Origin of the sequence: Kurthia sibirica (assembly GCF_003143975.1) — a bacterium.
In the GTDB taxonomy this organism is placed as follows: domain Bacteria; phylum Bacillota; class Bacilli; order Bacillales_A; family Planococcaceae; genus Kurthia; species Kurthia sibirica.
In genome coordinates, this window is sequence record NZ_QFVR01000016.1 from 1 (window position 1) to 57,671 (window position 57,671).

A 57,671-nucleotide genomic window follows, 5' to 3' on the forward strand; every position below is an offset into this window, starting at 1 on the left:
AGCACCCGGACTGAGCGAAGCGAGGGAGAAGGCTGGAGCCGTGCCCGCGAAAAGCGTCCGCCGGAACGGAATCAACGGCTACGAGGAAAAGCGAGGACAGGAACGAATTTCGTTCCTGTCCTCGCTTTTCTGTGCATAAGTGGACTTTTTCAGTGCCCTCATTAATCGATGTCTTTACAATTTTTATGTTTTTTTACCCAATCATCAAAATGATCCATTACCGTATCGATGAATGATAGTGTATCATTGTCAGTGAAGTTTCCTTCATCATCAAATTTTTTGTGAATACTACCAATTAAGACTTCATTTCCACCAAGAACAGGTGATTTCAAACCATTTGTAAACAAAATTTCACGTAAATGCAGCTGTGCTTTCACCGATCCTAAAAATCCAGTCGAGCAGCCCATAATGATCGATGGCTTATCATGCATGACAAGATCCACACGCGACAACCAATCGATGGCATTTTTCAACACACCTGGGATCGACCCATTATATTCTGGCGTGACCCATAACACTGCGTCTGATTGGGCAATTTGTGATTTAAAAATAGCTACTTCATCAGGCGGATTGTCTTCGATATCTTGACTAAAATGAGGGAGCGTTGAAATAGGTAAAATATTCATGTCGTAGCGCATACTATAGCGTTCTACGAGATTAGTAGAAAACATCATATTATAGGAACCTTGTCGAAAACTTCCACATACTACTGCAATTTTCATAAATAAAACCACCTTTCTTACTACGCTCATTTTCCCTATTTCAGTAAAATCTAACATTTTGGAGGTTCTATTCGTGACACAACAACGAGATATGCAGCAACTTTGGGCTAGTGAAAAATATCGGGTCATGTATGTTCATCAGAACAGTTATAATACAATCCGACATTTTATGGCGCAGCCAGATGGTACATTGCAACAGCTTCAACAACTACTAGATAACGCCCTTAAACAGCAGCCGTCTAGGGGTTCCGCGATCAATACATTCGACCATATATGGGGTTATTTTAAAAAATATGCTACACCAAAAGAAAAAGAGCATGCCCAACAATTACGTAACCACTTTCAAAATGCAGATGAATTATGGTCTTTTTTAGCAAAACTAGCTGTACACTATGAAGTTCCATATTTAAAAAACAGCACACTCTTACTTCCCTATTTATAGACGAAACACCTATTCTACATGACGGGATTATTTACGAGACAAATAAGTTGGCAAAGAAAGCAATTTCAATTAGCTGATTAAACATGCTACTTGCTCATGTCGAACGTAGCATGTGCTGAGCAGACCTAGTATTATACTATGTAAAGTCCCCTCAAAATATGATAAAACCAATAAAAAAGTAGCTAGTATGAAGGTTTCCTTCATACTAGCTACTTCATTTTATACAATTATTTTGCTACGATATTTACAAGTTTACCTGGTACAGCAATCAATTTCTTGATTTCTTTACCTTCGATTTGTTCTTTTACTTGATCATTAGCAAGTGCAATTGCTTCTAGTTCTTCGCGCGTTGCATCTTTAGCTACAATGAGTTTAGCACGAACTTTCCCATTAATTTGTACGACGATTTCAATTTCATCATCTACTAATTTAGAGGCATCAAAAGTTGGCCATGCTGCATACGTAATCGTATCATCATTTCCAAGAATCGACCATAGTTCTTCAGCGATATGCGGTACGATTGGTGATAGCATTTTCACAAAACCAATTGCATATTCTGTTGGGACAACATCCGCTTTATAACATTCATTAATGAAGACCATCATTTGTGAAATCGATGTGTTGAAACGGATTGTTTCATTGTTATCCGTCACTTTTTGTACGGTTTGATTATATACTTTTTCTAACGTCGTATCTGTTGAATCAGCAATTTTCGATGATTTTTTACCATCTTCCGTTACGAATAGACGCCAAATACGATCAAGGAAGCGACGTGCCCCATCTAAGCCATTTTCAGACCATGGAATGGAAGCTTCTAGCGGGCCCATGAACATTTCATATAGACGTAATGTATCTGCACCATGTGATTCGATAATATCATCTGGGTTGACAACATTCCCTTTAGATTTAGACATTTTTTCATTACCTTCACCTAAAATCATTCCTTGGTTGAATAATTTTTGGAAAGGTTCTTTTGTAGGGACTACCCCCAGATCGTAAAGAACTTTATGCCAGAAACGTGCGTATAGTAAATGGAGTACGGCATGCTCTTGTCCGCCAATATAAATATCAACTGGCAACCAACGTTTTAATAGCTCTGGGTCTGCAATACATTCTGTATTTGTTGGGTCAATGAAACGTAGGAAATACCATGATGAACCTGCCCATTGTGGCATTGTATTTGTTTCACGACGCCCTTTCATACCTGTCTTCGGATCGACAACATTTACCCATTCTTCTATATTAGCAAGTGGTGATTCCCCCGTACCTGATGGGTGGATGTCCTTCGTTTTAGGCAGTACTAATGGTAGTTCTTCTTCTGGGACAGTCGTAATTGTACCATCTTCCCAGTGAATTACTGGAATTGGCTCACCCCAATAACGTTGACGTGAGAATAACCAGTCACGTAGACGGAATGAGATTTTCTTCTCACCAGCTTTATTTTCCTCCAACCAAGCAATTGCTTTTTCAATTCCTTCTTCTTTACCTAAACCATCTAGGAAATCAGAGTTAATATGAAGACCATCACCTGTGAATGCCTCTTTATCGATATCGCCGCCTTCAAGAACGGGGATGATTGGTAAATTGAATTGTTGCGCGAATTCATAATCACGTTCATCATGAGCTGGAACAGCCATAATTGCACCTGTACCATATGTTGATAGGACATAATCTGCAATCCAGATAGGTACTTCTTTACCGTTGATTGGGTTTACTGCGTATGCGCCAGTGAAGACCCCTGATTTTTCTTTAGCAAGATCTGTACGCTCAAGATCAGATTTTAATGACACCTTCTCAAGATATGCTTCAACTGCTGCTTTTTGCTCCGGTGTTGTAATTTCTTTTACAAGTTTATGTTCAGGAGCTAAAACAGTGTAAGTTGCACCAAATAATGTATCTGGACGTGTTGTGAATACGCGGAAATCTTTGTCTGTTCCTTTAATAGCAAAATCAACTTCTGCACCTTCAGAACGACCGATCCAATGTCGTTGCATATCTTTAATATTTTCTGGCCAATCCACATCATCCAAATCATCTACTAAACGATCTGCATAATCTGTGATTCTTAGCATCCACTGTTTCATCGGACGGCGAACAACTGGGTGCCCCCCACGCTCTGATAAACCATCGATTACTTCTTCATTTGATAAGACCGTACCCAATGCTGGACACCAGTTTACAGCTGCTTCATCAATATAAGCTAGTCCCTTATTGAATAATTGTACGAAAATCCATTGTGTCCATTTATAGTATTCAGGATCCGTCGTATTAATCTCACGTTTCCAATCATAACTAAACCCAAGCTCTTGAATTTGTCGTTTGAATGTCGCAATGTTTGTTAATGTGAACTCTGCAGGATCATTTCCTGTGTCAAGCGCATACTGTTCAGCAGGCAGACCGAATGCATCCCAACCCATCGGATGTAACACATTGTAACCTTGCATACGTTTAAAGCGAGAGAGAATATCTGTCGCTGTATAACCTTCTGGGTGACCAACATGTAAACCAGAACCAGATGGGTATGGGAACATATCCAATGCATAAAATTTTGGTTTTGAATTATCATTTACTGTTTCAAAAGTTTCATTTTTATCCCAGAAACCTTGCCATTTTTTCTCAATCTTTTGGTGATTAAAGCTCATTTTATTTCCTCCTTTTAATACGGTCGAACAATCCTGAAACCTAAAAATGGGAATAAAAAAAGTCCCGTCCCTTGTACGAAGGGACGAGACATATAGATTCCCGCGGTACCACCCAAATTAGTGTAAACACTCAACTTGAATCTTTAACGCAGATTTACGGCTTAGGTTCGTTACATGCCACCTATGCAGACTCACAAGGCAAGTTCGATTTATGCAAATACTAGCTTCCACCATGTGCTAGCTCTCTATGAAAAGCATCCTTAATCTACTACTCCCGATCACAGTCCTATATAGTATATTAATTTAATTTTATCTGATACGACCTAAAATAACAAGTACAATTGTTTAATTGTCTGATTTTTCATCCAAGGCAATTATTTCCTAGGAAATAATTTATTCTTTTCACTGTGCTAACTAGTTGATTTTCTCTTTTTTCTTTAATGGTAAATCATAAAGAAGGAATGGCAGAACCGCCAATAACAGAACAAATACTAAAAGAATAAACATAATTTGCATGCCATATGTGTCCGCTAATACGCCACCGACAACAGGTCCAAGCATACGTCCAAATGTAGCAAAGCTATTAATAATACCTTGGAAGTAACCATCTCGACCTTTCGGTGCAAGCATGCTAGCGATTGCTGGTACAACTGGGAAAATAAACATTTCACCAAATGAAATAATAATCATGGCCATTAGGAACATTTTAAAGGTACCTGCAAAAGATACAACAATAAATGATGCAACAAAAAAACCTAACCCTATCATCATTTGTGATTTATATTTACCTTCCAAAAATCGTACAATTGGAGCAATAATCGGCTGACCAAAGACAATAATCAAACCATTAACTGTCCAAAGTAAGCTATATTGCGTTAATGGAATACCCAGTTGTTGTGTATAGCTTGAAATCGTTGTCGTCCATTGTGTATAAACGAGCCAAGCCAACATAAAACCGACACCAATAATCAATAATGCAAATAACTGAGTGCGTTCTTTTAGTGGTCCACCTTCGCTGAGCATCGTTGTTGATACATACGTATCGCTCGCTTTAATCTTTTTGTAGGATAAGGCGATATAAAAGAAAATTATATACATAATCAGGTTAGCACCAAAGATCAAATCAAAACTAATTGTAGCGATCAGCCCTGCTAAGATTGGTCCAACGGCTACACCGAGATTTTGTGCTAAATAGATGGCATTAAAGCCCCGACGCCCTCCCTCAGGCCAAGCGATGCCAACCATGGCATACATCGATGGGAAAACAATACCTCCACTAAAACCGATTAAAGTTAAAAAATAAACATAATGTGGCCAACCATGCCATATTGTAAGCAGTATTAAACCGATAATGGTAATAACTATACCAATCATAATCGCTTTAAATCCACCAATTTTATCAAATAAATAGCCGCCTAGTAAATTCCCGACTACACCTGCTGCTGCATTGGCCATTAATACCAGTCCAGCGATGGACAGTGATTGTCCGAGATGTTCATTCAAATAAATTGTATTAAGAGGCCATAAAAATGAGTTACCTGTCGTATTGACGAGCATCCCTATTATTAATAGCCAGACTGTGTTCGGTATTTTCTTTATTTCAGGCATATTCCATGACCTCCTTCACATCAAAAACCTTCCATAATCTTAGTTGATATTTCATAATGTTTCAAGCTAAATATTCCGAAATCCGAAAAAGTTTTTTCACTTGAATATCATCCTACTATTTCTAAGAAAAACCATTTCGTTATTTTCATCATTTCATGTTAAAATGGACTATTGAGGAGATGAATTTACATGACAGAAAATCAATTTCCATTCCCATCCGATGGAAAACGTTATTATACATGGAATCGTTATTTACGTAATGAATTTGGTTCAAAGGTTTTTAAAGTGGCATTAGATGCTGGCTTTGATTGCCCTAACCGGGATGGCACTGTAGCGTTTGGTGGCTGTACTTTTTGTTCTGCTGCAGGTTCTGGTGATTTTGCCGGCGACCGCGTTGATCCAATCCCCGTTCAATTTGCTGCGATTAAAGAAAAAATGGAACATAAGTGGAAGGGCGGTAAAACAATTGCCTATTTCCAAGCATATACAAATACACATGCACCGCTTCCAGTGTTAAAAGAAAAATTCGAAGCAGCTTTAGCTTGTGAAGGTGTTATTGGTATTAGTATAGCTACACGCCCCGACTGTTTACCTGATGATGTAGTCGAATATTTAGCCGAACTAAACGAACGTACTTATTTATGGGTAGAACTTGGTTTACAAACGGTTCACGATAAAACAGCACGCCTTATTAATCGCGCACATGACTATAAACTTTATGTCGAAGGTGTCAATAAATTACGTAAACATAATATTCGTATTTGTACACATATTATTAATGGTCTCCCATTGGAAGACTACGATATGATGATGGAAACAGCTCGTGAGGTAGCAAAACTGGATGTTCAAGGTATTAAAATACATTTACTGCATTTGCTAAAAGGAACGCCACTTGTTAAACAATACGAAAAAGGACAACTAGCGTTAATGGAACAAGATGCCTATACAACTTTAGTGGCAGATCAGCTGGAAATTATTCCACCTGAAATGGTCGTCCAACGCATTACCGGAGACGGCCCTATTGATTTAATGGTCGGTCCTATGTGGTCCGTCAATAAATGGGAAGTATTAAATGGCATAGACGGCGAATTACAAAAACGTGATAGCTGGCAAGGAAAACATTATAAAAAAGCGGAAGTGACTGTATAATGAAGCTTGAACGCGTACTAGACTATGCACATACTTTATTGGAAGATGTTATATCAGAAGGTGATTGTGTTGTTGATGCCACTGCAGGTAATGGCTATGATACGGTTTTCTTGGCTAATTTAGTTGGAAATTCTGGCAAAGTGTACGCTTTTGACATTCAGCAACAGGCGATAAATGCTACAAATGATCGTTTGTCACAAGCAGACTTAACATCTCGTTGTGCCGTAATTTTAGCTGGTCATGAGGAAGTAGCTACATATGTAACTACCCCTATTAAGGCAGCAATATTCAATCTAGGTTATTTACCTGGTGCAGACCATACCATCGTTACAAAACCAAATACGACACTAACAGCACTCGACTCTATTTTATCGCAACTTGTCATTGGTGGTGTCATCGTGATGATTATTTACTATGGACATGATGGCGGACTAGAAGAGCGCGATGCACTTCTAACATTTGTCGCCGCTTTACCACAGAAAAAAATCAATGTACTGCGCTATGAGTTCATCAACCAAAAAAATGCGGCTCCTTTTATTATTGCCATCGAGCGTATAAAAGCATAATAGTATTTAAACGAAAAGCCACTTCCCTTTTTGGAAGTGGCTTTTCGTTTAGATTTTCACGCCTCTACATTAACTAAATCATCCTAGCATGAGATTTGATATAAAGGCTGATAAAACGCATTGTCTATTTCTAGTAAAATCATTCTGTTGCTAAATTCAAATTCTCAATAACTGAAACATCAAGCATCGCGGTAAGGTCCCGTATCGTTTCAGAATAAATAATGGGCGGAACAGCGTTTAACATCAACTGATTAGGAGAAGTACTTAGACAAAATCTGATATTTACAAGCGTCATAATATCCCCGGATTCCATCATATGCCACGAATCTATCGTTTCTAGAATGGCATTCACTTCCTCACCCGCAAAAAACTTTGTCATTTCATCCTCTTGATTCACCATCCACCCTCTGCTTTCCAATAGAAATTTTGCTTTGATCGGCTGGATTTGTTGCTTAGCAAAACGCGAACATTCATCTACTAATTGCTTCTTCTCTTCGACAAAATACAACGCTCTAAATACTTGTTGGAAAGGTTGTTTTACATGGTTACTAGTAAGTTTTTCTTGCCAACTTGGCAAATTCCCTTGCTGATGTATTTCATAAGGGTGACAAACGATCAACTCATCACTGTATGCAAGCGAATCAATCCTTCCATCGATTTGTTGCACCCCTTTTTGACATAAGACCCCTTGACGATTAGTCATTGTACAAAAAACTAATTTCTTTATAATTGGCGCGAAAATCGGATGTGTCAGTGCTAATCGTAGCTCCTCAAATTGAAAGCGTGTACGATTGACCATCGCCTCTTCAAATAGTTTACGACAACGTATTAATTGTTCATTTAGTCGTTTTTTTACACGCTTTAATTCGACTAGATAAGGCTCATTATTTAGGGATGAGGGGATTTTCTTTACGTATTTTAATGCTTTTTCTACCCGAATATCTACTAGGCCATCCTCATCAATGGTCAAAGCTACTAGATACTCACCTAATGCGGTCGGTTGACCATACGTCGCCAGTTGCGTTACATGCAGCATTTCCATTTTCCACATAAAGCGACTCATTTCTTCACCGTAATTTTGCGCTAAATTCGCTACTGCTATATCGACTGCTTTCTTTTCACTTTTGCGTCTTTGAGCCCCGTATTGCTGACTTTGCTGTAAAAAGTCTTGTAAAAATTCATAGATAACTAGAGCATCTTCTAATTTAGTGGCCTCATTTAATGACACTAGACCGAGCGCTTGCACTTTTTCTTTATTTCTCTTTGCTCTAATTTCTTCTTTCAAATCTGCGCTCGTTATTTTTTCAATTTTTATTTTAGCGTACAACTTAATACGATGATAAAAAATATTCTCTTTACTATTATTTGCACATGTTTGAATTAATGCCCATTGCCTAGCATCGACTTGAGCTAGGCATTTTTCAAACCAAGCACAATCTAAAACTCCCTCAGACAATTGTTGCTTAGTTACGGTTGTGTAACTGGCAATCGAGCTATATTCATACTCATCTAACTGTTCGCTTGAGTAAGCAATCCACAGCCACGCTGCGCTATCCAAACCTGACCATCCTAAATAGGCACTAATATAAGGTACCCAAGCATTTTCATAAAACATACAATTCAGTAATTGTTCCTCTGTAAAATTATAGGGCGCTATAATGCTAGTAAACTGTTCTATAGTCAAATCAGCTTCAGGCCGGCTACTTTCTAGTAGATGACAAAGTATGGTCATCCTTGAATAATTATTTTCAAACGAATGCGTGTTTTTTAAACGTTTTTCTTTGCCGATTGCCTGTACTGCTTTTGCAAAAAGTTTTGTATTTTGATAGTTATTAAGTTTAGTCAATAATAATTTCGAAGCCACTGTACATGATTCACCACGCGCCAATTCTATGTCAAAAAGGCGAGTTAGTATGCTATCCTTTGCACCCACTAACCAATTAGTCTCTTCTGTAAGCTCACGATTGAAGAGTTCTTCTATTACGTTACTATCTTGGTCTACTAATTGTTCATATAGTGCATCCTGTGGTAAATACCCCGCTGTTATTGCCCTATCCAAATCTTGTAAGTCCATATACTTAATAACACGACTACCTGATATTCTGCTCTCTCTTTCAAAATGAAGTGCCATCAATTTTTTGAATTGTTCTTCCGACTTTGTATAGCTTTTACATTGCATGAAGATAGATTCGATCAAATGATGTTTAAATAAGTGATCATTTTGTTGCCCTTTTTTTCTTGTAGCAAGCCAACGCCATTGGACATCATCTATATCCTGAAGCAATTCATTGTACGCATTATAATAAAGCGTAAATAGGCGATTTTCATCCATCACTACGCGCTCTTTTTTCAATGTCTTCACAATAAGCATAATTGTATTTTGCATTTCGCTATTCACTAAATAACGTATAATTGTATCCAGTTTTTCAAAGTCAAAAAATTGCTGCATGATTGGTAGCAACTCCGAACTAACTGTTTTTGATGCACTATTATATCCCGTTTCATTGATTAGTGTCAGACAACATTCCATCATGGAAAGTTCTTCATATGTTACATTATTTTCTTGTGCCCACTGTAACCACATCGCATGAAAAGGGAGTGTACTTGAGTCACTACATGCCCATTCAAAATCGAATAACATCATTTTCATCGTTTGATGCCCGTCATTAAAATCAAACTCTTTTTCCAAATTCTGCTGTATCGTTCGAGTCAATTGTTTTAAAGCGTACCGTACTTTATTGTCATCTACATTCAATAATTGTTGCAGATTGCCCCTCAACAAATTCGGTCGTGCAATAGTGTACGTAAGCGGGTAATTCGGTGTGAATAAGCCAAAGCCATTTTCCGCTTCATACTTTATAGGAGGGATTTTTACACTACCTGTCATTAATTGTTTAAAATACATAATTTGTTCCTGTGGAATTCCTTCTTTCGCTTGAATCACTTCAAAGAGCATCTCCCCACCATCACGTAGTAATTGTTTTTTACTCGTTAATAAATGCTCAAGCACGGCTTCAATTGTTTGCGCTGGTAAAGAAGCGAGTAATTTTACTGCGGTATAACGAATTTCTTTATTTTTAGCAGTAAACAGCTGTTGGACAGCCGTAACTTCAACTGAATTCAATGTCCACTGTTCCACATAATTTATAGCATTCATGCGAATCATTTCTGAGCGATCACGCAATAAAGACAACACAAACAGGCGGTCACTAGCTGTAACTTTATTTCCCATACTCATATGCAAAAGATCAAAGCGATTATCCATTGTCATTTTTGTCTTTTTCGTATATAAATAATTTTTCCATTGCTCATTATTTGCAACAATCGCTAGCATAATTTGGATAGAATAGAGTGGTTCAACCGTCAGTACTACTTCTTCAAATGGTGCTATTTCAACTTGATGTTTTTTTGTAAAAAGCATCAAAATGGCATCTATTCGTTCAAATAATGACTGTGGGTAATGGCTATACTTCCTAAATTCGTAACTTATTTCGCTATTCTCATCATATAATTGATCGTTGTACAATTTATTTTCTGCTAATTTAACGATAGCAAATGTCAAAATATCTAACTGATTCGTCGATAAAATCAAATGAAATAACAGGTGATCATCCGATTTTTCAAGGGTTTTCTTTTTGTATAAATAATAGCTCAGGGTCAATTGCTGTGCGACACTTCCTTTTGCTAAATGATTATATGTATATGTAGGATCCGTCCATACTGCTACCAAAAGTGCTGCATGTATTGTTAGTGGATTGTCACTCGATAAAGCCAGTGGTAACTGACTGCTATTTTTATACAATCTCATCACTTCGTTAAAAACCTGCTGTTCCTCTGTTTCAATATGCAACCACTGCCTTATAGCATTACGCATAAATGCATAGCGCATGAGTTTTTGTTCTTCTACAATCGTCATAAAGTAAAGCTTTGTTTCTGCCTGAGCTTCAGCAACAAATTTTACTATTTTTTCGCGTAATCCTTCTTGATGCTGCCCTACAATTAAACATTTTCCAAATACCTCTAATAACTGTGGATGTCTGCTTTGCATAATTGCCTGAATAAGTAATTCTTTATCGCATAATTCATCATTTCTTTCATATATAAATGCTCGTAATTGCGTACTGTAGCGTTCATTATTATGAGATAATTCATACTGTAATTTCAGTGAAAAAAAGGCATTCGTCATCATTATTTTTTCAGAACGATCTTGCAACCAGCTAATTTCAAAGCAGTCCGTATTATGTATTTCACCACAGTAGTATTCCCCCTCCAATACGCTCGTGAGGACATCATCCATATTTACATGAACATTTTGCTCCGCACCAAATACGAGTGATGATATTTTATGTATATTTTCTTCAACTTGATTGTCACTTTTACTTTCCAATGCTAACGCAATCTGTTGGATTTGAAGTGCTTCTTGTCGCCCAACGATTACATCCATGATTTCAAATAATATATGGTCAAATAAATCTTTTATTGTTTTAGATCCTGTCATCATGATTATTTTTTCAAATTCTTCAACCTCACCCTCCCAGTACTCATTTTTTTTATTTTGTTCTGCTTGTCTAATTTTAGCGATCACCTTTTTTTGTGTGATTGACCACTCATTTTGTTGTAATTTTATTCGTTTAACTACTTCTTTTGATAACATTAAATTACTCCTTTATGCAAAATCCCTATATTTATACAAATAAAGCATTCATGATAAAATTCATGAATGCTTCTAATTTATTTCCCGAAAATTTTTTTCAAAAGACCTTTAGGCTGCTCTTTTTGCTGCGCTTCCTGCACAGCAACTTCTGCTTTATGCTGCTCGACATTGAGACGATTAATGGCAGACATAATAACACTATTTTGTGATTCTACACGATCAAGTTGTTTTTTTGAAATTGTACTTTCGGTTCCAACTGGTGCTGCAATTTGTAACTTCATCTCAGAAAATTCATTTTTCAATGTATTATTTTGTTCCATTAATAGATCATTTTGTTGTTGCTGTGCTTGAATCAAATGTAATAACTGGGCATTTTGAGACTCGATGCCCTTTACATGCTCTGCTAATAATTCCATAGCATTCGACAAATCGCTATAACGATCAAGCTCATACTTATTATTTGCCGGTACAACCTGCTGCTTACTTGCAGGAATAATTTCAACTTCTGATATATCAAATTCCGGATTTGTAATGACCGTTGCCGCCTCTTTTAATGTCAGCCCTTGCTCATTATGTAATTGCTTGTATGCATGAAAATACGCAATATCTTCTTCGTTAAATTCGCGATAATTACGATGATCTCTTTGTATCTCATAGCCGTTCTTTTCAAGAATCGTAATATAATGTTTAATTGTTGATTTCGAAATGCCTACTGCTTCTGCCAATTCGGCAGGTCCAAATGTTGTTTTCATGAGATACCCCTCTTTCTCTTTGACTAGTTGCCAACTCCATCTTCTCAAATTTGCACAAGAAATGCCATTAATTATCTGTGATTTCATTAATTATTTACCCTAATTCAACCTAATTTAATACAAAAATAAAAAAAGAAGGTAGAAATCAGTTGATTTCTTCTTCTTTTAATAAATAATACGGTTATTTTTTGTTTCTTTTTTCCCAGAAAGTAGCATTCTTAATACCTAGCTTAATCGGATCAAATACAGGATCCATCCCTGTACGTTTCTGCTGTTCGTAATCTTTTAAAGCAATTAATGCGGGTTTAACAATAAAGAGTAGAGCAATCACATTAATCCATACCATAATTCCTAAGCCAATATCCCCTAGCTGCCATGCCAATGAGGATTCTCTTATTGCACCAAAGAATGTTGCAATAATAATGCCGAATTGCACGAGGCGAATGCCAATTTTCTGCTTTTTACCATCAAAAATATAGGCAATATTCGTTTCTGCGATATAATAATAAGCCATAATCGTTGTGAAGGCGAAAAAGAATAAAGCGATCGCCACAAAACCTGACCCAAAATTAGCAATAGGAAATGCTGTATCAACGGCCAATTGTGTATAGGCTGTACCCGCCTGAACACCTGGTATATTTTCAACTAACATCGTACCTGTTTTTTCATCTATAACATTATACATACCTGTAAACAAAATCATGAATGCTGTTGCTGTACATACAAGAAAAGTATCTAAATATACTGATGCAGCTTGTACTAAGCCCTGTTTTACTGGGTGAGATACTTCAGCTGCAGCTGCTGGATGCGGTCCAGTCCCCTGTCCGGCTTCGTTAGCATAGATTCCACGTTTTACCCCCCAAGCAATTGCCGCTCCTAAAATACCACCAAAGGTTTCATTGACACCGAAGGCACTGCTGAAAATCAAACCAAAAACATATGGTATTTGCTCATAATTTAGTGCAATAATAATCGCTGCCACTAAAATATAGCAAATAGCCATAAATGGTACGATAATCGATGCTGCATTGGCAATACGTTTTACGCCACCGACAATAATAATGCCCAATAGCACACATACTGCTACACCAGATACCCAAGTTGGTATATTAAACGCATGATTCATTGCATCTGCAATAGCGTTGGCTTGTACAGTTGGTTGTAATACAGTCATTGCCACTATAGCTGCAATGGCAAAAAACATCCCTAAATAACGTTTACCCGTAAATTTTTCTATGTAAAAAGCTGGTCCTCCACGATAAACACCATTTTTTTCCTCTTTATATATTTGTGCCAGAGTTGATTCAATATAGGCAGTTGCTGCGCCTATAAAAGCGATCATCCACATCCAAAAAATAGCGCCCGGTCCACCAAATGCAATAGCAGTTGCTGTACCAGCAATATTACCAGTCCCAATTCTACCTGATAAGGCCATCGACATTGCTTGAAATGACGATACACCAGCCGCTGATTTTTTGCCGCTTACTATTTGACCAAACATATCTTTAAAAAAGCGTACTTGTACAAATTTTGTACGGAATGTAAAAAGTAACCCGATAGCAAGAATTCCGTAAATCATCCATGGTCCCCATAAAAAATCATATATAAAACCAACTACTGTTTGCATGTCATTTCCCCCTAAACACGAATGAAAATCGTTTACTACATCATTATCTTCGCTTTTATTATTCTTCTATTATATATTCAAATAGTATATCTCGCCATATGGAGTTCTTCTAAATAACGCTAACTAAGGCACTTATTTTCTAACTGTACTTTCTAAAAGGACATTTTATTCATTTTATATGATTAAAACTATAGATTTTATACATTCTAAATAAAATGTGTTTCCTAGAAGTACGAACATTCAATTGATAATAGCCCTATGTAAACGCTTATTACCGAATATTAGGAAAGTCTTCACAAAAAAAGAATAATGAATGATTGTTTGCCTTTTACTATAAAAAAAAAGTAGCGCAATCCAATGATTGCGCTACCTTTTTTTATATAATATAGCCAATTGTTCTTAAACGATTGAATACAAAATCTTCGACATATTGATAGATGAGATCTCTTTCTGGTTCCTGATACAAATCATGGTAGCAGTTCGGCCACTCCTTGTATTGATAGTCAGATAGTTTTTGCTTTTCCAACCATGAGCGATTATAGGCAATATCCACTATCTTATCGTTTTTACCATTCATCATTAATACCGGTAAATCTTTAAAGCGACCTTCTACTTGCGCAATAGCTTTCATAAATTGTTGCAGTTCATGATACCAACGAATTGTTACAGTCGTTGAATAATAGGGATCATCTTTTTCATCTACATAAAAATCATAACTACGTGTCAAATGTTTTATATTAATATCATGTGTCATTTTAAAACCACCAGCTATTTTACTAACACCTTTTAAAGCTGTCGCCATTTTTGATTGTTGATGTTGCAAATGGAGCCAGGGGGATGTCATAATAACGCCTGCAACCTCATATTTAAATTTGCCGATTGCATGCATCGCAAAGGTTGCACCCATACCATGACCTAAAATAAAGATAGGTACATTATATTGTGTCGCTTCATAAATCATCAATTTGATGTATTTTTCATAGTCCTTCAAACTTTCGTCATGAACGCCCTTATTTTTACTTTGTTCACCATGCCCTGGTAAATCCCCTGTAATTACATGGAATCCAGATACACGTAGTTTTTCAATTAGCCAAGCATAGCGTTTATGATGTTCATAGGCACTATGTATAATAACAATAACTGCCTTAGCTTGATTTTCCGCTTCCCATTTCCACATATACTTCTCTCCTTAAACTTACTCTCTTATATTGTAACGTATTTCAAAGGGTTTTCGTTCCATTATCCATCATTGTTTGATACGATTATGTTACATTTTTGAAAAAGGGAGGTATTTTAAGATGATTTATCCATACAATGAAAAAACACCTCAAATTGATGATCGTGCATTCATCGGTGAGAATGTCATAGTTACCGGTGATGTCACGATTGGAGCAGATTCTTCTATATTTTATAACACAGTCATTCGAGGCGATGTCAATACAACTATAATAGGCAAAAAAGTCAATATTCAAGATTTATGCTGTTTACATCAAAGTCCCGCATACCCATTAATTTTAGAAGATGATGTTTCTATCGGTCACCAAGCTACATTACATAGTTGCCATATAAAAAAAGCAGCCTTAATCGGTATGGCATCTATCATACTGGATGGCGCTATAATTGGTGAAGGTGCCTTTATCGGCGCGGGCAGTTTGGTTACTCAAGGAACCGTAATTCCTCCAAACACATTAGCATTTGGACGTCCAGCTAAAGTAATTCGCGAACTAACAGAAGCAGATCGACTTGATATGAAGCGTATTCGCGATGAATATTATTTAAAAGGTCAATATTATAAGTCATTACAAAATAAATTACGTTAGAATAATGGGCTGTTTAACAGTAGATTGCTTACTGTTAAACAGTTTTTTGTTATAGCCTTTATTTACCCATTATGACAAACAATTACACCCTTTTTCTTTTTCTCCCCAACAAATCAATCTTACCTCGAACGTAACAGAATTCTTCATTTTCATGCGCATAGTCGTCGCGAGCTAGAAAGGAATTGCACTTTTAAAGTTAAACTTTATCGTATACGGGTGTTACTTACCACTTGGCTCGATTTACTTACCGGTTGTACCCATTTACTTACCGGTTGACCTCTTTTACTTACCGGTTGGCTCGATTTACTTACCCGCTTAGCACAACTGCTTTGATTACGCTGTATTCACAATAGGATTCTTCACTTTCATGTAATTTGTTGGCACAGGTGTGAATTTAGGCAAAAAAAAGCCATTAACAGTACACTGTTAATGGCTTGAGTTAGTGTTAGCCGTTTGACAACACTTTTTGTGCTTCAATTTTCAAGGCCTCTAGGCGTTTACGATCTTCAACGCGTTGGACAGATTGTTCTTCTTTGACACGTTTATAGTCATCGATCCCTGTTGTAATTGTATCCCACATAGATTCGATTGTTTCCATTTTAATGCTTGAACTACCTGCGCGCTGTGCAATTTCGACGCTTTGTTGCATAATATCACTCGTGACATCTTTAAGCATTTCGTTAGCACGGTCTTCGAATGCATTTAATGAGTCTGAATGCATTTTTTGACGTTTTGCGTTGACAGCATTGATGATGCCCATTTTGAAAACAGGAATTGTCGTAACAAATGCACTATTAATTTTTGCAATTAAATCATTATTACCACGCTGCATCGTTTTAATCTGTGGTGCTGCAATGACAGAAACCATACGAGCTTTTTCAAGATCATCTACCTTACGCTCTAATAACTCTTGAACTGTACGTAAGTTTTCAAGTTCGATACGTGCCATTTGATTGCCACTCTCAACTTTTTGTTCGCAAGCTGGTACTAAGGTATTTTTCACTTCATCTAATTTCATTTCTGCTGCTACTACATATTTTTCAAGCTCAAAATAATATTTAATATCTTCTTGGTATAAACCCTCTAAATCCTGATTATTACGTTTCAATTCATCTTCAATTACCATAAATTGCGTGTGAATTTTTTCAATTTCTTTACCTAAAGTATTGTACTTACTAAATAATTGTTCGATATTTTTCTTCGCACGATTGAAAAGTTTGTTCATGAAACTTGGTTCTTTTAAAATTTCATTTTTATCAAATTTACTCATTACTTTTTCAAGTTGGTTGAGTAACTGGCTTGAATCATCTAATTTCGACATCGTCATTGAATCTAGAATACGATCCGAAAAACGCGATAATTGCATAGCCGGTTCTTTACCTAGTGTAATCAATTCCATTTGGTCACGTACGTCCATACGTTGGACAATATTGAGCACCTCTGGATCTTTTTGTAGTTCTAATTTCATCATTTGCGCTGAGTTTTCATTTAAGCCTTCTGATGGTACTTTTATTAAATCTGTCATCTTGCATACCTCCTATTTTAAAATAAACGATCGAAAAATTTTTTTATTTTCTTAGAGCCCGAAACAGTAACTTCTTGAAAAGCCATATCAAATACCATGTCATCTAGGCGATGAACATCGTAGCTCTGTTCTGTAATATAATGTTCTATATCTAGTTTACCAGTTGGATTATATAACACAATATCCAAACCAAAGCGATTCAAGAAAGCGAGTAAAATCGCATCTTCTCGCGTAACTGATTGTCCCTGACCATTATCATAAACAACGATTTTAGGGATATCCTGTGCATAATCATAATTTTGTAATAAACGAATAATTTCCTCTGGAATTTGTGCCAAATATTTAAAAATTGTAACGGATAAGGCATCAGGTGACTCGCCTTTTTCTAATTTAATTGTAGGATTTTCACAACAATTAATAATCGTTACAGCCATTGCTTTTTGCAGTTCAGCCGGAAATTCTCGATATTGCCACCAGTCACTTTGCATCATTTTATCAGCAGATAAGCGACCTTTATCTAATGAATGGTTATAGTGAAACTGAAAATTAGATTTTGATGCCTGCATATATGGAAACTGCTTTAACAACAATGTTTGTGGTCCAATTAGTTGATGTAATCTTGACCAATACTCGTCCCGGTTTGTTGTCACACCACTGATTTTAGCAAAAATCACAGGGATAATTACATGTTTATTTTCTACTTTAAATTCCGGACGAATCATCGCCTTTTCCTTCGCATAAATGAATATATCATCATAGGTCATACGAAGAGTAAGTGCTTGTGGAATATGATGTTGGAATTGCCATGCCTTGAAAACACCCGCATTCCCATCGGTAAGTAAGCGATCAAAATGCTGACTTGAGCGATAGCCGACAGTAGATTGACGCTGTCTTTTTTCTGAAGGGAACGGCTCTAATGGGATTTTTTCACTATAGTTATATACTTTTGTAAACTGTTCATCCTGATCTATAGCTATCATTGCATCTTCACCTGTCGGATCAAATAGTAAAACATCACAGCCAAGTTTAATAAGTAAAACAATAAAGTATTTTTCACTTGGTTTTAATGGTCCATACCAGACAATTCTCGGAAATTCGTCGTCGACATTGCTTGTAGCCATCCATTTTGCCCAATGATTTTTAAGCCATTTAACCAAATCGATTAACACGCGGCGAAAATCATTAGACAATAGTCCAAATGATTGTTGCTGTTGGAACATCGACAATACTTCGATTACCTTTAATTGCAAATGTCGGTTGAGAGAATCATCGGCAAGTTTTGGTAATAGCTGACTACCATACATCATGGCAACAAGACGGTTAATCGACAAGCCTTTTGGTTCGGATGTATGACGTTGTAAAATTTCTTGTAATGCTTGAAAATCACGTTGATCAATCGTTTTGTCCAAGTGCTCACTCAAGACAAAAATCGTGTCATTTTCTTCTAAATCTACGAGCATATTAAAATATTCATCGTGATCTAAGGGCACACCATTGACGCGTAATGCCATCGCCTCGAATTGAACTAATTCTTCATTTTGAATGTAATTTGGTCTTAATTTGACTGACTCATGAAAGGTCTGCAACCAATTCTCTTGGTTTGCATATAGTAGAACATTGATCTTTTTCCCTTTCATCCAATCCCTCCTTACTCCGATTTAGACATGACAAAACGGAGTACTTCCTCCGTAAACGCAAGTCCTGTCTTTTCTGAAAAATGTATATGGTCATGCTGTAAAAAGTCAGCTTGATCAATTGTGCCATGTGCCGGTACAAAGCTAAAATCCGCTTCAATATTCATTTGGACATCCATCATTGAATCACCTGCAGCTATATGTACCGTATAGTTTTTTTCATTTTTTAAATATTGTACTGCGCGTTCCTTCGTCAAGACAAGTGGTAAAATATAAAGTTTAGTATGATGCAAGATGACACGCCAACCCAAATCAGCAAATTGTCTAATGACATCATATAATACATCATGCTCTATTTTTTCGATATCGACCTTACAAACATAGAATAATTCATCAACTAATACAAAACTTGTAGTTTGCCAATTTGAAAAATCAAAATGTTGCAATACTATATCCTTTGATACTGCTGTTTGCGCAATTAAATCACGAATCGTATGCTGCCATTTTTCATCTATTTGACCATGTCGCAAAATCGTACCTCCATTTGAAGTAACTACGTTTTCCGCTTGTAATTGTACCATACCTTGTATGCGTTTATACTCTGCGACAGAGCGAGTCGTTACAGGAATGAAATGGAAATCACGATGAATTTGTTGCAACAGCGTATACGTAGCAACTGACATATAACTTCTTGGTTGCTGCGATAAATTGGTCTCCACAATAAAACTGTCATCTACAATAGGATACATCGCCATCATACGGCGAGAATAAATTAATGTTCGATCTAAATCTGATGTAAATAAAATCATGTCGTCACATCCTTAATCAGTCCACAACATGAATAGATCATGTCATCATTATATTCTATTGGTATATTTTTTTCTTGTGCCAAATGATAAATATGCGATAAATCAATTGTCGCTTGACGATTCACTACTATTTTCCATGGTACTCGTCTCAGCAAAACCCTTGTTGTTTCACCAACACCGGGTTTTACAAATTCACTTTTACTAATACCATATTGCTGTTGTAGGATTGCTACATCTTTTGCACCCAACCAAGATAGCTCATGATTTTCTCGTAATACTATTTCTAATTGTTTTTCCACCTGTTTTTGTTGCACAGGGAAAAATTGTACAATGGCTGTAATGAATTCTTGAGATTCATCCATATGTTTTAAATGTTCATATGTTTTTGCACCATGGAAACCTGTTGTATCCATTAATTTTTCATTCAATAAAGTACGACTCACGAGTCCGGAAACCGTAGAGTTCAAACAAGCAGATGGTATGACTAAGTCTTGACGTGTACCAAAAATCGCTGCACAGTAACCTGGATCAGCCAAAACCGCTAAATCAGCACTTATATGATGATCAGTACGTTTATTATACTGTCTACAAGCCTGTATAAGTTCCTTACTAATTGCGCCTTTACCCGTCCAACCATCAACAAATTGAATCGACTTACCCGGATTTTGCTGTGCAATATAATCAAGTGCTACTTCATCGATCCCTCTGCCACGTAATATTGATATGGTATAATGCGGCACATCCGCTTGATAAGCAAACTGAATATATCTTTTTACCAAAATACCTATTGGTGTGCCTGCCCGTGCCAAACTAACGATCACCCATTCTTTATTTTGATGTTTTCGCCAAATTTGTTCAGCTAAAACACCTGTATAAAGTGCCATCTTATCAGCATTTTCACGTAATAATGTATGGTAAATCTCCATATATTGCGCTGTTGGTTCCGATTCAATCGGTAACATCATGGAATAGTGAGTACCTGATTGAATCTTCTCTTCTCGCTCAATTGTAGATAATTTTTCAACTGGATTGACAACTTCTTGCAAAAGAAATTGTACATCATTGTCATCATAACTCCCTTTAACTGTTTGCCACACTATCTACACCCCACTTAAAACAATGATCATTATTTTTGGTATATTCGTCATTGCTAATGCATTTTTTAATGATTGTAATGCTTGTATATCTTTTGCTCTCTCCACAAAAACGAAGGCCTGTTCGTACTTATACGTTGCTAAATTATATAAGTAATTTTCTACACCGCTATTTTCTGGACTATCAAAACATAGTTTTTGCGTAATCGTATAAGGTGCTTTTTCCACATGGATTGGACTGCGTGTTGTTGCATGAAAATACACATCATCACCTAGTTCTGCAGCAATTTGCATCGGAATATACATGAATTCACCCGTCCCAATCACAACTGTTTTACCATTCGTACAATGCTCTTTTAACTCCGTAGCGAGTTGTTTAATTGCTTCATGATTATAATCTTCTGCAGCCATCATAAAACGCCCTGTTTGCTGCAAATAATCAGCATTATTTTGCTGCTGTCCTTCATCAATTGAGCACCCTGCAATCGTAGGTAGTACTGTCTTGACAGGCAAATGTGAAATAATTGGCACTATTTCTGTTGGTAGCTCTGCCGCTTCAACTAACAGTGGCTCACCTATACACTCGAATTGGCCCTTGACGATTGAGTGAAATTCAATGGGACCTAGGCTTTTAAGACGTGCTTCATTTTCTTGTGATAACCAATTTAAGATAGATAGAACAGCATAGTTTTTCACAGTAGGAAATGCTTCTTTTAATATACCAATAATATTGTACAATGTTTTACCCGTTGAAATTTCATCGTCAATTAAGACAATCCGCTCGAATGGCTGCTGCGAATCACCATATAACCGGTGGCTTGTCGCATGGGAATGCTCTTCTTCAAACGTTAGAATTTCCACTTGGCTGATGAGTTGTTCACGTGTTGTATGCACATAGTACGCGTTATTACTAAAATGACTAAATGTCGCATGACCTAACGCTGTAGCTGTTTCGGCAAAACCAATAAAAAGAGTTGGTACTGCTGCTTCAATTTGATGGAGTTTTTTCAATGCGTTATTTGGTTCTGTTACACCCTTCATACCATCGACTGCTGTTTGCATTTGTTGTAGATCATCTGCCAACAACATAGCCAACAAACGCCCTGTTAGCTGTGGTACAGCGGCTTTAACAGCCAAGTGTTTACCCAAAACTGTACTGACAAATAAAAATTTTCTTTTTTTATTAATACGCGTTGCCATTAAAAAAAGTTCCTCTTCAGCGAATTGAAATTTATTTTCTGTAAATTGTGTTTTGATATAATAATTTTCGACTATTTTTGTTGTCATAATATATTACCCTCATTTTGTTGTAGAAGCATTTTGTAATCTACATCTTTATTTAAAACGCCAAATATTTCAGCACGTTGAATAATACGTCTCGCCCAATAAAGATGTGGTTTCATCTCATTCATTTTATTATTGTAGCTACTTTTTTCAACGCCTTGATTTTCTTTTTCATAAATAGATGATGCATCCATATATTCTTCATGTGTCACGCAATGCAATGCTTGTACAACATCAATATGGCTTGGATGAATAACTGTTTTACCTACGATACCATTTTCAATATTCTGCTGAATTTCTCGTATAAAAGTGTCCATTGCTGGCATCGTATTAAAATATTCATATACTGGACCAGCTATAACATAATGATTTTCTTTACGCTGAAACATATTCAAAATATCCGCGATAACATCATTTAATAATGCAATTTCGTGTACTGTAGTTGATGATTTTCTTCGAATACCATAGAGTCCACTAAAATCTGTTGCACCGATTCTTAGCATCAAAATCATACTCTTATAATTTTTTAGTATATCGTTAATTTTCATCAACGATTCCAGGCGACTTTCCTTATACATAATTACAGTAGATTCTAAAATGGGCATAGCATAGAGGTTCAATTGATATTGACTATTAATTTGTTGCAATGTTTCACAAAAATCAAAGGCATTGCTGGCATCAAATTTTGGCATAACGACTCCAGTTAACACAACTAACTCATTATGTAATTGATCGCTAATACGCTGCAATTGTTCCGCATTTCTTACGCGTACAAACAATAGAGGCATCTCCTCATGGTTGGTAATTTCCTGATGGAGTCGTTGAATTAATCGAATGAATTGCTCTTCACACACTTCAATTACATCATCAGAAATGGCATCCTCTAAGTCGATAACAATCGACCGTAGATTCGCATATTTTTTTGCGACTAGCAGATCAAATATACCTGATTTATCTGCTGGCATATACAGTGTTGCTCCTAATGCATATGCTAGATTATGCTTAGCTGTTACCTTGCTAAATTCTGTTGGTTGTTTATAAAATAGCGACGATGAGAGTCCACTAAAATACTTCATTAATGATTGCCTTCTTTCAACTTGCTATGAATGAGCCAAGTATAAATATAAAATAAGGTGTTAAAAAAGGCACTTTAACAGTCATATTAGGACAATTAAAGTGCCATATCTTATATAGTTTTTTCTTTATTTTTGTTCCTATAATGCACGACGAACGTTGCACCAAAAGCAATAATGAGAATAGCGAAGAACAGTAAATGCGATATTTCGATACCAAAAACGCCTAAAAGCATTTTAATAGCAATAATCGCGATTAAAATAAATGCAGTTGTTTCTAATTCGGGTACGCGCTCAATCAAAGTTAGAAAGACACCAGCGATTGTCCGCATCATGATAATTCCTAAGATACCACCAAGAAGTAGCACCCAGACCTGATCTGAAATGGCAAAAGCAGCTAAAATTGAATCGACTGAAAATGCGATATCCATTAATTCTACCGAAATAACCGTTGCCCAAAACGTTCCAAATATAGCAACTAGTACACCTTTATTTTTAAATTCTTTTGCTTCTTCTTCTTCTTGACCTCTATTTTTGAAATGTGAATAAACAATCCAACCTAAATAGAGTGCACCTAGTACTTTGATAAACCAAAACTTAACGAGGTATACACCTATTCCAATAAAAATGAAACGGAAGAAGTACGCGCCAAACATACCATAAAGTAATGCTTTTTTTCGTTGTTTTTCTGGAAGATGCTTTACTAAAACAGCTAATACCAATGCATTATCTGCAGATAAAAGACCTTCCATAACCACGAGCGAGCCGATTAATCCCCAAGCTACAGGATCCGTTAACACTTCTCCCCACATTTCCCAGTTAAAGAATTGCGCATACGTGGACAAAATTGATTGAATTATTTCCACAAGTTATCCTCCATTGTCATGCTTTTTAAGCTTCTAAACCATAAGCATTAACGAGTGCACCTAAGCCGCCTTGATAACCTGAACCAACTGCAGCAAATTTCCAAGTATCATTATGACGGTATAGCTCACAAAATACAACGGCGGTTTCAATTGAGAAGTCCTCACCTAAATCGTAGCGTAATACTTCAGTGTTTGTAACATCGTTTACTAATCGTACATAGGCATTTGACACTTGCCCGAAGTTTTGTAAACGTTCATCCGCAGCGTGGATCGTAACTGTAACTGCAATTTTATCGATTGAAGGACTAACTTTCGATAAATCAACGAGAATTTTTTCATCATCACCATCGCCAGCACCTGTGCGGTTATCACCTTCGTGAGTTACCGAGCCATCCGTACTCACTAAATTATTGTAAAAGATGAAATCTAAGTCATTTTGACAAACGCCATTTTTATCTAGTAAAAATACAGAGGCATCTAAATCGAAATCTGTGCCGCCATCAAATTGCTTAACATCCCAACCAAGACCGATTCCAATATTATTTAAACCAGGATCTTCTTTATTCAAATCAATTCTTTGACCTTTGCTTAATTGAATTGCCATTGATATTACCTCTTTTCAATAATGAATTAAATTAACCTAATTGAATTCCGTAATCCACACAAAGTGCTTCTAATCCACCTTGGTAGCCGGCTCCGACTGCATTAAATTTCCACTCTGTTCCATGACGGTATAATTCTCCAACAACTACCGCTGTCTCAATTGAGAAATCTTCGCCTAAATCAAAGCGCATTAATTCGGTATTTGACGATGCATCTACTACGCGAATAAAAGCATTTGATACCATACCAAAGTTTTGATTGCGTGCTTGTGCGTCATGAATTGTTACTGTGAAAGCAATTTTAGCAACATTAGCAGGGACATTATTTAATGCCACTTTTACTGTTTCGTCATCGCCTTCACCATCACCTGTTAAATTATCGCCTGAGTGTTCTACCGCTCCAGCTCCACCTATTGGATTATTATAAAAGATAAAGTCAGTTTGTTCATTTACTTTACCGCTTTCACCTAATAAGAAAATTGATGCGTCTAAATCAAAGCTTTGGCTACCATCGTATTTATTTGTATCCCAACCAAGTCCAACAACTACATTTGTTAATCCCGGGTTAGATTTTGTTAAATCAACTTTTTGACCTTTTTGTAATGAAACTACCATCGTATATTCCGCTCCCTTGACTAGCTATATTTTTTAACAATATCTCCAAGTTTACCATCTGTTGTACCTTCACCTAGTGCAGCAAATTTCCACTCCGCACCATGACGATATAATTCACCAACAACCAATGTCATTTTACCTGTATAATCATCTGTTAAATTGTAGCGAATTAACTCTTTATTACCATCTAAAATACGAATATATGCATTTTTAATCATACCAAAATGTTGATTACGACCTATTGCATCATAAATATTAACGACAAATACTAATTTATTGTAATTTTGAGGAATGCTGTTTAGAGTTAAGTGAATTTGTTCATCATCGCCATCACCTTCACCCGTAACATTGTCACCAGAATGTGAAATAGAACCATTGTCATTTTTTAAATTCCCAAAATAAATAACATCTTTATTATTGCGAATACGGTCATCATCTAGTAAAAGAACTGAGGCATCACAATCGACATTTGCCGCTTTGCTTGCACCACCACCGAACATACCACCAAACATACCTTTTTTCTTCTGTTGTTCTTCAGCTGGATCCCAACCTAAACCGATTTGAATATTATTGAGACCCGCGTTACCTTTAGTTAAATCAACTCTTTGACCTTTTACTAAGCTTATTCCCATTTTTCATTCCTCCTACGATTCAAAAAAATCTACTGTTAGAACAGTCATATTATACCAAAAATTACGGATAATATAAAATAACTATTCATATATATTTTAATGTCCTACTTATTCCATTATACATTAGATGTTTCTTTGAAAGACATTAATATACTACTAAAATCAAAAAACGAGTAGACAGTTGTGGCGTTTTTTTTACGCTCCTACTAAAAAAATCATTCAATTGAAGATTACTAATTTACTTTTTATAATCATTATAGTTCAACTATACTCCCTAGGACGCTTCCTCCATTCCTCTGGTTCCATAAATAAATCACAGATCGCCCCAACTAACCTCAAAAAAGACCAAATCCTTCAATTTCATACGATTTAGTATCGCGAATGTTGACCTGATTGTTCTTTTAAAGTAAATATTTTAACTTATACAGGTGTTACTTACCGGTTAGCTCGATTTACTTGCCGCTTAGCTCGATTTACTTGCCGCTTAGCTCGATTTACTTACCGCTTGCAACGATTTACTTACCGCTTGCAACGATTTACTTACCGGTTAGCTCGATTTACTTGCCGCTTAGCTCGATTTACTTGCCGCTTAGCTCGATTTACTTGCCGCTTAGCTCGATTTACTTGCCGCTTAGCTCGATTTACTTGCCGCTTAGCTCGATTTACTTGCCGCTTAGCTCGATTTACTTACCGCTTGCAACGATTTACTTACCACTTGATCAACAAGGGTGGATTACTCCCTTATATGCAGAAAATTACTCGTTATTACTTAGCTTGTGATATTGTCAAAAACAAAAAACCAGCCTTCCCAGGGGGATACCTGGAAGGCTGGTTTTAGTGTTTTTATAGGAATTAGTATCCCCAGATCATTGCTAATAGAGAACCAAACACTGTTAGTAAACCAACTACTACAGCGTAGATTGTCGAAATATACAATGCTTTTTTGTCAGCTGTTTCACCAATATGCATGAATAATACAAGTTGAAGTGACGCTTGAGCAAGAGCCGTTATCCAAAGGATAACTAAGCCGCCGATTAATGAAATATCATCAATCCAAATAACTGATAATGCTGCAAATGTTAAAATGATTGAACCAATAAAGCCCAATACATGTTCTTTTGGAAATAATTCTGCCATTTTACATCATTCCTTTCAAGTAGATAAAGCTGAATAGGAAGATCCAAACAACATCAAGGAAATGCCAGTATAAAGAGAAGATAAACGCTTTATTAGCTGTACGAGCATTGATGCCGTGACGAACAACTTGAATAATAATAGCTGTTCCCCATAGTAAACCGAAGGATACATGGGCACCATGCGTTCCTAGCAATGTGAATAGACTTGATGTGAATGCACTTGTTTGGATAGTTGCACCTTCATGAATGAAGTGTAAGAACTCATCCACTTCAGTTGCAACGAATCCTGCACCTAAAAGTAATGTGATGACATAAAAGAATATCATTGGTTTAACGCGGCCTAAACGCATGGCGTGAACACCTAAACCAATGGTGAAACTAGATGTTAATAGTAGGAATGTTTCGATTAATAACGGTTTTAATTCGAAAAGATCTGCACCGATTGGGCCTGAACCTGTACGGTCTACTAATACGAAATACACTGTAAATAGTGTAGCGAATAATACGATTTCGGCGCCTAAGAATACCCAGAAACCGAAGATTTTCAAATCGTTTTCTTCAGTGCTGTATTCTAAAGGTACTGAGTTATTGTGTTTTGACATTATCGGTCACCTCTCATTCGGCGCTCTGTTTCTTCAACTTCATGTGCGTGAATATGATGACCTTCATCAATTTCAAACGAACGGTATGCCATGAATAATAGTGTTATTACAGCTAGTGGAATAACGATCATGAATTGGTTGAAGATAAAGAAGAACGTTAGTAATCCCATGACAACACTCATCCAAAGCGGAGCTCCAGAGTTGTTAGGCATGTGGATATCTTCAATTTTACCTGCATGAAGGTCGCGACCTTCTTTTTTAGCGTACCAGAATTCATCAAGTTGAGAAACCTGTGGTACGATTGCGAAATTATATTCCGGTACTGGTGAGTGTGTAGCCCATTCAAGTGAACGTGCATCCCATGGATCGCCGTTTGTTTCTCTTGGCGCGTAACGGATTGAATAGTAAATATTGTATACAAGTGATGCGAAACCTGCTACTAATACTAATGCACCAATGAATGATAGCATTTGTAATGGTGCGTAGCCTGTTGACTCAGAGTATGTGTACATACGACGAGCTGCACCATTTAACCCAAGGATAAACATTGGGAAGAATGTTACGTTAAATCCAACAACAATCATCCAAAAACCAACCTTACCGATTTTTTCGTTAAGACGGAAGTTGAACATTTTTGGCCACCAGTAATGGTAACCTGCTAATAGACCGAATACTGTACCTGGAATTAATACATAGTGGAAGTGAGCAACTAAGAATAAAGTATTGTGATATTGATAGTCAGCACTTGCCATAGCTAGCATTACACCAGTTACCCCACCGATAGTGAAGATTGGAATAAAGCCTAAAGCATATAACATTGGAGTAGTGAAAGTTATACGACCATGACGCATTGTCAGAAGCCAGTTAAACATTTTAACTCCAGTTGGAACTGCAATTAACATTGTTGTTACTGAGAACACACCGTTTACTAAAACGCCATGACCCATTGTGTAGAAATGGTGAGCCCATACCATAAATGATAGTAATGAAATGATGACCATCGAAGCTACCATTGAACCGTAACCGAATAGGTTTTTACGAGAGAAGGTTGCAATAACCTCACTGAAAATACCGAAGGCTGGTAAAATAACGATGTATACTTCAGGGTGACCCCAAACCCAAAATAGGTTGGCCCATAACATATCCATACCGCCATCTGTCATAGCAAAGAATTTAGTACCGAATTGACGGTCTAAAGTCATTAATACAAGTGCAACTGTTAATACTGGGAATGCAAATGTAATGATTACGTTCGTAATTAAACATGACCACGTGAACATTGGAATTTTCATCCAAGTCATACCAGGAGCACGCATTTTAATAATTGTTGTTACAAAGTTAATACCTGTCGCTAACGTACCGATACCGGCAATTTGTAATGACCAAGCATAGTAGTTATTTTGAATACCAGGACTAAACTCAATACCTGCTAGAGGGAAATAAGAAGTCCAACCTGCGTTTGGTGATCCACCAATGATGAATGAGATGTTTAATAGCGCACAACCAACAAGGAATAGCCAGAAGCTAAGTAAGTTAAGTCGTGGGAACGCTACGTCACGTGCACCAATTTGAAGCGGTATTGCTACGTTCATTAAACCAATAACAAACGGCATTGCTACGAAAAGAATCATTAATACACCATGTGTAGTAAAGATTTCGTTATAGTGATTTGAATCTAAAATTTTGTTCTGAGGTACTGCGGTCTGGGCCCTCATGAGGAGTGCCTCTATTCCACCTTTGAATAGCATGATTAATGCTACGAAGATGTACATAATACCAATTTTTTTGTGGTCAACTGAAGTGAAATAGTTTTTATATAACCAAGTCCACTTTTTGAAGTATGTTATACCAGCAATCATTGCGATACCGCCAACAAGAATACCAATTGCAGTACCCAAGATTAGTGGTTCTTTTAAAGGCGAGAATAATATTTCTAAAGTCAATTTGAGTAACTCCTTTCGTTCTTCTACGTTCATAAGAATTTAAAAATGGTTTAAATTATTTGTCCATTTCGTCCATGTCATCCATGTCATGTTCTGTTTGGTCAGATGTTTTCGAACCTTTTTTAGATTCTGTATACTTATCAGCTTTCATCATATCTTTGTGGTCCATTGGAGCAGGACTGAATGATAAGTGAGTAGATGAGTAGCTAGAACGTCCAACAACACTTGGTTTAAGAAGTTTGTCGAATTCTTTTTCTGTTAATGCTGGTTCAGAAGCTTTTACATCTTTAACCCAAGAGTCGAAATCTTTTTGTTTTGTTGCTGTTACAGTGAACTCTTGATCAGCGAAACCTTCGCCGTTAAAGTTCGAGTTACGTCCCCAATAATCGCCTTCATGATCAGCAGCTAAATGGATTGTCGTTAACATATCCGCCATAGCATATTTTTGACCAGCTAATTGTGGAACCCAGAAACTAGCAATCGTACCGAATGAGTACAAGCGGAATTCGATTGGACGGTCAGTTGGAATCATCGCATAGTTAACTGTTTCGATTCCTTCTTCAGGATAACTGAAGTGCCATTTCCATTCAGAAGATGAAGCATAAATTACTAGTGCTTCTTTATTTCCGTAGCCCTCTGGTTTTTTCTCAACTTTGTCAGTTGTATAAATTGTTACAACTGATAAGAAACTTACAATTAGAATTGGAATAACTGTCCAAATAATTTCTAATTTGTGGTTACCAGCTTCATGTGGTGGCTCATAATCAGCACCCATTTTGCTTGCTCTGTAATTTTTCAGCATGAAGAATAGTAGTAAATACACAACTAATAAAATAACTGCCATAGTTATGATTGATAAAATAATAGTATTAGATAATGTTTCTGCGTTAGGTCCTTTAGGATTTAACACCATTAACGGCTCACAGCCTGATAATACTATTGCTAATAATGCTGCCACGATAGGCATAGTTAACAATTTTTTTCTCATGTTGTACTCCCTTCTAAAACAACCTTCTTCTTTTAAATATAGAATGTTGAATGGATATTGAAGTGTGTCCCCCTACATTTAATTTGCTAGGCAAATTAAACATGTTTTACGAATCTGCTGAGATGATTGAACATTTTATCTTCCTATTCGTCCTATGTACCAAACAACGACTATTCCTCGTATAATTGCTATTTAACTAAAATTTAAGGAATAACATGTTTGAAAATGCACAATGAGAAAAATAAGATAACCCAAGCTCACAAACCCACTTCTTTAAGTAAGAAGCATTCAACCTTCTTTTCAATTCAAACTGAATTATAAACCTAAAGCTTACCGAAAAGAATAAAAATATACACGATTTCACATATTCTTTGATAGTTTTTGAACTTTCTGTGGACGGCAATCTATTTCGCACTATAAATTCAGTAATATAAAGGTCCTAACTCATATCTAGAACCCATTTTTTAGCAATTAAGTAAATTGATTACTGCAAGTGATTATCTGATTACATATTCCACTAACCTACTTAGCTAGGCAATTTACTTGTTTACTTAAAAATAAATTCATAATATTGGAAAAGAAGGTTTTATAAGTTAACTCGGCGTTAAAAAATCGAAAGGAGTATCTAATTTATGTTAGATACTCCTCAAACCTTTGACGGTTCAATCATTTTACATATTATATAGGAAAACTTCATTATTATTATACCATTACTTTTTTAGTTCTCAAGATTCGAGAATTTACAGAAAATTCAACTCACCATCCAACAACCATTCTGGGTACGGATACATTTAATATTAATTGCTTCCCTCATCTTCAATCGTTTCTGTGTTTCTTCTATATTAATAGCTGAAAATAGTCCAGCTATTAAAAATGATGACCAGCAGTTCATATTCACCTCCATATTAACTTTTCCCTATTTGCATAATGATAATCTTTAAATATCGGCATTTTTTCTAAAATACATAGAAAAAAACCGCCTATAGGAAGAGGGCACTGAAAAAGTCCACTTATGCACAGATAAGCGAGGACAGGAACGAAATTCGTTCCTGTCCTCGCTTTTCCTCGTAGCCGTTGATTCCGTTCCGGCGGACGCTTTTCGCGGGCACGGACCATCCTGTATAATAGTAGTTACTAATTAAAGGTGGTGCGACCATGATTTCCAAACAAGAAACCCTTAACTTAAGTCCCTATATGGTACTATATGATTTAATCATTCCAAAAGATAATATGCTTCGCCAGATCAATGAACTCGTTGATTTTTCATTTATTATAGACGAATTAAAATCAAAATACTGTTTGGATAATGGTCGAAATGCGATTCCACCAATTCGTATGTTCAAATATTTACTCCTAAAAGCAATTCATGACTTATCAGATGCCGATCTTGTTGATCGTTCTAAATACGACATGTCCTTTAAATATTTTCTAGACATACTACTTTGATATAGAAAAATGTAAAGTTTGTCCAATGCAAGAAGGCTGTTATAAAGAGGGTTCTAAAAGTAAAACATATTCGGTCACGATTAAATCAACAGAACATAAGGACCAAGCGAACTTTCAAGAGACAGATGAATTCAAAGAGCTCGCGAAAAATAGTGAAATCAAAAATCCGCATGGGTACAATACGGCCAAATCAGCGGGTTTATTTGGCATGGAAATACAAGGTGCCACAACGATATTCGCTGTCAATCTTAAGCGGATATTAAAACTACTAAATGAAAAAGAGTAAGAAATAGACAATGAAATAAGGCACTTTCTGTTCAAATCGAACAGAAAGTGCCTTATTTTTATCTAAAAAATCAACTCGTCATAAAAAACGTAAGTTTTTCAGTGCCCTCTATAGGAATAGGCGGTTTTTATTTAAATTAAGCTGTTTTTTTCTTTTTCAGTAATCCAATCATCAATGCTGTAATAATGGAACCGATAATAATGGCAATGGCATATAGCGCAATATTCATACCTCCGCCTTCAACAAGTGGGAAAACAAAAATACCGCCATGTGGTACTGGTAAACCAATTTTAAAAGCCATTGTTAAACCACCAGTGACTGCTGCACCGACCACAAAGGATGGAATCATTCTTAGTGGATCACTCGCTGCGAATGGAATCGCTCCTTCTGATATAAAGAAGGCACCCAGTACATAACTCGTTTTACCTGTATCACGTTCTGGTTTCGTAAAACGATTTTTAAAAATAGTTGTAGCTAATGCAACACCTAGTGGAGGCACCATACCACCTGCCATAACAGCAGCCATAATATGATAGTTCCCTGCATCTAACATAGCTATACCGAATGTATAGGCCGCTTTGTTTAGTGGACCACCAAGGTCAAAGGCCATCATCGCTGCTAAAACAACACCTAACAGGATAACATTCGAGCCATTTAACGAATTTAGTAAATCAGAGAATGTTGTATATAGTTTTGTTAACTGTGGATTTAGAAGCATCATAATAATACCGACGGAGAATATACCAAGTAATGGATAAATCAGTATCGGTTTCAGACCTTCAAAAGATTTTGGTAAATTGGCAAATAGTTTTTTCAATCCTAAGACGATATAACCTGCAAGGAAACCAGCAATTAAACCACCTAAGAAGCCAGAATCGGCACCTTCAGCATTTTTCACCGTAATCGCAAGTAAACCACCAACCATACCAGGAGCAAAACCAGGGCGATCAGCAATACTCATAGCAATGAAACCAGCTAATACTGGCACCATTAGTAAGAAGGCATTACCTCCACCAATGGTTTTCAACATATAGGCAAATTCATTGTATTCTGCATTGCCTTTTTCAGCTGAGTTTATGCCGAAAAAGAAAGAAATTGCAATGAGTATCCCGCCCCCTACAACGAATGGTAGCATATTTGAAACACCGTTCATTAAATGCTTATAAATTTGCGAGCTGACACTATTTTTCGCTGCGCCATCTTCTTCTTCATATCCATCATCTCCGCCACCTTGATGATGATAGACTGCACCACCTGGTTTTGCTGCGCGATCAAATAATGCATCTGGTTCATAAATCGCCTTACTGACGGGTACTTGAATTACTTTTTTACCTTCAAAACGTGCGAGCTCTACTTTCGTATCGGCTGCCACAATAATTGCATCTGCTTCAGCTATGTCTTTTGCTGTCAAAACATTTTGTGCACCACTCGAACCATTTGTTTCTACTTTAATAGAAATATTTCGTGTTTTTGCCACTTCTTCTAATTTTTCTGCTGCCATATAGGTGTGTGCAATGCCTGTTGGACAAGCCGTTACAGCTAAGACCCGTAATTGCTTTGGATCTTTCTCTTCCGTTTCCTTCGTATCTGCTGCTACTTTTTTATCGTCAGCAGCCTGCTCTTTTTCTTCAATGGCCTCTAGTACTTCTTCCTTCGTTGTCGCATTGCGTAGTTTTTCTGTAAACTGAGCATCCATTAAGAAACCAGCCAACCTTGAAAGTGCTTCAAGATGAAGATTATTTGCGCCATCTGTCGCTGCAATCATAAAAAATAAATTTGCAGGTTGACCATCTAATGATTGATAGTCCAGCCCTTCTTTTTTACGTCCAAATGCAATGGCCGGTTCCTTAACGGCTGCTGTTTTAGCGTGTGGTATGGCAATGCCATCTCCTACACCTGTCGTGCTCGATTGTTCTCTTTTTTGCAATGCCTCTAAAAATAATCCCGCATCATTCAATTTATCAGCTTGCTGTAATACTGCCGTTAATTCACTTAATACATCGTCTTTAGTCGTAGCATCTAAATCTAATTTCATCGTTGCTGTCGTTAATAGTTCTGTTATCTTCATCTTAAAATCCCCCCTTTAAATGTCGGACACAATTACGTGATCTAGTAATTGTTCTACTTGTTCTTTCGTACATAAATCTTCATGGAAAGCTGTTGCACTGCCTGCAGCAATACCATATTTAATCGCGTCTTCCATCCTGTTACCTTGGGCTAGTTGAGCTACGACACCCGCCACAACTGAATCACCTGCCCCCACTGTATTGATCACCTTCCCTTGAGGTGCTTCAACATGCAATTGCAATTCATCTGTGACACATACAGCTCCCGCTCCCCCTAGTGATACGATTACAAGTGCTACACCTGCTGCAACAATTTTTTTAGAAACAGTTACAATTTCATGCAATTCTTCGCTTTTCTGCCCTACTAGCTCAGCAAGTTCATCCTCATTCGGTTTGATCATATACGGTCTAAATGGCAGCAATGTTACAAGGCGTGGTCCCGACGTGTCGAGAACCCATTTCGCTTGTTTTTCTTCACACAGATTGGAAATGTATTCGAAAAAAGAATTAGGGATTGACATTGGGATGCTACCAGAAATAATTAACCAATCTTCACGCTGTATTTTATTGGCCAATTGAATTTTTAAAATATCTAATTCTTCCTCAGTTAGGTAAGGTGTTGGTCCATTTAAGTCCGTTTCAACATCCGATTTTATTTTGACATTAATACGTGTTGGTTCTGCAATTTTAATAAAGTCATTTCTCACATGATTATTTGTCAAAGCATTTTCTATAAATGCTCCCGTAAATCCACCAATAAATCCAAGCGCTGTCGTATTAACAGTCATCGATGTTAAGACCCTTGATATATTGATGCCTTTGCCGCCCGCAAAATAACGTACATCCGACGCTCGGTTCAATTCAGCAATTTTAAAATTTTCCACGAATGGAATATAGTCGATTGACGGTGAAAAAGTAATGGTATAAATCAAGGTTGCATGACCTCCAGTTCATTTTTTTGTAATTTCTCTAACGATTCTGCCGGTAATTGTGATGTAATTAAGGCCATTGATGACATTTCGGTGATTTTAGCAAATTTCACTATGCGATGTTTTGAATGATCCGCAACGGCATAACTTTTCGTTGATTGCGCAATCGCTTGTTTTTTCACTAATGCCTCTTCTGGATCTGCTGTTGTGTATCCCTGTTCCACAGAATAACCGTTAACCCCAATAAAACTAATATCAAAGTGGTATTGTTCCAACGCATGAATGGCCATTGCACCAATGAATGCTTGCGTGCTACTTTTTAATAAACCACCAATCAAATATGCTTTAATATCGAATTCACGCAAAACTGCAATTGTCGCCAAGCCATTTGTCACGACTACAATATCCTTACCCTTTAAATGAGGTATTAATTGTTGCATTGTTGAACCTGCATCAATATAAATACAATCTCCATCATCAATTAAGGTTGCTGCGACAGCCATTAGCTGCTGTTTTTCCTCTAAATTTTCCACTGCATTTTCCTCTAAACTTTTTTCTTGAAGGCTTGAGGAACGCAAAGTTGCTCCGCCATGTATCCTCATTAATTTATGCATTGCTTCTAGCTCAGTTAAGTCACGACGAACGGTTGATTCTGAAGTATTTGTCACATCTACAAGTTGTTGCAAAGACATTGTTTGATGCTCTGATAGTAATTTTAATATTAACGTTTGTCTTTCATTTATAAGCATAGTCCTAACAACCTTTCCAATTTATCTCAGTTTAAATGATTACCACTGTAAAATCAATCATAAACAGTCATATTCATTCAAAATCATTCACAATCTCCTTACTACCCTATAACAATAGCAACAGATACTGTACAAACTACTCGTTTGTCAAAGAACAAAAAAAGCTGTCCACAATAATAGTGGACAGCTTTACGATGTATTAGTTATTTTGTTGCGTTAGAGAATAATTCTTTTAGTTGATCTGCTTTATCCGTTGCTTCCCAAGGAACATTCAAATCAGTACGGCCAAAATGTCCGTATGCTGCTGTTTGTTTGTAAATTGGGCGGCGAAGATCAAGCATTTTAATAATACCTGCTGGGCGTAAATCAAACAGTTGACGAACTGCATCTACTAAATCAGCTTCTGGTACTTTACCTGTTTCAAATGTATCGATTGAAATCGATACAGGTTGCGCTACGCCAATTGCGTATGCAAGCTGTACTTCTGCTTTATCAGCAAGACCAGCTGCCACGATATTTTTTGCCACATAGCGTGCAGCATATGCACCAGAACGGTCAACTTTTGTTGCGTCCTTACCAGAGAATGCACCGCCACCATGACGTGCATAACCACCGTAAGTATCAACAATAATTTTACGACCCGTAAGCCCCGCATCACCTTTAGGTCCACCGATTACGAAGCGACCAGTTGGATTGATGAAGTATTTAGTATTGTCGTCTAATAATGCTGCCGGGACAACTTCTGCAATAACATATTTGCGTAGATCGGTATTGATTTGTTCTAATGTTACTTCTTCATCATGCTGTGTAGAAATAACGATTGTATCAATACGTACAGGGTGATTATTTTCATCATACTCTACAGTAACCTGTGTTTTACCATCAGGGCGTAAATATTCTAAAAGATTGGTTTTACGCACTTCCGTTAAGCGACGTGCTAGCTTATGAGCTAAGCTGATCGGTAAAGGCATCAACTCAGGTGTTTCATTATTTGCATAACCAAACATTAAACCTTGGTCACCTGCGCCAATTGCTTCGATATCGTCATCTGACATTGTCCCTTCACGTGCTTCTAACGCTTGGTCCACACCTTGTGCAATATCAGGTGATTGTTCACCAATCGCTACAAGAACTGCGACGTTTTCGGCATCGAAACCAAACTTACCGCGTGTGTAACCAATTTCTTTTACGGTATCACGCACGATACCTTTAATATCCACATACGTAGATGTTGTAATTTCTCCTGCTACTAAAACAAGACCAGTTGTAACTGTCGTTTCACATGCAACACGTGCATTGGGATCTTTTGAAATAATCGCATCAAGAATTGCATCTGAAATTTGATCACAAATTTTGTCCGGATGTCCTTCTGTAACACTTTCTGAAGTAAATAATCGACGTTGAGCCATAATTGGTGTCCTCCTATACGAGATCGCCTCGAAAAAGATACGGTACTCTTTATCCATGTGTGCTCTTCTATTCTTATATAGAAGAAACGCCAAGCCAGCATACGCTGCTTAAACACGAGGATTTTATAGAAAGTGCCATTATATTCAAATAAAAAGGATAGTATACACCCTCTTTTTTGGGAATAATAAAACCCCTTCCGCTCATAATAAATCATGAGAGAAAGGGGATAATTTCGTAAGCACCTTTCACTCTTATCGTTCAAGGAAATTCCTTGCATCAGATTAGCACCAACGCATTACGTGAAATGTAATGCAGGTTGCTGGGCTTCTTTGGGCCTGACCCTCCACCAGCTCGGGATAAGAGTATCCGTTCAGATTTTATTTTAGTAGAAGATACCTACAAAGTCAACCCTATTAAATACTGTTTTTAAATTGTCAATAATTCTTAAAAACATATCACATTAGTATAGACTATTAACTTGAATGTGTTATACTAATTCCATAAATGATAGTAATCCCCGAAAAGTGGGAAACATACTTATAAAAAGGATGGTACACATACACATGAATTCAGTAGAAATTTCGAATGAACTGAAGACGCTTTTAGCAGGAAATAATGTAAAAGAACAACTTTCTGTTCCAGAATTAGTAGAAAAAGCTACTTCTCGCGGAGAAGCAATCTTAACAGTTGATGGCGCTGTACGTGCTAACACTGGTAAATACACTGGTCGATCACCTAAAGATAAGTATATGGTAGTAGAAGAAGCTTCAAAAGATAAAATTGACTGGGGTACTACAAACCAACCAATCTCTGCTGAAATCTTCGATGCATTATACAGTAAAGTAGTGAGCTACTTAAAAGAAAAAGAAGAAATTTTCGTCTTCAAAGGCTTTGCTGGCGCAGATGAGGCGAGTCGTTTATCAATCAGCGTTGTAAATGAATATGCTTGGCATAATCTTTTTGCGCACAACTTGTTCATCCGTCCTACTGACGCTGAATTAGCCAATCACCTTGCAGATTTCACAATCGTTTCAGCGCCAACTTTCCATGCTGACCCGGCTGTTGATGGTACATCTTCAGATACTTTTATCATTGTTTCACTTGAGAAAAAAGTGATTTTAATCGGTGGTACGGAGTATGCTGGTGAAATGAAAAAATCTATTTTTGGTATTATGAATTACCTGTTACCACAAAATGATATCTTGTCTATGCATTGTTCAGCAAACGTTGGAGAAAATGGCGATACAGCTTTATTCTTTGGCCTATCAGGTACTGGTAAAACTACATTATCAGCTGATGCTAGCCGCAAATTAATCGGTGATGATGAACATGGTTGGTCAGACAATGGCGTCTTCAATATTGAAGGTGGCTGTTACGCAAAAACAGTTGGTCTATCGGCTGAAAAAGAACCAGAAATTTACAATGCTATCAAATTTGGTACTGTGCTAGAGAATGTTGTAGTGAATGAAGATACGCGTATCCCTGACTACAATGATGAAACACCTACTCAAAACACACGTGCCGCTTATCCAATCGACAACATTGATAATATTGTGCTTCCTTCAGTTGCAGGTCACCCAAATACAATTATCTTCTTAACTGCAGATGCATTTGGCGTATTACCTCCAATCGCAAAACTAACAAAAGAACAAGCTATGTACCACTTCCTATCAGGTTTCACTTCAAAAACACCTGGTACAGAACGTGGTGTAGTAGAGCCAGAACCTGCATTTTCAACTTGCTTTGGCGCACCATTTCTACCGCTTCCAGCAACGGTTTACGCTGAAATGTTAGGGAAGAAAATCGACGAACATCATGTAAATGTATTCCTAGTAAACACTGGTTGGACTGGCGGATCATTTGGTACTGGTAAGCGTATGAAACTTTCTTACACGCGTGCAATGGTTAATGCTGCAATCGAAGGTAAATTGACGACTATACCAACTGAACAAGATACATTCTTTGGCCTAGCTATACCAACAGCTATCGACAATGTGCCTTCAGAATTGTTAAATCCACGTAATGCATGGGCTGACAAAGCCGCATATGATGCAAAAGCTACAAAATTAGCTGGTATGTTCCATGAGAACTTCCAACAATTCGCTAATGTTTCAGCTGACATTACAACTAAAGGTGCACCATTAGTCTAACAACATTCTATTTCCCAAAAATAGTAGATTGTATATAAAAAAGAGCAGCCTATGAACCGGCTGCTCTTTTATTTTATGGTTTTTTTCAGGCGAATCTCCTCCATTTTATAGTAATTTTCGTGCATAAAATTGTGTTGTCACCGTTTTTATCTCTGTTTCGCAGCCTCTTTAGGTTTTTTAATCGCTTCAATAGTATAACCTAATTAAGCTTTATGGCTGTCTGGTGTTGGAATTTCTTTAATAGTAATCAATTCAGACTCTGTCATTTCTAAAGCTTTAAAGCATAACTCCTTCTTTAAACGTTCATTATCATCATATTCTACTGCTGTAAAGCTCTCTTCACGACCTTTTAATAAATAATCATAAAAAATTGGCGGTAAAAAGGATTTATTTAATGTAATTTGAATAGTTTTTTCACCTTTTAGTGTGAAAATATAAACATAACCTGTCGGGCGATGCGGATCATACTGCGCTACTGGATAAGTTGGGTCCACAGTATATTGGTCACGCGTGACCGCTCGTGTTACAAATTCGATTGCATCACGAAATCCTGGGCCACCATGTCCTGTAATAACTTGGATATCTTCACGTGAGATGATTTCCCCTTGCCCTAACTCTCTAACAGCTGCCTCGAGAATGCGGTAGCCTACACCAATTGCCATATATGCACGAATCCCATGTAATTTACGAATATCCTCAAATGCTATTTCTACTATATATCCATAATCTTTCACTTTAATACTCACTATTAATCGCCTCTATTTTCTTTTATTTTGTCGTGTAAACAGTATCCATCCTAAGAGAACTAGTAATCCAATAACCACCCAACCTAAAAATGGCCTCACTATTTTTTCTTGCTGCGGCTCTTTTTTTGCTTGCGTTGCTATTTGATTCTTTTTTTCAACAGTCTCAATTTCTAAATAGTGAAGTTTACTACCCTCTTTAGATTCAGTGCGATCTATTCTGTCGGAAACTGCTTGCGTTCCTACCAGCGAGGTTTTCACCCTTTGCCCCTGCCAAACAAGGGGGTCCGTCGAATTATTGACTACACTAGGGTGCTCAGCTAGCTGATAGTCTTTGCCATCAACCGTAAGTGTATAGAGTCTATTCGTGTGTTTATTTGGTTCTTGCACAGTAGAAATAATACCAGTCGGTCCTTCTTTGACTGCTGCTTTATCAAGTAATGTATGACCAGCACTTAATTTTAGTTTTGCATATTTCATAATAAAACGCGCATAACCTCCTCTTGTCACAGTTTCACCGGGTTTTTCTAATTCCACTCTATTTTCAAGTAATACGATATTTAATTGCCTGTAGGTTAAAGCTTCATCTTCAAAATTAATCCACCCTTTATCGAGGGCATTTTTAATAGCCTGTTTTTCAGTCAAATTCAATGCTAAAAAATGGCTGTACCAAACAGCGAAGTCTTTTTGAAGTAATTTATTCGCTGGTTTATACCTTACTTCATCTGTAAAAATCAAATTTAACGCATATGTATATAAAATAGCATCTTTATCCGGAGATTTTTCTATATCCGTATACATATTAGTGGTATTCATAATATGAGCATGTACTGGTGTTGTGTATATCAACAGTGTAATAACTACAAACACTACTATTCTTTTATACATTTTTTCATTCCTTTCACTTTGAATTCAAGTGAATAAAGCCATTTTGTTGCGTTAAATAAGGCGATTGTATCTTAGGAAATTTTTTGAGTGTAGCATAATCAAATTCAATAGTAGGAAGCTCCATCAAATTAGCAGTCGGTAAGAAAAAACCATTATAATAACCTGCTTCAAACGTTAATTTAGCCTTTGTCCCTGTACGATTTTGTAGAATTTGTCCTATTAAAATAACATGCTCATCCTTTATTTCAAACTCTATATAAATATGATCTGCACGCAAGAAATAATGAGCTTTACTCTCTTTATTCAAAGTTGCTTCCTGTAAAAAAAGAGCGTCTCCTTTTTTCACAAATAACGACATTAATTCTTTTTTCACTCTATTTTTATCAGCAGTCATCGCTTGAATCAGTGGTTCTTCGACTTCTGAAAACCAATCAATATCTAAGTAATTGGCAATTTTTTCAATGTCAAGTCCCTCATTCTCTGCCATATAGCTTGCTCTACGTTTTATACTTTTATCTATCATCTTGAGAAGTTCTTCCTGACCTTGTAAAGTAGTTTGCTCTAGCTTCACTTCTTCATACAATAAATATAAATCATTTAAGGAAGCCAAATAATGATTAATAGCCTTTGTCATAATCCATTGATCACCTAATAAATCAACCATATCTTCGTTATCAGCTAACAGCAGATACCATGTATCGAGACCGATATCATTGTAGGCAATTAACTGATCAATGGCGAGAGATTGCTGTTGCGTGAATTGCTGTTCTAAACTTTCCACTTTGGGTGTAATCACTGCAATTTCAGCTTTTGTATCCTCTAATTGTCGTTTTAAATCAGCTGTTGTCGATTCATCGTATACGACTGCTAAAAATTCTGCAAATGCACCTGTTAGATGGGCAGATACGGGTTTACAAAAAAATAGAAGTAGACATGCTAAAAGTGTAAAAAAGATATATTTACGCATTATTTATCCACTTCCTTGTTGCAAGATAGCTTGCTAATAAGCTCATACTTATGCCTAACAAGATTTCTATAAGAATGCACAGCCATAAATGCTCAGATGTAATCGGTGTTAAAAAGACAAAGAATGTTTGAAGAGCTGAAAAGAAAAAGTGATACGATACTAACGTTACAACTGTTGAAATAATCGCACCTCCTATAGCTAGGCTAAATCCTTCAACTAAAAATTGACAACGCAAAACTGCTGGATTCATGCCAACAAGTAATTTCACTTTTAATTCTTGATGACGTTTATATAAGGCTAAATGAAGTGTCATATAAATCATAAAAAAAGTAACAATCAATAAAATTGCTGTGATTGCAATACCGTAAAATGTCATTTTGACTAATATTTTTTGTAATAATTGCGCCAATTCTTGTGGATAGACAACTTTGTCAATACCATGCACGCCACGAAGTACCTGTGCAACATCATCGATTTGCTGTGAATTTTTCAATTGTATGCGAATAGCATCATTCACTTGACCATTTTGAAACGCATCAAGTAGATAAGCTCGTTTATCAAAGAAAAAAGACAATCTATTTACAAGATCTTCTCCTTTTTCAATATCAACATGTTTGACGAAATCTTTTTCTTCTAAAATAGTAGCTAACTCTGAGGTAGACATATTTTGAGAGACATAAACCTTCATCGCTAATTGACTGCTCACATAATCTGTCGCACCTCCTACCACAATACGAAATAATAAAAAAATCCCTATGAAACTCATTGATAACGCTGTAAATAATAATGAAGCTATTGCCCCACCCTTATTACGTTTGATACCGATATATGCATCGGACAATACATAGCGTAACTCACTCTTGCTCATAGAAATCCCCTTCTTTTACATACCAACGCTGGGCTTGTGTAAATTGAGCTAGTACTTCTTCAGAGTGCGTAACAACAATCATTGTCATCTGCTCTTCTCTATGTAATTCATAAAGTAAATTCATCACGTCACTCGCTGCTTTTCTATCTAAATTCCCAGTCGGTTCATCTGCAAGTAAGAGCAATGGTTTATTGAGTATGGCACGAACAATTGCTACTCTTTGCATTTGACCACCCGATAACTGCTCCGGGTACGCTTCAATCTTGCCATTCAAACCAACACGTGTAAGTAATTTCATGGCTCGCTGTAGAAGTGCTTGACGATTCTTTCCAAGCGCTCGCCCTGCTAATAGTATATTTTCTAAGACCGTCATATGGTGAATCAGTTCAAAAGATTGAAAAACCACCCCTATTTGACGTCGTAATTTAAATTTTTCATAGGATTTTAACGGCTGACCCTGCCATAATATATCCCCCTTTTCCGCTGCTATTTCTTGGTTTATTAATTTTAAAATAGTACTCTTCCCACTACCTGATTCTCCACAAATAAAGTGGAAACTTCCCTTATGAAAAATGGCATTCACTTCGTGTAAAATAACTGATTCACCAAAATTTTTAGTGATATTTCGAAATTCGAGCATATTAAATGTCGCCATGTTCGAGCCAAGGTAAAAATCCTCTTAAGAAACGTTCTGTTGCCGGCATAAAGTATGAGCCATAATGATAATCTGGATCTAATGTAGTATTGATCCAGATTCCTTTACCATCTGTTTTATCAATATAGAGTACTGAACCACCATCATCAGTAGCCACTAATGTTTCTACATCATTTTCCGGCCAATATACACCATGCTGATGCCATGTTGCATCTGCTAAAGTTAAATAATTTTTAAATAAATCATGGTCATTACCTGCCAAAACTAATCCACTCTTTGGTTCTTTTTCTAACCACCACCAGAAGTTTGTTGGGCGTAATTCCCACTTCACATTCGGTAGCCATTCTTCACTTTGATGGCCAAATGTCACAACGATTCCACCATTTGCTTCATAATCAAAAATACGTTGCTTATGCGCTAACAAAAATAACATATTGGATTGAGATGGAATGATTAAAACATCAATATCTGAGAAACTAGCCGTTGCTAAATCACGAATCGGAATAATCTTAGAAATACTCTTGGCAAATTCTCCCGTTTTATACGTACGCATATGATGGGAACTTCCGCTATAAATAACACCAATACGACGACGTGTGACACTTGATTTTATTGATAAAGCTGTCACTTCATCTTTACACCACTGCACCAATTGTGGCCCGATTTTATCTGTCGTTTTACCATCAGACATATACCCAAATAAATTAAAACCAACATGTACCAATATTGTTCCATTTGTTGTAACGCGGTCTATATATGTAGCAGGACGATTTTCACCAAGTGTCAGTAAAATCTCTGCGCCTCTTGGTGCATTATGATGGCCCCGTGCAAAGAAACCCGCCACGCCTTTATTGAAAACCATATCATTCAATTCCACTCCAGCATAAATTGCATTAGGTGTTGGAATTTGCAACTCATAATCCTTATAACTCTTAATCTCTTTGGCTTCAAATAATGAAGCGCCTGGCAACCATGCCGTCACTAAATTGCCGCAAAATAATACGATATTACCCGCATTCAAGAAATCTAAAATCACTTGACGTTTTTCAAATAAAAAATCTTGGTCACAGTAACCAGTCACAATTAAACAGCTATATTTTCCTATTAAATCCTCCGTTAAATTGTATTGATCAATATAATCAAAATTTTCTATGTCAGCCTCATGTGAAAATACATTATAGGCAGTTAAAAATGCGAATTTTTGTGTCATAAATAGACTTCCTCTCTTGCTTCTAATTTACGTAATGCGCTTAATAATTTTTTTGTGAAATCATGCTTTGGATGTAAGATGATATCTTCAGTACTACCTTGTTCAACAATTTGACCTTCGTTTAAAACAAGTAAACGTTGGCAAAAGTTTTGCGTTAACGCAATATCATGTGTAATAAAAATAAATGCTGTCCCTTTCTTTTCATTGAGACTTTTTAATAATGCAATCAATTCGAGGCGCAAAGACGTATCAAGCATTGACGTCGGCTCATCTGCGACAATGAGTTTCGGATTGCATACAATGGCACGTGCTACGCCCACTCTTTGTCTTTCACCACCAGATAATTCGTGCGGATAACGCCCAAGATAATGATCTGGGTCGAGTGAAACAAGTTTTAGTGCCTCTTTGATTAAAGTTAATCTTGCCATCTTAGAAGACTCGATTTTTAAAATAAGTAATGCTTCCTCTATTAGTTCCTTTACTGTCATTCGAGAAGATAGCGCCGAGTAGGGATCTTGAAAAATCATTTGAATATCTTTTGATAATTGACGACGTTTTTTGGCTGACATTTTAATCAATTGCTGATTTTCAAATAAAATCGAGCCCTTATCTGCAACTTCTAGATTTGCGAGTATGCGACCAATCGTACTTTTACCTGCTCCCGATGCACCGATCAGACCGATAATTTCAGATGGTGCCAGTGAAAAAGAGACATTTTTTAATACTTGAACTTCTTTGCCATAACTCTTTTCTATAGTAGTTATTTCAAGCATATTATTTCAACACCTCCTCTAGTAAAGGTTTTGGTAATGTTGGAATCGCATCTACAAGTCTTCTCGTATAAGGATGCTGTGAATATTTAGCTATACGATTTGAAGGACCTCGATCAACGATATAGCCATATTTCATAATAATCAGCTCATCTGTAATTCTTAATACTGCTGGTAAATCATGCGAAATGAAAATCATCGACATTTGAAGCTCTTGCTGTAATTGTTGAAGCAATTCAATAATTTCAACTTGTACCATAACATCTAAACCTGTTGTCGGTTCATCTGCTATAACAAATTGCGGCTTATTGATAATGCCAATTGCTATGACGACTCGTTGTTTCATACCTCCGGATAATTCATGGGGGTATGCATTTTGCCAACGAGATGCCAATCCTACTTGATGCAACACTTCCACTATACGTGTATTGATTTCCACTGGTGACATTTTATAATGCTCCGTCATTGCTTCTTTCAGTTGATCTTTTATCTTCACGACTGGATTCAAAGCATTCATAGCTGCTTGTGCAATATAACCAATTTCTCGTCCATGCATGGAACGAATTTTCTCTTCGCTATAAGAAGCCATATTTTCACCATTAAAATAAATAGCACCGGATAAAATGGCGGCACTTCCGCTGAGTTGTGCATTAATTGCGGTGGCCAATGTTGTTTTACCACTGCCAGATTCGCCAACTATACCTAAAACCTTGCCCTTTTCTACAGTAAAAGAGACATTTTTCACTGCCTCTTTATGGTGATAAGCAATTGTCACATCTTCTAATGACAGAATATTACCATCATCTTGCCTTGGTAGTATCCTTTCTTTTTTCATTGTTCTCTTACGCACAGTATAACTTGATAGTCTTGGGTTCACCTTTTCTTCCAAGTAATAACCAATAAATGAAAAAGCTAGGACAACAGCAACAATACATACACCAGGTGGTACAATCCACCAAGCCCATGAGTCAGTTAAAAAAGCACTTCTATTATTAGCATAATATAAAATAGATCCCCAACTTTTCATAAGTGGGTTCCCTAAACCAAGAAAACTGAGGGAAGATTCTAATAAAATAGCTGCGTTAACTGCTGCAACAAATTGTGGAATTAATAACGGAAATACGCCGGGTAAAATATGTTTTTTAAAAATATATGGGTGGTTAGCACCCATGGCTTTTGCTGCTTGAACGGGACCCAAGCTTTTTATCGTCAATGTTTGTGCCCTTATTTGACGCGCTTTTCCTGCCCACATCACGAGCGTAATAACAAAAATTGCTGTCCATGTACTCTGCCCCATGTATACCGCAACAACAATCATTAACGGGAGAAATGGTAATGTCAAAACAATATCTATTGTTCGCATGGCCAAAGTTTCAAATAAACCGCCCATATATCCCGCTGTGATACCAATAAATGCACCAATTGAAGTAGCTAAAATAGCTGTTACAAGACCGATAAATAATGAAGTTCTTGCACCATCTGCTAACTCTGCTAAAATATCTTGCCCAATATCATTTGTACCCAACCAATGAGCGGCACTTGGTGCTTCAAAAGATTCGCCAGTTTGTTCAGAGCTGTCATATGGAATGACAAGAGGACCGACTAGTGCAAAAAGAATAATGATGGCTAGTAGCGCGAACCCTATATAGCCAATTTTCTTTGTAGATGATCGCATTAGAAGCCCTCCTCTTTTTTCACTAATTTTTTTGTTCTCGGATCGATAAATGGATACGTAATATCCGCCATAATATTTGCGATAATAATACCCATTGTAATAAAAAGGAATATCCCTTGTAATAGAATAAAGTCGCGCGCATTTACTGCACCATATAATAGACTACCAATTCCTGGATACGAGAAGACAGACTCAATCACTACAGCTCCACCAATTAGTGTGCCAAGTCCCATCATAATATGCGTATACACTGGTAAAAATGCATTGCGTAAACCATGATTTAAAATAAGTCTCACTTTCCGAACTCCTTTTGCTTCCGCTAGAATGATATAATCTTGCCCAAGCGATTCAAGCATAGAAGAACGAGTCAATAAATAATTTGACCCAACGGTAGCTATACATAAAGTTGTGATTGGTAATACCAAATGCCAAGCAATATCTTTCAACTGGCCAAAGACAGACGGCGGTGCCACAAGCGCCTTTGCACCGAATGTTGGAAACCATCCTAAATTAACAGCAAATAGTGCAATCAATACCATACCAATCCAAAAGCCTGGTACAGCCTGAAATGTTAACATCGTTGTTAACATCGCTGTATCTCTTTTCTTGCCACGATTCCACGCGGAATATGCACCAATTAAAATACCGATGACTGCACTCAATAACATCGCTGGTAACACAAGTACGATTGTCCACGGTAAGTAATCCAGTATGACGTCAATTACGGGCCTTGAATATTGAATAGATTCACCTAAATTAAATGTTGCAATACCTTTTAAATAGTCTATGTATTGGTGGAACAAAGTCCCATCGAGTCCCATAGTGGCTAGAACATGCTGTCTTTCCGCATCACTTAATTCCCTTAATGTTCCTTCATCATAAAAGGATAAAAGCGGATCTCCAGGTGCGAGTCGTGGCAGGATAAAATTAATTGTTACTGCTACAAATAGCACAATTGCATATTGAAGAAGCTTTTTCACAAACATGATCGAATTGGTTTTCAATGTACTTGCCCCACCTTTTAATCATTATTTTGATAGTAAATCTGGTGTAGTCGTAGACACTTCTTTTTGAACAGCACGCGATAAAAATGAGTACTTATTAATAATGCCAAAACCTAATGTTTCTACATAACCATCATATTTTTTGGCATTATACGCATAAACAGCTTCTGGATAATATAGTGATATCGCCGTTGGCTGTGCATTGTATAGCGTTTGAAGTTTGAACGATACAGCTTTACGTGCTTCAGCTGTACTAGTAGCTTCCCACTCTTTTTGCAATGAATCCATTGCTGGATAGCTAAGATCTTTTGTCCATAAATAACCTGATCGATTCGACATGATGAATTGATCGGGATCTGCTGCGCCATGTGGCCCGATTAACGAGACATACAGATCATAATTTTTATCATTTGAATCTGCTGCAAATGTAGTAGGCTCTTCCGCCTTAACATGGACATCAAATCCTACATCTGCTAATTGTTTTTTGATTAATTCAGCAACTCTTACATAAATCGGTTCATTTGAAGCAACTATTAATTTGAATGTTACTTTTTTGCCCGCTTGATTTTCTCTGAAACTATCACCATCTAGATCTTTATAGCCTAATTTATCAAATGCTGTGATTGCTGCATTTTGATCAAAGGGTTGTTTATTTGTTGGGTTGGTCCAAGGTGAATCTTTATGGGGATAGCCTTCAACACCTGAAACACCAGAGCCGACTGTTTTCACAAGTGCATCTTGATTGATAGCATTTGATAAGGCTGCACGGAATGTTTCATCTGCAAATGGCTCTTTCGTAAAGTTCATCCCTAACTGAACAATTGATAAGGCAGAGACTTTTGCTAATTTAAAATCAGAAGACAGCAGAGATGATTCTAATTCCGTTGGAACAGTCCGTTTTGAAATATCAATTTCACCGGTTTTTAAAGCATTAAACATCGCAGTCGAATCCGAAATAATTGGCAGGTTTATTTTGGATACAGTTGGCTCGCCTTTAAAGTAATCTGTATTTGCTTGTAACGTATAATGATCACCAGCTTTATATTCCGTTAATTTATACGGCCCTGTACCAATTGCTAATTCTGTTACTTTACGTGGGTTTTCTACACCTTTCCAAATATGTTCTGGTAAAATTGGTAAGTCTGCAAATGTAATGGTGTCTAATTGCGGACAAGCATATTCACATGTAAAAGTAAGAGTTTTACCGTCTTTGGCAATATCAATAGCTTTAATACTAGGCACTTCATTTACATGATGCGTATAGCGATTTTGTGCACCATCACGATAATATTCATATGTAAATTTAACATCCTCCGCTGTGAATTTTTGGTTATCCTGCCATTTGATACCGTCACGAACGACTACTGTCCACGTCGTATCATTTTCTTTTGTTACTTTTTCAGCTAACCAAGGGATCGGTTTTTCAATATATGGTGAGGAAGCCATTAATTTGTCGTAAACCATTTCATTAATCCAATCTTCACTCTCTGTATACAAGTTAATTGGTCCAAAATCATTTGGTATACCAACAGTTAATTCTTTTGCTACTGATGCATTTGTTGATACATCAGTTGTCTGATCAACTGCTTTTCCACAACCAATTAACAGCGTAGCGTATGCCGTGACAACAAATAGTAATCTCAAAATTTTCTTCATGCCAATTCCCCCGCTTAATTTTTTTATTTACTCTAGCAATATACCAACGTTGATAATGATTATCAATACCATTTAGAGGACGACTTTTAATAATTTTCTACTGCCATCTACCTTTAAAGCCTCTTTATAATAATTTCTTATGATTACATCATGATTTGTAATAGTTCATGATGATCTAGGCAAAATAAGGTTCTATGTCAATTATTGAGGTGGCGTGATTTGGATTTTTCAAATCACGCTACTTTTTCTATTTGTTCGTTTCGGACAAATGCTTTCCGCTGGCAAATCGCCTTTATAATCATCAATTGCAATCGCTTTAGGTAATAGAACCAGTTCAGTTATTTCTTTTTAGGTGACTTTTTTCTCAGCAATTAAAGTATGTGTTAAATATGATAAGCTCACATCTCCTACGGAATTAGTTGAGGCGAGGCTCGCGGAAAGTATCGAGCAGAAGTGGTATTGTTTGAAAACCTCAACAAATAGTATTGAACCCAAAATAAAAAGACAGGTATCATCACTCTACCTGTCTTTTTATTTCTTCATATTTTCTTTTAATGCATCATAATAATCTTTTTCTGATTCTGATAATGTATAACCCCGTTTAATCATAACGGCATTTTGTCTAATGATCGTCATACCTTTTACATAACGAATGACAATATTCTCTTGATGAATCGTCGTACTATTATTAGGAACAAATGCGATGCCCATCTTTTGGGAAACACCTTTTACAATTAAACTGAAATCAGACATTTGAGCATATTCTGGAAAAATATCTTTTTCTTCTATCTTAGAGCGTATGCGGTGATTAATATGGACACAAGTTGGTAAAAGTATTTTTTCACCATTTAAGTCCTTGGCATATATAACTTTTCTAGTAGCCAAAGAATGATCATTTGGTATGGCAAGAACAAAATTTTCTTCAAATAAAATATCCGTTGTACAAATGGTAGCCAGGTCCTCATCTTCTTCATAATAAGGCATGATTGCAAATGCCGTTTGATCATTCATTATCTTTTCTTTCAGTTCATTATAGCCATAACTTCTTATTTCATATAGATGTTTTTTACCAATATCATTTTTACTAAATAATTCATTAAAAAAGAACGTTGCTAAATAATGGCTCACATAGATTGAAATTGCTTGTTCTGTTTTTAACGGTTCTTCCATTTTATTTATTAAATTTGAATTTAGATCCAAAATTGATTGTGCATAATGTAAAAATTGCTCGCCCTTTTGCGTCAACATCACTTCTCCATTTTCGCGATTGATTAATTGCACTGCATATTGTTTTTCCAATATTTTAATATGCTGACTAATCGTTGGTTGTGAGCAGTAAAGATGTTTTGCAGTACTCGTAAATGATTTATATTTAGCTAAAGTAACAAATGTTTTAAACTTATCGAGCATCAAAAAAAATCCCCTATCAATATTGATTATCACTCTCAATTATAACCTAGAAATCTTTTTCTCGCTAGAAATTAAAAAATTGTCGCTCTTGTTACTTAGCGACAATGTTTATTATTTTTGATTATATACAGGTTTTATTTTTTCAATCCAATAGGCTTCTCTTTTTGCCAATTCTTTTTTCACATCGTAATTGCCACTAGTAGGCTTCTTTAGTGTCTCATTGACTGCTATTACAAAGTTATCTTCGCCGAATTCCTGCCATTCTTTTTGGACAATTTTATTCATATACGTACCTAACTTCAATTGAAACTGTACGCCGTTTAAACGTTTTAAATTATTTAAAGCTCCAATATATACTTTGCCATTTTTATTATTTGTAATGGAATAAATACCCGCTTCAATTGGTATTTCTTTGTATTGTTCTTGTAATTCTTTTTTATGACCCATCTGTTCGTACTCCTTTTCGCGTTAGCAAGACAGATACTCACAATTATAAAATAACAATTGCATATCGTCCTCCCATACATTCATTTTACTTACTTCAACCAATACTCACTACCATCTGCTAAGCGATCGACAAAACCATATTCGATTAAGTAGCGTCTAAGCGTAACAAAGTCATCAAATTTCTCAGCGATTATAGCATTCAATTCTTTTTCACTATATTTTCTTCCTTCTTCAAAATTCTGTGCAATGGCCCGTAAGACAATTATTTTATGTTTTTGTTTTTTAGGAAATCTTGCTAATTTCCCATTTAAACCCTCTGGGAAATTCTTTTCCAATATTTCTTGTTGTTCTTTTTCAGTCACATTATAACGATCGTCTATCATTGTTGCTGTCTGGTGTACTGGAACAAAATCATCTGCATTATTTTCACGTTGTTTTAGCAGATGCATTAATGTTAAAAAAACCTTTGCTTGCTTCTCTTTTTCCCTAAGCGCAAAACGATGCTGACGAATCGTTGATATACTACCTATTTCTAATTCTGCTTGTATCTCTTTATCGCCTTTGCCTTCATAAAAAGCTGTCATCAAATTACTTTGGTGTTCTGTTAAGCCAGTCATTTTTTTATTTTGCTCTATAAAAAAGGTAAAGACAGAGTCGTGTTTTATTGTGATATGAAGCTTCATGAACTTTTCTGCTTCGTACATTATGTCTTCTTTCATATAAACAATGCCTTTTTCTATTTTATGATTGCATAGTAAACAGCTAAAGTATTCTTCTTGCTCTTGATACCCTTTTATAAGTTGTTCGACCTTTACTTCATCCATATCATATTTCATCTTTGCACCTCTTCATCATCATTTTATAAACATATTATCATTTTGTTTATAATTAAGCAAACAAATATATTTTTTGTTCAATAAAAAAACAGAAATCATTTGATTTCTGTTTTGTTTTATTGTGCTTTCATCCATTGTAGAGCAGCAGCCACAACCTCTTGATTTAGTTGACCTGGAAAGTAGTGATTCAAATCCGGATAATACCATGTTTCGACTTTTTTTGACTGTTTTTTTAATGCATTTTCTAAAAGTTGGGCATGAGATAGCTGGACATGATCATCTAATTCTCCATGAATAATCAATACTGGAATTGTCAGTTCATCTAGATGTTTCAATGCGGATCTCGCTTCATAATTTTCTGGTACGCGAGACGGTGTACCACCAATCACGCGTTTCATCATACGGCGCATATCAACACGTTCTTTATACGTCAATTCCACATCAGAAACGCCACCCCAAGTTACCAGTGACGTAATATCTTCACGTTTTATGGCTGTCCATAATGCCATAATACCACCTCTAGAAAAGGCATAGAGATGAATTCTCTGTGATGAACAATATTTTTTAAGTACGTCAACACCTGCAATGGCATCATAACGATCTGCACCTGCAAATTCGTCCTTCCCCTGTCCACCACGATTCCCTCTATAATATGGAGCAAATACGACAAAGCCTTGTGATGCAAATTGTGCAATCCTTGCAGGCCTAACCATACCGATCGATTGTATGCCACCACGTAAATACAAAATACCTTCATAGTTTCCATCTACTATTGGCTCAGCAAGCATTCCCTTTACCAGAAGCCCTTCAGACCAATAGGTAATTTCTGTTAATTGCACATGTGGATTAGGTGATGGATACACTCTTTTGAAGAATATATCACCATTAACAATTTTCACGTTCACTCATCCTTTCAAGCATTTTCTTCATGCCTGAATCCTTCATATGAAAACTCAAATTTTCAGCATTATTAAATTCTTCTTCTGTTAATAATACGAGACCATTTGTTTCGCGCGGTTTGAACTCTGGTTGTATTGATGCGACATTTGCAACGAATACTGCCTTTGCAAATGGTTGATCATCTTGTACTAAATAAGTTGCTAACCACTCTATATTTGTAATAATCGCTCCTGTTTCCTCTGCCATTTCCCTTGCCGCTGCTACTGCTAAATCTTCTCCCACTTCAGCCTTACCACCTGGAAATTCGATACCGCGTATCGGATGATCAGTCAGTACCCAAAGCCCCTTATATTTTGCAATTACTAATACATGTGTTGCTTGAATAGGAAAGGCATTTTTTTTGAAAGATAATTCGACGCCAGTACCGTTTAAATCTGTATATGAAAACATCACTATCACTCCTTGTATCTTCAGTGTAGCCCATTGTCAAAGCTACTTCAACTTGCATCGATAACATAGGGGTAACTAACTCTTTTCTACGATTCTAATGCTTCTAAAAAAGAAAGGGAGGAGCCTTTTTCTATTTAGCTAATCATGTCAATTTCGACAGCAAATAAGGCTGAAAAACCAACTTTTAGCACAAGCTATTTCTTGATTTTTTTCATAAAGATTGCCTATTGTAAAGAGATTTATTTTGGTATTTGATCACATTATTTTCATAAAAGTACTATTATTTTTCAATATTTTTATAGTATATTTATCTAGCAATAAATTTCATTTTAAGGAGGTAGAAACATGTCGAAAAAAGTTATATTTTTCGAGGTACAAGGTGGTAGTGACAAGGGTCCTGATGGCTACAGAAAAGATACAATGCCGATGGTACATGCTTTAGAACGGCGTGGGTATGCAGCGGAGGTCATCTTTTATGATTTTGACAACCAACAAGCTATTTTCAACTATGTTTTAGCACATGGTATTGCTTATGTATCACGCATAAATCCAGGGAATTTAAAGCATGAATCGGCGTATTTTTCTATGCTACGTCAGCTTTGTGAAGAAGGCATTATCGCAATGCCACATCCAGACGCCATGATTGGCTATGGCGCGAAGGATGCCCTCGTAAAACTAACAGATACATCACTCGTACCAAACGATACGTTTGCGTACTATACGATTAAGGAACTATTCGAGAATTTCCCTTCATCACTAGCAAAGGGCGAGCGCGTTTTGAAACAAAACCGCGGTTCTACCGGAGAAGGTATCTGGCGAGTTGCACTAGTAGATGGAGGACAAGATATTCTACATACAACCACAAAGATTAAATGTACAGAAGCAAAGGATAATCATGTGGAGTATTGGGAACTCGGAGAATTTATGGCATTTTGTGAAAAGTATATCGTTGGTGATAATGGTATGCTTATCGATATGCCTTTTTTACCGCGTATTAAAGAGGGTGAAATTCGCTTACTTATGTTACAAGATCGTCCAATCCATGTTGTGCATAAAAAGCCATATGACAGCGAAGATGCTTTTAGCGCTACACTTTTTTCTGGTGCACACTATCGCTATGATCAACCAGAACAGTGGCAGCATTTAGTATCTTCATTTTTAATGCAGTTACCTGAAATTACACAATTGCTTGGTGGCTATGATTTACCTTTGATTTGGACAGCTGATTTTATTTTGGATACGACAAGTGACGGACATGATACGTATATTCTTGGTGAAATGAACTGCTCTTGCGTCGGATTTACATCTCAATTAGAATTAGCAGAGGAAGTTGCTGAAGCAATTATATCAAGTATTTTAGCTGCTCATACATCCATCGCATAAGCGCATCAAAAAGGGTATGTAAAACGAATTAATTCGTTTTACATACCCTTTATATTATGCTGCTTTTTTTGAAAAACTCTTCATTATAAAGCTAACAATTAAAATTAAGACAATACAGCCAATTAGTGCTGGGAATACATAGAACTTACTTACTTGCCAACCCCAATCACCTAAAATAACACTACCAAGCCAAGCACCAACGATACCAGCAATAATATTACCAATAACGCCACCAGGAACGTCTTTTTTAACAATAAGTCCAGCTATCCATCCTAAAATACCACCTATAATGATATACCATAAAAATGAAAACATTGGTCAACACTCCCTTCTATACTAACTATTATTTCCCTCTTCCATGACAGTTAAACAATTTAAACAAAAAAAATGCACATTTTCACAACTCAAGCACTATACTGTCGTTACAACATATAATTTAGTATACTAAAGAATAGTTATGGGGGGGTTCAACTATGACAGTTGCATGGCTTGCTATTTTACCAGTTGTCTTCATTACGATTGGCTTCGCTAGTTATTTAGTTTACTTCGTTATCCGTAATAATAACCACTCGCATAAATACATCGATGCAAAACCAAATGACACTAATCACGTTCCTAAGAAAGAAGAATTATGATGAAACATCTAATCGTTTTACTTTTTCGCTTTTATCAAAAAGCAATCTCACCTCTAAAACCACCAAGTTGTCGCTTTTATCCAACATGTTCCAACTATGGTATAGAGGCTTTACAAACACATGGTGCCATTAAAGGCACACTTTTAACAATCTATCGTATATTACGTTGCCAACCCTTTTCAAAAGGTGGTTTCGACCCAGTTCCAGCAAAATGGCCATCGAAAAAAAAATAATTTTCGATGGTTTTTCTATTGTCAAAATATCTTTTTTCTAGTATAGTAGCAATTGTAAATAGTAATGATTACTATTTGAGGAGGAAAATATGAAAAAATTACTTATGCTTTCACTAGTTGCCATCCTTGCACTCTTTACGGCAGCATGTGGTAATAACACCACAAAAAAGGATGCTTCTAAATTATCTGTCTATACGACTGTTTATCCACTTCAATACTTTACTGAGCGCATCGGTGGCAATCATGTTGAAGTAGAGTCCATTTACCCGCCCGGATCAAATGAACATACCTTTGAACCAACACAGCAAGACATGATGAAAATTGCCGATTCAAAATTATTTTTCTATATTGGTCTAGGTCTTGAAGGCTTTGTGACCAATGCCAAGAAAACTTTAGCAAATGAAGATGTTACAATGGTGGAAACAACAGCTCATGTAGACGAAAAATTATTCGCCACAAGTACAGCTACAAAAGATGATCACCACGAAGAAGAAGACCATGACCATAGCGAAGAAGGCCATAGTCACGGTAACGTCGATCCACATGTTTGGTTATCACCTATCATCAGTCAGGAATTAGCTGCATCAATCAAAGATAATTTAATTAAAAAAGATCCTAAAAACAAAGAGGATTATACGAAAAATTATAATAAGTTAATTATCGACTTAAAACAACTAGATGCCGATTTTACTGAGATGGCTCAACAGGCAAAAACAGATACATTCTTCATATCCCATGCGTCATTTGGTTATATTGCTGGTACTTACGGCTTACACCAACAAGCGATTTCTGGTTTAAATTCTCAACAAGAGCCCTCACAACAAGAGTTAACGAAAATTGCCTCTAAAGCGAAAAAAGACAATATCAACTATATTCTTTTTGAGCAAAATGTATCTTCTAAGCTATCTGAAGTAATCCAAAAAGATGTCGGAGCACAAAGTTTAACGGTTAATAATTTAAGCGTCTTAACAAAAGAAGATATCGCTGCGAAAAAAGATTATTTAACGATTATGCATGAGACAATTAAAACATTCCAAAAAGCACTACAGTAACAAAATGGAAGGCTTCAGAAATCTAGTAAAATAGATTTCCGAAGCCTTTTTATAAGGTTCTATTATAT

The 57,671-nt window shown here is 36.5% G+C and carries 52 protein-coding genes, 1 pseudogene, 1 riboswitch and 1 other annotated feature; of the genes and pseudogenes, 12 read left to right on the top strand and 41 right to left on the bottom strand.

Going from position 1 to position 57,671, the window contains the following annotated elements:
* Positions 1-161: 161 nt before the first annotated feature.
* Positions 162-722 (bottom strand): NADPH-dependent FMN reductase, encoded by a 561-nt coding sequence (locus DEX24_RS11510; protein WP_109306579.1) that lies wholly within the window; start codon positions 720-722, stop codon positions 162-164.
* A gap of 73 nt (positions 723-795) precedes the next feature.
* On the opposite strand from DEX24_RS11510, the gene DEX24_RS11515 reads away from it, so the two are divergent.
* A complete protein-coding gene (locus DEX24_RS11515; protein WP_109306580.1) occupies positions 796-1,164 on the top strand; it encodes a DUF1722 domain-containing protein in 369 nt (122 codons plus the stop codon).
* A gap of 227 nt (positions 1,165-1,391) precedes the next feature.
* Here the strand turns inward: DEX24_RS11515 and leuS are convergent, their stop codons facing one another.
* Complete coding sequence (gene leuS / locus DEX24_RS11520; protein WP_109306581.1) at positions 1,392-3,806, bottom strand: leucine--tRNA ligase; 2,415 nt, start codon at positions 3,804-3,806, stop codon at positions 1,392-1,394.
* Positions 3,807-3,882: 76 nt separating this feature from the next.
* Positions 3,883-4,097 (bottom strand) — a binding site (T-box leader).
* A gap of 123 nt (positions 4,098-4,220) precedes the next feature.
* Positions 4,221-5,396 (bottom strand): MDR family MFS transporter, encoded by a 1,176-nt coding sequence (locus tag DEX24_RS11525; protein WP_109306634.1) that lies wholly within the window; start codon positions 5,394-5,396, stop codon positions 4,221-4,223.
* A gap of 207 nt (positions 5,397-5,603) precedes the next feature.
* Here DEX24_RS11525 and mnmL point away from each other — a divergent pair, with 207 nt between their 5' ends.
* Positions 5,604-6,563 carry a tRNA modification radical SAM protein MnmL/YtqA gene (gene mnmL, locus DEX24_RS11530; protein WP_109306582.1) on the top strand — a complete coding sequence of 320 codons (960 nt, stop codon included), beginning with the start codon at positions 5,604-5,606 and terminating at the stop codon, positions 6,561-6,563.
* Complete coding sequence (mnmM, locus tag DEX24_RS11535; RefSeq protein ID WP_109306583.1) at positions 6,563-7,129, top strand: tRNA 5-(aminomethyl)-2-thiouridylate-methyltransferase MnmM; 567 nt, start codon at positions 6,563-6,565, stop codon at positions 7,127-7,129. Before mnmL ends, mnmM begins: the two co-directional genes overlap by 1 nt.
* 139 nt (positions 7,130-7,268) lie before the next feature.
* On the opposite strand, the gene DEX24_RS11540 is transcribed toward mnmM, so the two are convergent.
* From DEX24_RS11540 to DEX24_RS11555, 4 genes are all read right to left on the bottom strand, one after another.
* The gene (locus tag DEX24_RS11540) at positions 7,269-11,783 is read right to left on the bottom strand and encodes a DUF4132 domain-containing protein (protein WP_109306584.1); all 4,515 of its coding nucleotides are present in this window, start codon (positions 11,781-11,783) and stop codon (positions 7,269-7,271) included.
* Positions 11,784-11,860: 77 nt separating this feature from the next.
* Entirely contained in the window at positions 11,861-12,535 is a 675-nt protein-coding gene (locus tag DEX24_RS11545; protein ID WP_170112923.1) for a MerR family transcriptional regulator, read from the bottom strand.
* Between the two features lie 181 nt (positions 12,536-12,716).
* Positions 12,717-14,162, bottom strand: coding sequence for an alanine/glycine:cation symporter family protein (locus DEX24_RS11550; RefSeq protein ID WP_109306586.1), 1,446 nt, complete (start codon positions 14,160-14,162; stop codon positions 12,717-12,719).
* Positions 14,163-14,538: 376 nt separating this feature from the next.
* Positions 14,539-15,339 carry an alpha/beta hydrolase gene (locus DEX24_RS11555; protein WP_109306587.1) on the bottom strand — a complete coding sequence of 267 codons (801 nt, stop codon included), beginning with the start codon at positions 15,337-15,339 and terminating at the stop codon, positions 14,539-14,541.
* Positions 15,340-15,460: 121 nt separating this feature from the next.
* Between DEX24_RS11555 and DEX24_RS11560 the strand changes: the two genes are divergently transcribed.
* On the top strand, positions 15,461-15,982 hold the full coding sequence (locus DEX24_RS11560; protein ID WP_109306588.1) for a gamma carbonic anhydrase: 522 nt from the start codon (positions 15,461-15,463) through the stop codon (positions 15,980-15,982).
* Positions 15,983-16,427: 445 nt separating this feature from the next.
* On the opposite strand, the gene DEX24_RS11565 is transcribed toward DEX24_RS11560, so the two are convergent.
* The 10 genes from DEX24_RS11565 to DEX24_RS11610 all read right to left on the bottom strand — a co-directional run bounded on the left by DEX24_RS11565 (position 16,428) and on the right by DEX24_RS11610 (position 26,116).
* Positions 16,428-17,507, bottom strand: a complete 1,080-nt coding sequence (locus tag DEX24_RS11565; RefSeq protein ID WP_109306589.1) for a toxic anion resistance protein — start codon at positions 17,505-17,507, stop codon at positions 16,428-16,430.
* A 17-nt stretch (positions 17,508-17,524) separates the two neighbouring features.
* Positions 17,525-19,144, bottom strand: coding sequence for a YceG family protein (locus DEX24_RS11570; RefSeq protein ID WP_109306590.1), 1,620 nt, complete (start codon positions 19,142-19,144; stop codon positions 17,525-17,527).
* An 11-nt stretch (positions 19,145-19,155) separates the two neighbouring features.
* On the bottom strand, positions 19,156-19,950 hold the full coding sequence (locus tag DEX24_RS11575; protein ID WP_109306591.1) for an HAD family hydrolase: 795 nt from the start codon (positions 19,948-19,950) through the stop codon (positions 19,156-19,158).
* Positions 19,947-21,047, bottom strand: a complete 1,101-nt coding sequence (locus DEX24_RS11580) for a cysteine protease StiP family protein (protein ID WP_246131527.1) — start codon at positions 21,045-21,047, stop codon at positions 19,947-19,949. The genes DEX24_RS11575 and DEX24_RS11580 overlap by 4 nt, the downstream gene beginning before the upstream one ends.
* A gap of 3 nt (positions 21,048-21,050) precedes the next feature.
* A complete protein-coding gene (locus DEX24_RS11585) occupies positions 21,051-22,331 on the bottom strand; it encodes a phosphoribosyltransferase family protein (RefSeq protein WP_109306593.1) in 1,281 nt (426 codons plus the stop codon).
* Complete coding sequence (locus DEX24_RS11590; protein WP_109306594.1) at positions 22,328-23,404, bottom strand: HpcH/HpaI aldolase/citrate lyase family protein; 1,077 nt, start codon at positions 23,402-23,404, stop codon at positions 22,328-22,330. The genes DEX24_RS11585 and DEX24_RS11590 overlap by 4 nt, the downstream gene beginning before the upstream one ends.
* A gap of 110 nt (positions 23,405-23,514) precedes the next feature.
* Complete coding sequence (locus DEX24_RS11595) at positions 23,515-24,267, bottom strand: TerC family protein (protein WP_109306595.1); 753 nt, start codon at positions 24,265-24,267, stop codon at positions 23,515-23,517.
* A 25-nt stretch (positions 24,268-24,292) separates the two neighbouring features.
* Positions 24,293-24,871, bottom strand: a complete 579-nt coding sequence (locus tag DEX24_RS11600; protein WP_109306596.1) for a TerD family protein — start codon at positions 24,869-24,871, stop codon at positions 24,293-24,295.
* A gap of 31 nt (positions 24,872-24,902) precedes the next feature.
* Positions 24,903-25,484: a TerD family protein gene (locus tag DEX24_RS11605; protein ID WP_109306597.1), complete on the bottom strand. Its 582-nt coding sequence runs from the start codon at positions 25,482-25,484 to the stop codon at positions 24,903-24,905.
* Positions 25,485-25,504: 20 nt separating this feature from the next.
* On the bottom strand, positions 25,505-26,116 hold the full coding sequence (locus tag DEX24_RS11610) for a TerD family protein (RefSeq protein ID WP_109306598.1): 612 nt from the start codon (positions 26,114-26,116) through the stop codon (positions 25,505-25,507).
* 456 nt (positions 26,117-26,572) lie between these two features.
* Here DEX24_RS11610 and DEX24_RS17025 point away from each other — a divergent pair, with 456 nt between their 5' ends.
* Entirely contained in the window at positions 26,573-26,896 is a 324-nt protein-coding gene (locus tag DEX24_RS17025) for a hypothetical protein (protein WP_146192989.1), read from the top strand.
* A 72-nt stretch (positions 26,897-26,968) separates the two neighbouring features.
* Here the strand turns inward: DEX24_RS17025 and qoxD are convergent, their stop codons facing one another.
* Genes qoxD through qoxA form a run of 4 tightly spaced genes read right to left on the bottom strand, consistent with a single transcriptional unit; the run spans position 26,969 to position 30,785 of the window.
* On the bottom strand, positions 26,969-27,253 hold the full coding sequence (gene qoxD / locus DEX24_RS11615; protein WP_109306599.1) for a cytochrome aa3 quinol oxidase subunit IV: 285 nt from the start codon (positions 27,251-27,253) through the stop codon (positions 26,969-26,971).
* Between the two features lies 1 nt (position 27,254).
* Positions 27,255-27,854 carry a cytochrome aa3 quinol oxidase subunit III gene (gene qoxC, locus DEX24_RS11620; protein ID WP_109306600.1) on the bottom strand — a complete coding sequence of 200 codons (600 nt, stop codon included), beginning with the start codon at positions 27,852-27,854 and terminating at the stop codon, positions 27,255-27,257.
* The gene (qoxB, locus tag DEX24_RS11625; RefSeq protein ID WP_186819638.1) at positions 27,854-29,797 is read right to left on the bottom strand and encodes a cytochrome aa3 quinol oxidase subunit I; all 1,944 of its coding nucleotides are present in this window, start codon (positions 29,795-29,797) and stop codon (positions 27,854-27,856) included. The genes qoxC and qoxB overlap by 1 nt, the downstream gene beginning before the upstream one ends.
* Before the next feature lie 55 nt (positions 29,798-29,852).
* Positions 29,853-30,785 carry a cytochrome aa3 quinol oxidase subunit II gene (qoxA, locus tag DEX24_RS11630; RefSeq protein WP_109306602.1) on the bottom strand — a complete coding sequence of 311 codons (933 nt, stop codon included), beginning with the start codon at positions 30,783-30,785 and terminating at the stop codon, positions 29,853-29,855.
* 1,155 nt (positions 30,786-31,940) lie between these two features.
* Here qoxA and DEX24_RS17840 point away from each other — a divergent pair.
* Positions 31,941-32,222: pseudogene (locus DEX24_RS17840) on the top strand (transposase); the annotation flags it as partial.
* Positions 32,223-32,256: 34 nt separating this feature from the next.
* Positions 32,257-32,517, top strand: coding sequence for a hypothetical protein (locus tag DEX24_RS17845; protein WP_428841352.1), 261 nt, complete (start codon positions 32,257-32,259; stop codon positions 32,515-32,517).
* Between the two features lie 136 nt (positions 32,518-32,653).
* Here the strand turns inward: DEX24_RS17845 and DEX24_RS11640 are convergent, their stop codons facing one another.
* The 4 genes from DEX24_RS11640 to metK all read right to left on the bottom strand — a co-directional run bounded on the left by DEX24_RS11640 (position 32,654) and on the right by metK (position 37,670).
* Positions 32,654-34,585 (bottom strand): PTS fructose transporter subunit IIABC, encoded by a 1,932-nt coding sequence (locus tag DEX24_RS11640; RefSeq protein ID WP_109306603.1) that lies wholly within the window; start codon positions 34,583-34,585, stop codon positions 32,654-32,656.
* 15 nt (positions 34,586-34,600) lie between these two features.
* A complete protein-coding gene (gene pfkB / locus DEX24_RS11645; protein WP_109306604.1) occupies positions 34,601-35,515 on the bottom strand; it encodes a 1-phosphofructokinase in 915 nt (304 codons plus the stop codon).
* The gene (locus tag DEX24_RS11650; protein ID WP_109306605.1) at positions 35,512-36,261 is read right to left on the bottom strand and encodes a DeoR/GlpR family DNA-binding transcription regulator; all 750 of its coding nucleotides are present in this window, start codon (positions 36,259-36,261) and stop codon (positions 35,512-35,514) included. Before DEX24_RS11650 ends, pfkB begins: the two co-directional genes overlap by 4 nt.
* Before the next feature lie 203 nt (positions 36,262-36,464).
* Positions 36,465-37,670, bottom strand: coding sequence for a methionine adenosyltransferase (metK, locus tag DEX24_RS11655; protein WP_109306606.1), 1,206 nt, complete (start codon positions 37,668-37,670; stop codon positions 36,465-36,467).
* A 249-nt stretch (positions 37,671-37,919) separates the two neighbouring features.
* Positions 37,920-38,034: riboswitch (SAM riboswitch) on the bottom strand.
* Positions 38,035-38,234: 200 nt separating this feature from the next.
* Here metK and pckA point away from each other — a divergent pair.
* Positions 38,235-39,821, top strand: coding sequence for a phosphoenolpyruvate carboxykinase (ATP) (pckA, locus tag DEX24_RS11660; RefSeq protein WP_109306607.1), 1,587 nt, complete (start codon positions 38,235-38,237; stop codon positions 39,819-39,821).
* A gap of 203 nt (positions 39,822-40,024) precedes the next feature.
* Here pckA and DEX24_RS11665 read toward each other — a convergent pair whose 3' ends face one another.
* The 15 genes from DEX24_RS11665 to DEX24_RS11735 form a co-directional block, all read right to left on the bottom strand.
* On the bottom strand, positions 40,025-40,567 hold the full coding sequence (locus DEX24_RS11665) for a hypothetical protein (protein WP_109306608.1): 543 nt from the start codon (positions 40,565-40,567) through the stop codon (positions 40,025-40,027).
* Positions 40,568-40,579: 12 nt separating this feature from the next.
* Positions 40,580-41,452 (bottom strand): hypothetical protein, encoded by an 873-nt coding sequence (locus tag DEX24_RS11670; protein ID WP_109306609.1) that lies wholly within the window; start codon positions 41,450-41,452, stop codon positions 40,580-40,582.
* Between the two features lie 13 nt (positions 41,453-41,465).
* Positions 41,466-42,419, bottom strand: coding sequence for a hypothetical protein (locus tag DEX24_RS11675; protein ID WP_109306610.1), 954 nt, complete (start codon positions 42,417-42,419; stop codon positions 41,466-41,468).
* Positions 42,412-43,287 carry a cell division protein FtsX gene (locus DEX24_RS11680; RefSeq protein WP_109306611.1) on the bottom strand — a complete coding sequence of 292 codons (876 nt, stop codon included), beginning with the start codon at positions 43,285-43,287 and terminating at the stop codon, positions 42,412-42,414. The genes DEX24_RS11675 and DEX24_RS11680 overlap by 8 nt, the downstream gene beginning before the upstream one ends.
* Positions 43,274-43,927 (bottom strand): cell division ATP-binding protein FtsE, encoded by a 654-nt coding sequence (locus tag DEX24_RS11685; protein WP_170112924.1) that lies wholly within the window; start codon positions 43,925-43,927, stop codon positions 43,274-43,276. The genes DEX24_RS11680 and DEX24_RS11685 overlap by 14 nt, the downstream gene beginning before the upstream one ends.
* A 1-nt stretch (position 43,928) precedes the next feature.
* Entirely contained in the window at positions 43,929-45,152 is a 1,224-nt protein-coding gene (locus DEX24_RS17775; protein WP_307725585.1) for a hypothetical protein, read from the bottom strand.
* Entirely contained in the window at positions 45,149-45,925 is a 777-nt protein-coding gene (locus DEX24_RS11695; RefSeq protein WP_109306613.1) for an ABC transporter ATP-binding protein, read from the bottom strand. Before DEX24_RS11695 ends, DEX24_RS17775 begins: the two co-directional genes overlap by 4 nt.
* Position 45,926: 1 nt before the next feature.
* Positions 45,927-47,597, bottom strand: a complete 1,671-nt coding sequence (locus DEX24_RS11700) for a dipeptide/oligopeptide/nickel ABC transporter permease/ATP-binding protein (protein WP_211310120.1) — start codon at positions 47,595-47,597, stop codon at positions 45,927-45,929.
* Complete coding sequence (locus tag DEX24_RS11705; protein WP_246131503.1) at positions 47,597-48,601, bottom strand: ABC transporter permease; 1,005 nt, start codon at positions 48,599-48,601, stop codon at positions 47,597-47,599. The genes DEX24_RS11700 and DEX24_RS11705 overlap by 1 nt, the downstream gene beginning before the upstream one ends.
* Before the next feature lie 24 nt (positions 48,602-48,625).
* Positions 48,626-50,257 carry an ABC transporter substrate-binding protein gene (locus DEX24_RS11710; RefSeq protein ID WP_109306614.1) on the bottom strand — a complete coding sequence of 544 codons (1,632 nt, stop codon included), beginning with the start codon at positions 50,255-50,257 and terminating at the stop codon, positions 48,626-48,628.
* A gap of 531 nt (positions 50,258-50,788) precedes the next feature.
* On the bottom strand, positions 50,789-51,667 hold the full coding sequence (locus DEX24_RS11715; protein ID WP_109306615.1) for a LysR family transcriptional regulator: 879 nt from the start codon (positions 51,665-51,667) through the stop codon (positions 50,789-50,791).
* A gap of 111 nt (positions 51,668-51,778) precedes the next feature.
* Positions 51,779-52,114: a GIY-YIG nuclease family protein gene (locus DEX24_RS11720; RefSeq protein ID WP_109306616.1), complete on the bottom strand. Its 336-nt coding sequence runs from the start codon at positions 52,112-52,114 to the stop codon at positions 51,779-51,781.
* Between the two features lie 89 nt (positions 52,115-52,203).
* Positions 52,204-52,950 carry a DUF2087 domain-containing protein gene (locus DEX24_RS11725; protein WP_109306617.1) on the bottom strand — a complete coding sequence of 249 codons (747 nt, stop codon included), beginning with the start codon at positions 52,948-52,950 and terminating at the stop codon, positions 52,204-52,206.
* A gap of 116 nt (positions 52,951-53,066) precedes the next feature.
* Entirely contained in the window at positions 53,067-53,843 is a 777-nt protein-coding gene (locus DEX24_RS11730; protein WP_109306638.1) for an alpha/beta hydrolase family protein, read from the bottom strand.
* On the bottom strand, positions 53,836-54,300 hold the full coding sequence (locus DEX24_RS11735) for an NUDIX domain-containing protein (protein WP_109306618.1): 465 nt from the start codon (positions 54,298-54,300) through the stop codon (positions 53,836-53,838). The genes DEX24_RS11730 and DEX24_RS11735 overlap by 8 nt, the downstream gene beginning before the upstream one ends.
* A 345-nt stretch (positions 54,301-54,645) precedes the next feature.
* On the opposite strand from DEX24_RS11735, the gene DEX24_RS11740 reads away from it, so the two are divergent.
* Positions 54,646-55,683, top strand: coding sequence for a Cj0069 family protein (locus tag DEX24_RS11740; RefSeq protein WP_109306619.1), 1,038 nt, complete (start codon positions 54,646-54,648; stop codon positions 55,681-55,683).
* A 54-nt stretch (positions 55,684-55,737) separates the two neighbouring features.
* Here the strand turns inward: DEX24_RS11740 and DEX24_RS11745 are convergent, their stop codons facing one another.
* The gene (locus DEX24_RS11745) at positions 55,738-55,998 is read right to left on the bottom strand and encodes a GlsB/YeaQ/YmgE family stress response membrane protein (protein ID WP_109306620.1); all 261 of its coding nucleotides are present in this window, start codon (positions 55,996-55,998) and stop codon (positions 55,738-55,740) included.
* Positions 55,999-56,156: 158 nt separating this feature from the next.
* Here DEX24_RS11745 and DEX24_RS17225 point away from each other — a divergent pair, with 158 nt between their 5' ends.
* The 3 genes from DEX24_RS17225 (at position 56,157) to DEX24_RS11755 (ending at position 57,603) form a co-directional block, all read left to right on the top strand.
* Positions 56,157-56,318 (top strand): hypothetical protein, encoded by a 162-nt coding sequence (locus DEX24_RS17225; RefSeq protein WP_170112925.1) that lies wholly within the window; start codon positions 56,157-56,159, stop codon positions 56,316-56,318.
* Positions 56,318-56,551, top strand: coding sequence for a membrane protein insertion efficiency factor YidD (gene yidD / locus DEX24_RS11750; protein WP_109306621.1), 234 nt, complete (start codon positions 56,318-56,320; stop codon positions 56,549-56,551). Before DEX24_RS17225 ends, yidD begins: the two co-directional genes overlap by 1 nt.
* Before the next feature lie 89 nt (positions 56,552-56,640).
* Positions 56,641-57,603, top strand: a complete 963-nt coding sequence (locus DEX24_RS11755) for a metal ABC transporter solute-binding protein, Zn/Mn family (protein WP_109306622.1) — start codon at positions 56,641-56,643, stop codon at positions 57,601-57,603.
* Positions 57,604-57,671 lie beyond the last annotated feature (68 nt).

Coding starts and splice junctions, on each gene's coding strand:
- DEX24_RS11710 (WP_109306614.1), bottom strand. CDS start 50,257: ATGAAGAAAATTTTGAGATTACTATTTGTTGTCACGGCATACGCTACG.
- DEX24_RS17845 (WP_428841352.1), top strand. CDS start 32,257: ATGCAAGAAGGCTGTTATAAAGAGGGTTCTAAAAGTAAAACATATTCG.
- DEX24_RS11560 (WP_109306588.1), top strand. CDS start 15,461: ATGATTTATCCATACAATGAAAAAACACCTCAAATTGATGATCGTGCA.
- qoxA (WP_109306602.1), bottom strand. CDS start 30,785: ATGAGAAAAAAATTGTTAACTATGCCTATCGTGGCAGCATTATTAGCA.
- DEX24_RS11720 (WP_109306616.1), bottom strand. CDS start 52,114: ATGGGTCATAAAAAAGAATTACAAGAACAATACAAAGAAATACCAATT.
- DEX24_RS11685 (WP_170112924.1), bottom strand. CDS start 43,927: ATGCTCGAATTTCGAAATATCACTAAAAATTTTGGTGAATCAGTTATT.
- DEX24_RS11755 (WP_109306622.1), top strand. CDS start 56,641: ATGAAAAAATTACTTATGCTTTCACTAGTTGCCATCCTTGCACTCTTT.
- DEX24_RS11695 (WP_109306613.1), bottom strand. CDS start 45,925: ATGCTTGAAATAACTACTATAGAAAAGAGTTATGGCAAAGAAGTTCAA.
- DEX24_RS11675 (WP_109306610.1), bottom strand. CDS start 42,419: ATGCGTAAATATATCTTTTTTACACTTTTAGCATGTCTACTTCTATTT.
- qoxC (WP_109306600.1), bottom strand. CDS start 27,854: ATGTCAAAACACAATAACTCAGTACCTTTAGAATACAGCACTGAAGAA.
- DEX24_RS11700 (WP_211310120.1), bottom strand. CDS start 47,597: ATGCGATCATCTACAAAGAAAATTGGCTATATAGGGTTCGCGCTACTA.
- DEX24_RS11715 (WP_109306615.1), bottom strand. CDS start 51,667: ATGCTCGATAAGTTTAAAACATTTGTTACTTTAGCTAAATATAAATCA.
- qoxD (WP_109306599.1), bottom strand. CDS start 27,253: ATGGCAGAATTATTTCCAAAAGAACATGTATTGGGCTTTATTGGTTCA.
- leuS (WP_109306581.1), bottom strand. CDS start 3,806: ATGAGCTTTAATCACCAAAAGATTGAGAAAAAATGGCAAGGTTTCTGG.
- DEX24_RS11670 (WP_109306609.1), bottom strand. CDS start 41,452: ATGTATAAAAGAATAGTAGTGTTTGTAGTTATTACACTGTTGATATAC.
- metK (WP_109306606.1), bottom strand. CDS start 37,670: ATGGCTCAACGTCGATTATTTACTTCAGAAAGTGTTACAGAAGGACAT.
- DEX24_RS11680 (WP_109306611.1), bottom strand. CDS start 43,287: ATGAGCAAGAGTGAGTTACGCTATGTATTGTCCGATGCATATATCGGT.
- yidD (WP_109306621.1), top strand. CDS start 56,318: ATGAAACATCTAATCGTTTTACTTTTTCGCTTTTATCAAAAAGCAATC.
- DEX24_RS11510 (WP_109306579.1), bottom strand. CDS start 722: ATGAAAATTGCAGTAGTATGTGGAAGTTTTCGACAAGGTTCCTATAAT.
- DEX24_RS11540 (WP_109306584.1), bottom strand. CDS start 11,783: ATGTTATCAAAAGAAGTAGTTAAACGAATAAAATTACAACAAAATGAG.
- DEX24_RS11735 (WP_109306618.1), bottom strand. CDS start 54,300: ATGTTTTCATATACAGATTTAAACGGTACTGGCGTCGAATTATCTTTC.
- mnmM (WP_109306583.1), top strand. CDS start 6,563: ATGAAGCTTGAACGCGTACTAGACTATGCACATACTTTATTGGAAGAT.
- DEX24_RS11590 (WP_109306594.1), bottom strand. CDS start 23,404: ATGAAGTATTTTAGTGGACTCTCATCGTCGCTATTTTATAAACAACCA.
- DEX24_RS17225 (WP_170112925.1), top strand. CDS start 56,157: ATGACAGTTGCATGGCTTGCTATTTTACCAGTTGTCTTCATTACGATT.
- DEX24_RS11745 (WP_109306620.1), bottom strand. CDS start 55,998: ATGTTTTCATTTTTATGGTATATCATTATAGGTGGTATTTTAGGATGG.
- DEX24_RS11640 (WP_109306603.1), bottom strand. CDS start 34,585: ATGAAGATAACAGAACTATTAACGACAGCAACGATGAAATTAGATTTA.
- DEX24_RS11550 (WP_109306586.1), bottom strand. CDS start 14,162: ATGCAAACAGTAGTTGGTTTTATATATGATTTTTTATGGGGACCATGG.
- DEX24_RS11740 (WP_109306619.1), top strand. CDS start 54,646: ATGTCGAAAAAAGTTATATTTTTCGAGGTACAAGGTGGTAGTGACAAG.
- DEX24_RS11650 (WP_109306605.1), bottom strand. CDS start 36,261: ATGCTTATAAATGAAAGACAAACGTTAATATTAAAATTACTATCAGAG.
- DEX24_RS17775 (WP_307725585.1), bottom strand. CDS start 45,152: ATGACACAAAAATTCGCATTTTTAACTGCCTATAATGTATTTTCACAT.
- DEX24_RS11605 (WP_109306597.1), bottom strand. CDS start 25,484: ATGGTAGTTTCATTACAAAAAGGTCAAAAAGTTGATTTAACAAAATCT.
- mnmL (WP_109306582.1), top strand. CDS start 5,604: ATGACAGAAAATCAATTTCCATTCCCATCCGATGGAAAACGTTATTAT.
- DEX24_RS11600 (WP_109306596.1), bottom strand. CDS start 24,871: ATGGCAATTCAATTAAGCAAAGGTCAAAGAATTGATTTGAATAAAGAA.
- DEX24_RS11585 (WP_109306593.1), bottom strand. CDS start 22,331: ATGACAACAAAAATAGTCGAAAATTATTATATCAAAACACAATTTACA.
- DEX24_RS11575 (WP_109306591.1), bottom strand. CDS start 19,950: ATGATTTTATTTACATCAGATTTAGATCGAACATTAATTTATTCTCGC.
- pckA (WP_109306607.1), top strand. CDS start 38,235: ATGAATTCAGTAGAAATTTCGAATGAACTGAAGACGCTTTTAGCAGGA.
- DEX24_RS11725 (WP_109306617.1), bottom strand. CDS start 52,950: ATGAAATATGATATGGATGAAGTAAAGGTCGAACAACTTATAAAAGGG.
- DEX24_RS11610 (WP_109306598.1), bottom strand. CDS start 26,116: ATGGGAATAAGCTTAGTAAAAGGTCAAAGAGTTGATTTAACTAAAGGT.
- DEX24_RS11555 (WP_109306587.1), bottom strand. CDS start 15,339: ATGTGGAAATGGGAAGCGGAAAATCAAGCTAAGGCAGTTATTGTTATT.
- DEX24_RS11570 (WP_109306590.1), bottom strand. CDS start 19,144: ATGAAAGGGAAAAAGATCAATGTTCTACTATATGCAAACCAAGAGAAT.
- DEX24_RS11545 (WP_170112923.1), bottom strand. CDS start 12,535: ATGAAAACAACATTTGGACCTGCCGAATTGGCAGAAGCAGTAGGCATT.
- DEX24_RS11565 (WP_109306589.1), bottom strand. CDS start 17,507: ATGACAGATTTAATAAAAGTACCATCAGAAGGCTTAAATGAAAACTCA.